This is a genomic window from Lactococcus cremoris subsp. cremoris NBRC 100676 (genome assembly GCF_001591705.1).
Lineage (GTDB): Bacteria > Bacillota > Bacilli > Lactobacillales > Streptococcaceae > Lactococcus > Lactococcus cremoris.
Map to the genome: position 1 here is coordinate 1 of NZ_BCVK01000010.1, position 46,137 is coordinate 46,137.

At 35.3% G+C, this 46,137-nt stretch carries 47 protein-coding genes and 3 pseudogenes; 6 read left to right on the forward strand and 44 right to left on the reverse strand.

Translation table 11 applies throughout. The features are described from left to right. The first annotated feature begins 9 nt into the window (after positions 1-9). Positions 10-900, forward strand: coding sequence for an IS982-like element IS982B family transposase (locus tag LLA01S_RS02690; protein ID WP_061777815.1), 891 nt, complete (start codon positions 10-12; stop codon positions 898-900). A 173-nt stretch (positions 901-1,073) separates the two neighbouring features. On the opposite strand, the gene LLA01S_RS02695 is transcribed toward LLA01S_RS02690, so the two are convergent. The 3 genes and pseudogenes from LLA01S_RS02695 to rpe form a co-directional block, all read right to left on the reverse strand. Further along, positions 1,074-2,438, reverse strand: a complete 1,365-nt coding sequence (locus LLA01S_RS02695; protein ID WP_061777803.1) for a glycoside hydrolase family 1 protein — start codon at positions 2,436-2,438, stop codon at positions 1,074-1,076. 48 nt (positions 2,439-2,486) lie between these two features. Next, positions 2,487-2,938, reverse strand: a pseudogene (gene rpiB / locus LLA01S_RS02700) (ribose 5-phosphate isomerase B). Positions 2,939-2,953: 15 nt separating this feature from the next. Beyond that, a complete protein-coding gene (gene rpe / locus LLA01S_RS02705; RefSeq protein WP_014572367.1) occupies positions 2,954-3,604 on the reverse strand; it encodes a ribulose-phosphate 3-epimerase in 651 nt (216 codons plus the stop codon). Between the two features lie 194 nt (positions 3,605-3,798). Between rpe and LLA01S_RS02710 the strand changes: the two genes are divergently transcribed. Beyond that, positions 3,799-4,797: a LacI family DNA-binding transcriptional regulator gene (locus LLA01S_RS02710; RefSeq protein ID WP_021165500.1), complete on the forward strand. Its 999-nt coding sequence runs from the start codon at positions 3,799-3,801 to the stop codon at positions 4,795-4,797. Between the two features lie 92 nt (positions 4,798-4,889). On the opposite strand, the pseudogene LLA01S_RS02715 reads toward LLA01S_RS02710, so the two are convergent. The 4 genes and pseudogenes from LLA01S_RS02715 to LLA01S_RS02730 form a co-directional block, all read right to left on the reverse strand. Further along, positions 4,890-5,927: pseudogene (locus LLA01S_RS02715) on the reverse strand (zinc-dependent alcohol dehydrogenase family protein). A gap of 112 nt (positions 5,928-6,039) precedes the next feature. Next, positions 6,040-6,309, reverse strand: coding sequence for a bacteriocin immunity family protein (locus tag LLA01S_RS02720; RefSeq protein ID WP_011676578.1), 270 nt, complete (start codon positions 6,307-6,309; stop codon positions 6,040-6,042). Between the two features lie 59 nt (positions 6,310-6,368). Further along, on the reverse strand, positions 6,369-7,076 hold the full coding sequence (locus LLA01S_RS02725; protein WP_061777804.1) for a putative ABC transporter permease: 708 nt from the start codon (positions 7,074-7,076) through the stop codon (positions 6,369-6,371). Positions 7,077-7,200: 124 nt separating this feature from the next. Then, positions 7,201-8,136 (reverse strand): dihydroorotate oxidase, encoded by a 936-nt coding sequence (locus LLA01S_RS02730; RefSeq protein WP_015082621.1) that lies wholly within the window; start codon positions 8,134-8,136, stop codon positions 7,201-7,203. Between the two features lie 139 nt (positions 8,137-8,275). Between LLA01S_RS02730 and msrA the strand changes: the two genes are divergently transcribed. Then, complete coding sequence (gene msrA / locus LLA01S_RS02735; protein ID WP_032950268.1) at positions 8,276-8,827, forward strand: peptide-methionine (S)-S-oxide reductase MsrA; 552 nt, start codon at positions 8,276-8,278, stop codon at positions 8,825-8,827. Between the two features lie 10 nt (positions 8,828-8,837). On the opposite strand, the gene LLA01S_RS02740 is transcribed toward msrA, so the two are convergent. The 20 genes from LLA01S_RS02740 to LLA01S_RS02835 form a co-directional block, all read right to left on the reverse strand. Continuing rightward, positions 8,838-9,812 (reverse strand): Gfo/Idh/MocA family protein, encoded by a 975-nt coding sequence (locus LLA01S_RS02740; protein ID WP_014572362.1) that lies wholly within the window; start codon positions 9,810-9,812, stop codon positions 8,838-8,840. Between the two features lie 23 nt (positions 9,813-9,835). After that, a complete protein-coding gene (locus LLA01S_RS02745; RefSeq protein ID WP_011676583.1) occupies positions 9,836-10,018 on the reverse strand; it encodes a hypothetical protein in 183 nt (60 codons plus the stop codon). A gap of 6 nt (positions 10,019-10,024) precedes the next feature. Then, on the reverse strand, positions 10,025-11,896 hold the full coding sequence (locus tag LLA01S_RS02750) for an ABC-F family ATP-binding cassette domain-containing protein (protein ID WP_021211930.1): 1,872 nt from the start codon (positions 11,894-11,896) through the stop codon (positions 10,025-10,027). Between the two features lie 147 nt (positions 11,897-12,043). Further along, entirely contained in the window at positions 12,044-12,997 is a 954-nt protein-coding gene (locus LLA01S_RS02755; RefSeq protein WP_081106867.1) for a LysR family transcriptional regulator, read from the reverse strand. A gap of 83 nt (positions 12,998-13,080) precedes the next feature. Then, a complete protein-coding gene (locus LLA01S_RS02760; protein WP_021165508.1) occupies positions 13,081-14,160 on the reverse strand; it encodes an iron-containing alcohol dehydrogenase family protein in 1,080 nt (359 codons plus the stop codon). 104 nt (positions 14,161-14,264) lie between these two features. Then, positions 14,265-14,783 carry a hypothetical protein gene (locus LLA01S_RS02765; protein ID WP_061777805.1) on the reverse strand — a complete coding sequence of 173 codons (519 nt, stop codon included), beginning with the start codon at positions 14,781-14,783 and terminating at the stop codon, positions 14,265-14,267. A gap of 109 nt (positions 14,784-14,892) precedes the next feature. Further along, positions 14,893-16,317 (reverse strand): C69 family dipeptidase, encoded by a 1,425-nt coding sequence (locus LLA01S_RS02770; protein ID WP_011676588.1) that lies wholly within the window; start codon positions 16,315-16,317, stop codon positions 14,893-14,895. 122 nt (positions 16,318-16,439) lie between these two features. Continuing rightward, the gene (locus LLA01S_RS02775) at positions 16,440-17,648 is read right to left on the reverse strand and encodes a CCA tRNA nucleotidyltransferase (protein WP_061777806.1); all 1,209 of its coding nucleotides are present in this window, start codon (positions 17,646-17,648) and stop codon (positions 16,440-16,442) included. Between the two features lie 199 nt (positions 17,649-17,847). Beyond that, complete coding sequence (locus LLA01S_RS02780) at positions 17,848-18,390, reverse strand: GNAT family N-acetyltransferase (RefSeq protein ID WP_061777807.1); 543 nt, start codon at positions 18,388-18,390, stop codon at positions 17,848-17,850. Between the two features lie 65 nt (positions 18,391-18,455). Beyond that, a complete protein-coding gene (dapB, locus tag LLA01S_RS02785) occupies positions 18,456-19,238 on the reverse strand; it encodes a 4-hydroxy-tetrahydrodipicolinate reductase (RefSeq protein WP_061777808.1) in 783 nt (260 codons plus the stop codon). 129 nt (positions 19,239-19,367) lie between these two features. After that, complete coding sequence (locus tag LLA01S_RS02790; protein WP_015082629.1) at positions 19,368-20,213, reverse strand: DegV family protein; 846 nt, start codon at positions 20,211-20,213, stop codon at positions 19,368-19,370. Between the two features lie 16 nt (positions 20,214-20,229). After that, a complete protein-coding gene (locus LLA01S_RS02795) occupies positions 20,230-20,622 on the reverse strand; it encodes a DUF1149 family protein (protein WP_011834883.1) in 393 nt (130 codons plus the stop codon). 125 nt (positions 20,623-20,747) lie between these two features. Next, positions 20,748-21,491 carry a tRNA (guanosine(37)-N1)-methyltransferase TrmD gene (trmD, locus tag LLA01S_RS02800; RefSeq protein WP_031286478.1) on the reverse strand — a complete coding sequence of 248 codons (744 nt, stop codon included), beginning with the start codon at positions 21,489-21,491 and terminating at the stop codon, positions 20,748-20,750. Positions 21,492-21,495: 4 nt separating this feature from the next. Then, the gene (gene rimM / locus LLA01S_RS02805) at positions 21,496-22,011 is read right to left on the reverse strand and encodes a ribosome maturation factor RimM (protein WP_011676595.1); all 516 of its coding nucleotides are present in this window, start codon (positions 22,009-22,011) and stop codon (positions 21,496-21,498) included. A 184-nt stretch (positions 22,012-22,195) separates the two neighbouring features. Further along, positions 22,196-23,041, reverse strand: a complete 846-nt coding sequence (locus LLA01S_RS02810; RefSeq protein ID WP_015082631.1) for an alpha/beta hydrolase — start codon at positions 23,039-23,041, stop codon at positions 22,196-22,198. Between the two features lie 25 nt (positions 23,042-23,066). Beyond that, on the reverse strand, positions 23,067-24,029 hold the full coding sequence (gene hemH, locus LLA01S_RS02815) for a ferrochelatase (RefSeq protein ID WP_061777809.1): 963 nt from the start codon (positions 24,027-24,029) through the stop codon (positions 23,067-23,069). Positions 24,030-24,228: 199 nt separating this feature from the next. Continuing rightward, positions 24,229-24,468: a KH domain-containing protein gene (locus LLA01S_RS02820; RefSeq protein WP_011676598.1), complete on the reverse strand. Its 240-nt coding sequence runs from the start codon at positions 24,466-24,468 to the stop codon at positions 24,229-24,231. A 95-nt stretch (positions 24,469-24,563) separates the two neighbouring features. Next, positions 24,564-24,836 (reverse strand): 30S ribosomal protein S16, encoded by a 273-nt coding sequence (rpsP, locus tag LLA01S_RS02825; protein ID WP_011834878.1) that lies wholly within the window; start codon positions 24,834-24,836, stop codon positions 24,564-24,566. 84 nt (positions 24,837-24,920) lie between these two features. Beyond that, positions 24,921-26,153 carry a hydroxymethylglutaryl-CoA reductase, degradative gene (locus LLA01S_RS02830; protein ID WP_021165514.1) on the reverse strand — a complete coding sequence of 411 codons (1,233 nt, stop codon included), beginning with the start codon at positions 26,151-26,153 and terminating at the stop codon, positions 24,921-24,923. 47 nt (positions 26,154-26,200) lie between these two features. After that, the gene (locus LLA01S_RS02835; protein ID WP_031286480.1) at positions 26,201-27,340 is read right to left on the reverse strand and encodes a thiolase family protein; all 1,140 of its coding nucleotides are present in this window, start codon (positions 27,338-27,340) and stop codon (positions 26,201-26,203) included. Positions 27,341-27,644: 304 nt separating this feature from the next. On the opposite strand from LLA01S_RS02835, the gene LLA01S_RS02840 reads away from it, so the two are divergent. After that, a complete protein-coding gene (locus LLA01S_RS02840) occupies positions 27,645-28,799 on the forward strand; it encodes a hydroxymethylglutaryl-CoA synthase (RefSeq protein ID WP_061777810.1) in 1,155 nt (384 codons plus the stop codon). A gap of 60 nt (positions 28,800-28,859) precedes the next feature. On the opposite strand, the gene LLA01S_RS02845 is transcribed toward LLA01S_RS02840, so the two are convergent. Then, positions 28,860-29,567 carry a glucosamine-6-phosphate deaminase gene (locus LLA01S_RS02845; RefSeq protein WP_015082636.1) on the reverse strand — a complete coding sequence of 236 codons (708 nt, stop codon included), beginning with the start codon at positions 29,565-29,567 and terminating at the stop codon, positions 28,860-28,862. A gap of 173 nt (positions 29,568-29,740) precedes the next feature. Beyond that, complete coding sequence (locus LLA01S_RS02850) at positions 29,741-30,694, reverse strand: alpha/beta hydrolase (protein ID WP_061777811.1); 954 nt, start codon at positions 30,692-30,694, stop codon at positions 29,741-29,743. Positions 30,695-31,032: 338 nt separating this feature from the next. Between LLA01S_RS02850 and queA the strand changes: the two genes are divergently transcribed. Then, complete coding sequence (gene queA / locus LLA01S_RS02855) at positions 31,033-32,070, forward strand: tRNA preQ1(34) S-adenosylmethionine ribosyltransferase-isomerase QueA (RefSeq protein ID WP_021165518.1); 1,038 nt, start codon at positions 31,033-31,035, stop codon at positions 32,068-32,070. 71 nt (positions 32,071-32,141) lie between these two features. Continuing rightward, entirely contained in the window at positions 32,142-32,744 is a 603-nt protein-coding gene (locus LLA01S_RS02860; protein WP_015082639.1) for a hypothetical protein, read from the forward strand. 48 nt (positions 32,745-32,792) lie between these two features. On the opposite strand, the gene LLA01S_RS12615 is transcribed toward LLA01S_RS02860, so the two are convergent. The 15 genes and pseudogenes from LLA01S_RS12615 to LLA01S_RS12875 all read right to left on the reverse strand — a co-directional run. After that, on the reverse strand, positions 32,793-32,963 hold the full coding sequence (locus LLA01S_RS12615) for a hypothetical protein (RefSeq protein WP_061777812.1): 171 nt from the start codon (positions 32,961-32,963) through the stop codon (positions 32,793-32,795). Between the two features lie 27 nt (positions 32,964-32,990). Continuing rightward, the gene (gene obgE / locus LLA01S_RS02870; protein WP_011834866.1) at positions 32,991-34,304 is read right to left on the reverse strand and encodes a GTPase ObgE; all 1,314 of its coding nucleotides are present in this window, start codon (positions 34,302-34,304) and stop codon (positions 32,991-32,993) included. A 149-nt stretch (positions 34,305-34,453) separates the two neighbouring features. Beyond that, positions 34,454-35,620 (reverse strand): cell division protein FtsQ/DivIB, encoded by a 1,167-nt coding sequence (locus LLA01S_RS02875; protein WP_021165519.1) that lies wholly within the window; start codon positions 35,618-35,620, stop codon positions 34,454-34,456. Then, positions 35,621-36,694: an undecaprenyldiphospho-muramoylpentapeptide beta-N-acetylglucosaminyltransferase gene (murG, locus tag LLA01S_RS02880; RefSeq protein WP_061777813.1), complete on the reverse strand. Its 1,074-nt coding sequence runs from the start codon at positions 36,692-36,694 to the stop codon at positions 35,621-35,623. It abuts the gene before it with no gap. 242 nt (positions 36,695-36,936) lie between these two features. Next, positions 36,937-38,286: a UDP-N-acetylmuramoyl-L-alanine--D-glutamate ligase gene (gene murD, locus LLA01S_RS02885; protein WP_021211936.1), complete on the reverse strand. Its 1,350-nt coding sequence runs from the start codon at positions 38,284-38,286 to the stop codon at positions 36,937-36,939. A 168-nt stretch (positions 38,287-38,454) separates the two neighbouring features. After that, positions 38,455-38,796, reverse strand: a complete 342-nt coding sequence (locus LLA01S_RS02890; protein WP_011676628.1) for a P-II family nitrogen regulator — start codon at positions 38,794-38,796, stop codon at positions 38,455-38,457. Between the two features lie 84 nt (positions 38,797-38,880). Beyond that, positions 38,881-40,122 (reverse strand): ammonium transporter, encoded by a 1,242-nt coding sequence (locus LLA01S_RS02895; protein ID WP_061777814.1) that lies wholly within the window; start codon positions 40,120-40,122, stop codon positions 38,881-38,883. Positions 40,123-40,307: 185 nt separating this feature from the next. Continuing rightward, positions 40,308-41,780, reverse strand: coding sequence for a HAMP domain-containing sensor histidine kinase (locus LLA01S_RS02900; protein ID WP_021211938.1), 1,473 nt, complete (start codon positions 41,778-41,780; stop codon positions 40,308-40,310). Between the two features lie 12 nt (positions 41,781-41,792). Next, entirely contained in the window at positions 41,793-42,485 is a 693-nt protein-coding gene (locus tag LLA01S_RS02905) for a response regulator transcription factor (RefSeq protein ID WP_011676631.1), read from the reverse strand. 155 nt (positions 42,486-42,640) lie between these two features. Next, positions 42,641-43,171: a YceD family protein gene (locus LLA01S_RS02910; protein ID WP_011834860.1), complete on the reverse strand. Its 531-nt coding sequence runs from the start codon at positions 43,169-43,171 to the stop codon at positions 42,641-42,643. A 132-nt stretch (positions 43,172-43,303) separates the two neighbouring features. Then, entirely contained in the window at positions 43,304-43,549 is a 246-nt protein-coding gene (locus LLA01S_RS02915) for a type B 50S ribosomal protein L31 (RefSeq protein ID WP_011676633.1), read from the reverse strand. Between the two features lie 323 nt (positions 43,550-43,872). Continuing rightward, positions 43,873-44,235, reverse strand: a pseudogene (locus LLA01S_RS02920) (TIGR02328 family protein). Positions 44,236-44,471: 236 nt separating this feature from the next. Then, positions 44,472-45,383: a CHAP domain-containing protein gene (locus LLA01S_RS02925; RefSeq protein ID WP_021212488.1), complete on the reverse strand. Its 912-nt coding sequence runs from the start codon at positions 45,381-45,383 to the stop codon at positions 44,472-44,474. Positions 45,384-45,475: 92 nt separating this feature from the next. Continuing rightward, positions 45,476-45,616: a hypothetical protein gene (locus LLA01S_RS12870; RefSeq protein WP_232034968.1), complete on the reverse strand. Its 141-nt coding sequence runs from the start codon at positions 45,614-45,616 to the stop codon at positions 45,476-45,478. Positions 45,617-45,707: 91 nt separating this feature from the next. Then, positions 45,708-46,137 (reverse strand): metallophosphoesterase (locus tag LLA01S_RS12875; RefSeq protein WP_255209963.1); only part of this gene is annotated, 430 nt, incomplete at its 5' end.

Below are 46,137 nucleotides of genomic sequence, written 5' to 3' on the forward strand. Positions count from 1 at the left end.
ACGACTTATATGACTTATAATAGCACACTTCCAAAAGTTTTTGTTTATTTACTGACAACCATTGAGACGCTTTATCAAACGAGTGTTCCCCTTGAGGTTCAAAACCGAAAGAACGTCCATCTCGCAACATCAGATTGCTTAGTTATCGCTTGTTACCTCTGGGGCGTACTGCATTTTAGTGAAACGCTTAAAGCTAAGCACCAACTTGCTCAAAGTTTATTTCCTAATTTCCTAGAATATTATCGCTTTGTCCGCCGTTGTAATGCCCTCTTACCGAGTATCCAAGTCATTCGCCAAGCACTCGTCTTTAAAGAGGTTGAAGGAATGAGTGTATCCATTATTGACAGCTTCCCCATTCCTTTGTGTCAGCCTATTCGTAATTTCAGAAGCAAAGGTCTTGGAGATTATGCAAATGTTGGCTACAATGCTACAAAGGGACAGTACTTCTATGGATGTAAATGTCATGCTTTAGTCAGTGAATCAGGCTATGTCATAGACTACACAATTACTCCTGCTTCAATGGCTGATAGTTCAATGACCGAGGAAGTGTTGAGTCAATTTGGGACACCAACAGTCCTTGGAGATATGGGATATCTAGGTCAGTCACTGCATGATAGGCTGGAATTAAAAGGAATTGATCTAATGACACCTGTCAGGAAGAACAAAAAGCAAAAGAAAATCCTTTTCCCTAATTTTTCAAAACGTAGAAAAGTGATTGAGCGAGTTTTCTCTTTTTTGACAAATCTAGGAGCTGAGCGTTGTAAAAGTCGTTCGCCTCAAGGTTTTCAATTGAAATTAGAGATGATACTTTTAGCGTATTCTTTATTGTTAAAATCAGCTAAATCACTGGAACCAGAGACTTTAAGATATTCTATCGGGTATCAAGTCATGCCTAAATAATCAACTAGCAATTCGGGTAAATAAAAGAAACTCTTTATCAAACAAAATTTCACCTACCATAAGACTTTATTATCTTTCAAAAGTTGATAGGTGTTTTTATTTCATCTGTTAAAATTATTGTTTACTTCTAGTTCAGAAGTAAGATTTTTTATAAAATCTGTTAAGGAAATTTCTTAGTAACTTAAATCTTCTCCGTTTGTCGAAATCACTTTTTTGTACCAGTCAAAGCTCCGTTTTTTGATACGTTTATAATCTTTATCTATATAAACAAAACCATAACGTTTTTCAAAACCTTCACGAGTAGAGTAAAGGTCCGTTGCAGACCATGTAAGATAACCAATCATTTCTACTCCCTCGTCAACCGCTTCTTTCATACGAGCAATATGGTCTGCTAAATACTTAATTCTGTAATCATCATTAACCGTTCCGTCCTCTTTCAAAGTATCCCTTGCCCCCATACCATTTTCAGTAATTAATATCGGTAATTGATAGCGATGATAATAATCATGTAAATAATGTTTAAAACCATATGGATCAATTAGCCATTTCCATTCTGTTGCATCAATGTAAGGATTTTTAGTAATCACACCATTCAAGGCCCTATCTTCAAAACTATTAGCTTCAATTGCAGCTGATAAATAGTAACACAATGCCATGAAGTCTGGCGAAGCACTCTTTAACACCTCTAGATCATCGTCAAGTACAATAGAAGAAAAATCTGTCCCCTCATAAGACTTGATAAAAATACCTGAATAAACGCCACGGAATAAGACATCCGCAAACCCATAACCGCTTTTATAAGCTAACTCATCCGTTGCTTCAACATTTACCGGGTCACAATTAAGTGGGTAGAGACAAACATTCCCAAGATTTCCACCTACTTTAGCGGCAGGATCAATTTCATGAACAAGATTCGTTGTTTTTGCATAGCAAAGATTAAAATGATGTTGTAGCTGGAATACTTCAGCTCTATTTTTCGCCTTGTATCCTGTCATGTACTCAGAGTCTAAGTCAATAAAATTTTGTTCATTAAAAGGAATCCAGTATTTAATTCTCCCCTTAAATGCTTTGATAACTGTTTCAGCATAATGTGTAAAATCTTTAATAATTTCACGACTCATAAATCCTCTATATTTTTCTAAAAGATTTAGTGGCAAATCATATGCGTATAAAGTTGCTACAGGTTCAATATTATATTTATCAAGTTCATCTAACATAGCAGAATAAAAAGCAATTCCTTCTGGATTAGCTTCAATCTCATCTCCATTTGGAAAAATGCGTGTCCAAGCGATGGTAAAACGATAGATTTCAAATCCCATTTCTGCGTAAAGTTTAATATCTTCTTTCATATGATGATAATGATCTGAAGCGATTTTGAACTCATTAAAATTAGATTCCTTATCTGCTCCTGGAATTACTCGAACGTCTGCGATAGAAACTCCCTTTCCTCCTTGTCCATGGCCTCCTTCAAATTGTTGTGCATTCGTTGAACTTCCCCATTTAAAATCCTTTTTAAATCCTTTTTCGTCAAAAAACATAAACTTTCCCCCTTTTTATTTTTTATGTTAAAGAATTGGAATTCTTTATCAATTATCTCTTTGTTCTGTTTCAAGCTCAGTAATCATTTCAATACGTTTGGCGTGACGCCCCCCTCATAAATTGCTTCCAACCATTCCTTGACAATCATTTTTGCCAATTCACTTCCGACAACACGTGAACCGAATGCCACAATATTTGTATTATTGTGTTCTTTGGATAATTTTGCCGAATAAGGTTCACTACAGACGACTGCACGAATTCCTCTTACTTTATTCGCTGAAATGGAAATTCCCACTCCTGTTCCACAAATCAATACTCCACCGTCAAAATGACCTGCCGCTACTTCCTCTGCCACTTTTTTTCCGTAAATAGGATAGTCCGTTCGTTCAGTTGAAAAGGGGCCAAAATCTGTCACTTCGTGCCCCAACTCCTCAAGATAGTCAATAATAAGGGGTTTCAATTCAAATCCTACATGGTCGCTACCAATTGCTAATTTCATCCTCTTTTTCCTCCATTAAGCTCTTAATTCATTGATTATTGTTTCATAATTTTTATGTTTCCCAAATAAAGCGGAAGTTCCTAAAATAAACCCTTCAACGCCTAACTTACTTAGTTCTTCGATTTTCTGTGGTGAAATCGCTCCATCTACCATTACTTTAAAGTCAAATTGTTTACTTAATAAAACAGCCTTTTCAATTTTAGAATTTACATATTCCAGATATTTTTGACCAGCAAAGCCTGGATTTACTGTCATTATCATAAAATAATCAACTAATGGCAGCAATTCTATTACTGCTTCAATGGATGTGCCCGGATTAATAGCGATTCCTGCTTTTTTTCCTTTGGCTCGAATCTTATCTAATGTACGAGCGGGATGGATATCTGCTTCAGGATGAATATAAATAATATCAGCTCCCAAGTCGGAAAACATTTCAACATAATTCGACGGGTTTTGAACCATCAAATGGACATCTAAGGGTTTATCAGTCACCGAACGAATCAACTCATAATCTTGCAGGCCCATTCCAAAATTGGGAACAAAGGAACCATCCATGATATCCATATGAAAGATATCCACACCAGCAACTTCTAAATCTTTTGTATCCTTCTCCAAATTAGCAAAATTTGCACACATCATTGATGGACATAACAATTTTTTTGACATTTTCTCACTCCTTGAGATAACGATTACCCAAACAATACCATCATGGGTAATCGTTTACTTTTTTTATGATTTTATTATATCATCAGGAAAACAACCTGTCAACCCCTCAAATATTATTAGTTATTTGCTAAAATTGTTTATATATGAGAGAATTATATCAATAAAAGATAACGATTACTCAAAAGGATAATTCTATGAAAAAAACATCAATCAAGGATATAGCAAAACTTAGCGGAGTTTCTGTTGCGACAGTCTCTCGTGTTATCAATAATAATGGACGTTTTTCTGAAGAAACCAGAAAAAAAATTCTTGATGTTATTGAAGAAACTGGCTACCAAATGAATTTTAGTGCCAAAAGTTTGCGAATGAATAAATCTTTTTCAGTCGGTATTTTAGTTCCAGATATCAGTAATTACTTTTTCTCTGATGTGGTTCAAAAAATAGAGGAGGAACTTTTTGAATTAGGCTATTCGACAATTATTTGTAATACTGGTAGAAATATTGAAAAAGAAACGGCCTACTTAAATATGCTCCGAAGTAAATTGGTTGATGGTATTATCGTTATTTCTGGCGTAGATGAATTTGTCTTTCACTATGATGATATTCCATATATTTGTATCGACCGAGAACCCTTGAAAAAAGAGAAAACAATCGTGATTTCTTCAAATCATTATCAGGGAGCCTTTGAAGCAACAGAATCATTAATTAATAATGGATGTAAACATCCCGCAATTTTGATGTATGACCGACAATCTTCTTCTGCAAAAGAGCGTTTTAAAGGATATAAAGATGCGCTAAAGAAAAATAATATTTCCTACAACGAATCAAGTCATCTGTTATTAAGTGGCCTAGAAGAAAATTTTACTGAAAATTTACAAGCATTTTTAGAGCGAACAGACCAAGTTGATAGTTTTTTTGCCGTAAATGATACACTTGCCATGAAACTCTTCAGCTCGTTAAAGGAACTAGGGGAGAAAATTCCTGAAGATTTCAAAATAATTGGGTTTGATGATAGCCCACTCGCTCATTATTCTTCACCAACATTATCATCCGTCAAACAAAACACGGATAAAATTGCTCAGCTTACAGTCAAAAATCTAATTGATTTTATTTCCTCTGGGAAAATTATCAATTATCAAACTATTCTAGTACCGGTTGAATTAGTTGTTAGAAATTCTAGCTTAAATAATTAGGAATCAACTCTGACTTTTCTATTAATATTTCTAAAGTACTAATCTATTAAAAAAGTCTACCAGCTTTGGTAGACTTTTTTAATTTTTCTTATTTATCTTTCTGAAATTATCAATAAAGATTTAATTGCTGTCCGTTGATCCATTGCTTCATATGCCTTTTGAATTTCATCTAGGGTAAATTCTTCTGTAAAGACACGCCCTGGATCAATCTCCCCACTTAAAACTGCTTCAAGTAAGATTTCCTTATTTCACCGTGCGACAGAGGCTACTCCACCTCCAAGTTGAATATTTTTCCAAAAAAGAGAATCAATCCATTCATTGTAATCAACATCATGAGGAACTCCTACACGTCCTCCCGCTCTTACTGCTTGGAAAGCAGATTCAATGGCTTCTTTTGTTCCGACACACTCTAAGGCAGCATCAGCACCATAACCATTGGTTATGGCCATAATTTTTTGAATCGCTTCTGCGCCATGCTCAGCAATGATATCTGTTGCCCCAAAATCACGCGCCAATGCCGCTCGATCTTCATGGCGACTCATTGCAATAATCCGTTTTGCACCTAAAAGTTTAGCCGAAATCACTGCGCACAGACCTACTGCTCCATCGCCAAAGACAACTACTGTGTCCCCTTCGTGGACATCTGCTGCTTTAGCCGCATGAAAACCTGTGGGCATGACATCCGCTAAAGTTGTCAACGAAGCCAGCTGTTCTTCTGAATAATCACTTGGTCTTCCTGGAATTTTAACAAGTGCACCATCAGCATTAATTGCTCGATAGAATTCTCCTTGATATCCCCCGTTAACTCCATCTTTAGCATTGGGGCAATTAGCTTCAAATCCTGCCAAACAGATTGGACAGTGTCCACAACCATGAGTAAAGGGAACAATGACAAAATCTCCCGCTTTAAAGTTTTTAACTCCCGCTCCAACTTCTTCAATGACACCAATAGCCTCATGACCTACTGGACCTGGCTGACGTTCAGAAATCCCACGGAACCACCATAAATCAGAACCACAAACGCAGGCACGAACGATTTTTATAATGGCATCTGTTTCTTTTACAAGTTGCGCTTTGGGAAATTCTCTAACTTCCATCTTATTTTTTTCGACAAAATAGGCTGACCTCATTTTTTTACTTCCTTTTCATTTATTGAATTTATTATAAAATGAATTTAGCTTTTTGAAAAATACTTTTTAAAAAACTTCTTATGCTTTGAAAGCATAAGAAGACCTAAATAACTCACAAAATTCCACCAACTCCTCGTCCAAAGAGGTTGTTACTAGAAATTTTTTGATAAAAATCGGCAACTTTTGGTGTGAGATTATAGCGTAATGCCAAGGGCCTAAGGGTTGCTTCTAATTTAGCAAGTTCATCAGCAAGTCGCCCTTGATTCTCTAATTGAACTTTCGTATGAAGTAAACACTGACGTTCCCAGTCACGAATATTTCTATCTAATACCAGATTATAAAGTTCATTTAAAATTTCTTGCTTTTCAAATGTTTTATTCATGAATTTATTATGCCACGAAATCACTTTTAAGACCACTAAAAACGCTTACGATTTTAAAGCTAGCGTTTTTTTGTCAAATTCATGTTTGGATAATTTTTAAGAATTCTTCGTAAGTTATAGTGTTTTAATTTCAAAGGACGGTTCTTCAGAAGTTCCAATACTTTTTTGCGGTTTGGTGCGGTTTCATGATTGGTCAGCAAATGTTTAAGACGAAACTCTTTAATAGCCGCATTTTCTTTATCAGAATCATCAATCATAGCCAATACTTCTTTTTTGGTTGAAATCGTAAAGATAAACGTTGATAGAAGGTCAGCTCCAAAAATAATTAATATGAGAAGCACTCCCCAACTATGCGTGATTGAATTAAAATCATGAATCCAATTTTGAACAGGTGGATTAACTAATTTAATTAAGATAATACAACCTACACCCCAAAATAATGAAACGGGAACAGCTACCCTGCCTTCAATATTGAAAGGGAGGGTTGAGTAGTCCCATAACTTCATATTAAAGAATTTCTCTAAAATCCAACTACCGATAAATTCAACCACAGTCACAATCACTATTGTATTAAGATAAAGACTAAATAAATTTCCAGTATCTGGAACTAAAAGTAAGACTGCTGACACACCAAAACCGTAGACAGGGCAATAAGGGCCTAATAAAAAACCTCTAAAAACAAAATGTCGGTCTTTAAGTGAACAATAGAAAGTTTCCCAAAGCCAACCAATGAAAGAATAAACGATAAAAGTCATAAAAAGTTCCATGTGTTTCTCCTTGTTTGTTTAATCTTTTCCATTATATCATCTCTTTTGGTAATTTTTAAAATTCATATTATTTCCTAGAATAAAATAAGAAAAAAGCTGATGGAAGTCAGCTTTTTTTATATTTTTATAATGATTTTAATTTTCCATGGAAATCAGCAATTGATTGATAGCCTTTTTGATTCATTATTTCTTCTAATTCTTTAATGATTCTATCAAAGATTGCAGGTCCTTCTTTGTGTAAAGCTGTTCCAATTTGAAGCATTGTAGCTCCACATAAGAGGTGTTCAAAGGCATCTTGTCCTGTTTCAATCCCACCTGTTCCAATGATTTGAATTTCAGGTTTGAGTCGAGTATAGAAAGCACGGACATTTGCAAGCGCTGTTGGTTTGATGTAAGCTCCACCAATTCCACCAAATCCATCTTTAGGCTTAATAACTACGCTTTCTGCTTCTGGGTCAATAAAAAGTCCATTTCCAATACTATTCACTGAATTCACATAAGTCAATGGAAACTGATTGAGGATTTCTGCCATAATATCAAAATGTACAAGGTCAAAATAAGGGGGAAGTTTGACACCTAGCGGTTTTGTAAAGAAAGTAAAAACTTCTTTTAGGAGCTTTTCAGTTGCTTCAAAATCATAAGCAAGTTGTGGTTTACCAGGAACATTTGGACAAGAAAGATTCAACTCTGTAATTCCTGAAAAATAACTTTCTTGAATTTTCTTGAGCATAGCGATATTTTCTGCTACACTCATACCCGCAATGGAAAAGAAGATTGGCCCTTCTTGAGCATTTTCTTTTTGATTTTTTAAAACATAGTCTAAGTAGTAATCAAATCCTAAATTAGGCAGACCCATAGAATTAATTGACCCTAATTCTAAGTCAACATAACGTGGGAGTGGATTACCTTCTCTTTTTTCTAATGTGGAACTTTTGGTGATATAGGCCCCTGCTTGAGAGGCTTTTAATTCTTCTAAATCCTCAATCGTCATACAATGGACTCCTGAAGCGTTCATAAATGGATTAGCGAATTTGGCATTTGCAAAAGTTGTATTAAGCATTAAAAAATCGTTCCCCTTTTCTATTTTTAACTATTCTATCACAAAAAAGCCAAATTCAAAATTTTTAAAATTCGAGTCAAATGATGAGGCGGCATTTTTTTCACATGATATAATTAAATTAGAGCAAATGGAGTGTAAGATGAGTACAGAAAGAGCTATTTTTGCTGGTGGTTGTTTTTGGTGTATGGTTGAACCTTTCGAAGAACGTCCAGGTATTTTGGCTGTAACAAGCGGCTATACAGGCGGACATATCGAATACCCTACTTATGACCAAGTTCTCTCAAAAGCTTCTGGCCATACAGAGGCCGTTGAAATTTTATTTGATAATGAACTGATTTCTTATGATGAGCTTTTAGATATTTATTGGTCTTTGATTGACCCAACGGATGCTGACGGTCAAATTTATGACCGAGGTGCAAATTACCGTCCAGTAATTTTTGTTGAAAGTGAAGAACAAAAAACTGCTGCTAAAAAAAGTAAAATCGCCTTAGAAAAATCTGGAATTTGGGACAAACCAATAGTTGTTCCTATTGAAGAAGCTAAAACTTTTTGGCCAGCTGAAGAATATCATCAACAATACTATAAAAAAGACCCTAAACGTTATCAAGCGATGCACAAGGCACGTGAACTTTATTTGGCCTTACAACGTTTCAAAGGAAAATTTAAATTTTTAAGAAAAAACACTAGATAAGCTAGTGTTTTTATTTTATATTTGGCCAATCTTTTCCAAACCATTCTTGGTATAGATCTTCTACAATTTTAACAGTTGTCATTGTCATTTCAGGAGAAAGTTTTTCACTTTTTTTCTTACCACTATTGATAAGTTCCGCTATTTCATCAATCTCATAACTGAATTCACTTGGCATTGGATGTGAAAACTCTTCAATCATTTCGCCATTTCTAATGAGACTTGCCTGATTTGATTTCCAATAATTTGGAACAGAAATTTCTCCTTTTTCCCCGTAAATTGCAAAAGTATTTGCTTTATCTAAACGGGTGGTAAGCGAGATATTAATCATAATTTCTGCTTTTTTCAAAAGAATTTCATAATCTAAATCTGCTTTATTTTCTTCAGGGGACCAGTAAATTCCTTTTGCTTCATCAAAACCTGTTCCAAATAAAAATTGTAGCACAGAGAGTGGATAGCTGGCATGCATGATAAAGGCTCCGCCACCTTCTTTTATATCTAAAGCCCAACTCTCACGGTTGGTATGAGGTCTAAAATCGTTAATTGCAAGGCGAGATACTTTACCAATCTCATTGGCATCAAGCCATTTTTTGATTTTGGTCATCACAGGAAGAAAAACAGATTTTTGAGCTTCCATCAAAAAAAGATTTTTTTCATTTGCAATCTTAAATAACTCTTGAGACTCTTTAAGCGTTAAGGTAAATGGTTTTTCAAGAAGCACATTTTTACCTGCTTCTAGGGCGAGCTTTGCTTTAGGATAATGTTGTTTATTGATAAGTGGAATATAGATTAAGTCAATTTCTTCTGCCTTTACTAAACTTACATAATCATCATAAACTTCTGGAATTCCTAAATCCAAAGCGGCTTTTTCTGCTTTTTCTTTATTTCTGGCAGCAATTCCGATAACTTCTGCTTGCCCACTTTCTTTTACACCTGCTACAAATCGGGGAACAATCTTAGCAGCACCCATGATTCCAATTTTTAACATTTAACTTCCTCCTGTGACTAAGACTAAATCCCGATAATCACGGTTTCTACAGTTTCAACTCCTGCAGTGGTAACACGGACTCTAGCAAGATTTTCTACTGTATTAACATCAAAAAATCTGTCTCCACTGATATCATTTTGAATGATTTTTACAGTTGCTTCTGGTGGAAATTTTTGTAAGGTTTCAATAAGTTCTTGTGTCGTCATAATCTTTTAGTCGGCCCTTTCTGATAGATATTCCCAACGTTCATATTTTTCTTCAAGCTCTTTTGTTTTATTGTCTAATTCTTTTTGTAAGTCAAGTAAGAGTTCTGTATTAGAACCATTTTCATTCATTTCTGTGTCTATCTCAGAAATTCGTTCTTCAATTTCAGCAATTTGACTTTCAATGTTTTCCCATTCTTTCTTTTCCATATAAGTCAGTTTGGCTTTGTCCGTATTTTCTCTTTTGTCAGCAATTACGGGACTTTCAGTTTTGCTGACAGCTTTGTCAGCAATTTTTTCTTCCATTTTGACCGCTAAATAGTCACTGTAAGCACCAAAATAATGGTTGATTTCTCCATTTTCAAAGGCAAGTAATTCATTACTTACTTTGTCTTGGAAATAACGGTCATGTGAAACGGTCAAAACAGCACCAGGGAAAGACCCTAGGAAATTTTCAAGTACGGTTAATGTTGCAATATCCAAGTCATTGGTTGGTTCGTCAAGTAAAAGCACATTAGGTTGTAATAGTAAAATCTTTAGTAAATAGAGTCGTTTTTTCTCACCACCAGAAAGTTTAGAAATGAGTGTTCCGTGGCTACTTCTTGGAAAGAGAAATTGCTCTAATAGATTAACAATTGAAATATTCTCGCTACTATTATTATGAGCAGCCGAAGCCACTTCTTCAAGGAAATTTATCATGCGTTTATTTTCATCAAGTCCGCGAATTTCTTGACTGAAATAACCAATTTTGACGGTTTCCCCAATTTCTAAAAGCCCATCAGTTAATTCTAATTCTCCAGCAATGACATTGAGGAGTGTTGATTTTCCAACGCCATTATCCCCAACAATCCCTAAGCGCGAACGAGGTTGAACAATTAAATCAAAATTGCTGAAAATTTGTCGGTCTGGGTAAGAAAATCCTGCATTCTTAAAATTAATCACTTTTTTACCTAAGCGACTTGAAGCAATATTTAATTCCAAATCCTCTTGATTTTTTGAAGTTTTCATTGAATCTTTGAGGTCTTTAAAGCGGTCAATACGTGCCTGTTGTTTGGTTGCCCGAGCTTGTGGTGATTTACGAATCCAAGTTAATTCGGACTGGTAAAGTTGTTTGGCTTTATGACTCGCTGCGGCTTCACGTTCTTCATCTTCTGCTTTTTTCGCTAAATAATCTTGATAATTTCCTTGATACTCTTTTAATCCGGCATCTTCAAGCTCAAAAATTCGTGTTGCAACATTATCCAAAAAATAACGGTCATGGGTAACAAAAAGAACTGTTCTTCGAGAATTTTTAAGATAATTTTGTAACCAAGCAATGGTCTCAACATCAAGGTGGTTGGTTGGTTCATCAAGTAATAACAAATCTGAATCATTGACTAAAGCTTGAGCCAATTGAACACGTCTTTTTTGTCCACCAGAAAGACTTTCAATGATTGTTGTAGCTTCTGGAAGTTGAAGTTTAGTTAAAATTGTTTTGACATCTGCTTCTACTTGCCATGCATTCAAGGCATCCATTTCTGACTGAGCACGCTCTAATTTAGACAAATTTTCAAAATCCAAAAGCGCCGCTTCATAGTTTTTAATTGCCCTCATTTGTGGAAGTGAATCATCTAAAATACTATCTAAAATACTTGCTTTGGGATTAAAATCTGGTTCTTGAGTTAAATAAGTAATTTTATAATTTTGTGGATGGTCAAAAGGCGATTTATCTCCATCAAAACCAGAAAGTCCTGAAATAACATTTAAGAGTGTTGTTTTACCTGTTCCATTTACTCCTAAAAGTCCAATTCGATCAAGATCATGAATGATGAAATTGATTTTATTGAAAACCGTTTTTTCTCCAACTGATTTACTTAAATTTTGTGCGATGAAGTCTGCCATTTTTTGCCCTAATTTCTCTTATATTACTTTTGATTATATCATAAAAAAGCCTGTCAGTAACGACAGGTATCATTTTTACTAGCAAAGTGAGCGATTCTTTGATGACTCCTTTCTGTCGGTAAAAAATTACTGACAGAAAAGATTTGATTAGTCGTCACTATTTTTTTTACTCTCACGAATATCAAAGGGATGAACAATCTCTTCTAATTCTTTGATATAGAGTTCAGCTTGTCTGGTTAGTTGAAAATCGTTGAGTGAAATCCAGCCAATTTCTATATTATCATCAACTGCTAAAGGAATAGCGACAATATTATCACCATTTAAATCCTGACTGACAATACCTGTTGAAATGGTATAACCATTTAAGCCAATCATTAGATTAAAAATTGTGGCTCGATCTCCCACTTTTATGTCTTTTTTAGCGTAAACAGTCGATAAAATCTCTTCAGAAAAATAGAAAGAATTATGCTCGCCTTGCTCATAAGACAAGCGTGGAAATTTTTCTAAATCTTCTAAGATTACAAATTGTCGGTCAGCTAATGGATTGGTCGAACTTACAAAAATATGAGGCTCAGCCAAAAATAAGGAATGAAAGGTTAGCCGATTTTCTTTTAAAATTTTGTCAATCACATTTGCGTTATAAGAATTTTTGTAAAGAATGCCAAGTTCACTGCGCAAGGCCTTCACATCTTCTATAATTTCATAAGTGCGGGCCTCTCGTAAAGTATATTCGTATTCGTCAATTCCTTGACTTTCTGTTTTTTTAACCATATTTACAAAAGCATTGACGGCAAAAGCATAGTGCTGTGTCGAGATGGCACATAGTTTTCTTGATGGCTTTTTGTCCAACCACCGCGCTTCCAATAAATCAGATTGTTCAACAACTTGTCTAGCATAACCTAAAAACTCGGTTCCTTCTGCGGTCAGCGAAATTCCTTTGCTTGAACGTTGTAAAAGGGGCAATCCTACTTCTATTTCAATGTCTTTGATTGACTTTGACAGACTAGGCTGTGTAATATAGAGAATCTCAGCTGCCTGATTGATTGAGCCAATCTTAGCCACTTCAATAAAATATTTGAGTTGTTGTAAACTTATCGTCATTATTTTTTTCCTCATTAGATTTTTAATTCAAAAATCAAAAATCTGGTCAGTAACTTTGTATTTACTGACAGAACTTTCAGTAATTATTTTTTACTGACCAAGCTTTCCAGTACTTTTATGGCTGAAATTATTTTTTCCCCGCTCACTTTTTCATCGATTAAGCGATAAGATTCAACAGGACTAGCTGCAAATTCTGCCGCTTCTTTCAGTTTTTTCAAATTAGGATTGGATAAATTTATTTCTTCTAAAGAAGCAGGCAAATGATTTTCTCGATAGAAAGGTAATAGTTTCTCAATTTCTAAATAATCCCTTGTATAAGCCAATTGAACTAAAACACCATAAGCAACTTTTGAACCATGTAAAATAGCGTGCGTTTCTGGACAAAGCGAAAGTCCATTATGGAGCGCGTGAGCACCTGACATTCGCCCATAAGTTCCAGCAAATCCACCCACCGTTCCCGAAAGTTCAATGATTGTGTCTACAATACGTCCAAAAGCTGGACTTACTTTTTGCTTACTTAAATCCTCCAAAGCCGCCTTTGAATCTGCAAATAATATTTTAAAAATTTCTTTGGCACTGACAAAACCTAAACGAACGGAAGCTGACAATTCTTCTTGGGGGACTTGACGAATAATTCCTTCCATTTCATACCATTTTGCGAGTGTATCTCCAATTCCAGCAACAAAATAATCATAGGGAGTCGCTAATAAAAAATCATAATCCACTAAGGTCAAATAACTGACTTTATTTAAATATCCGACTTTATCAAAAGTATGGTCTGGATGATAAAGCGCAGCAACTGGTGTATAAGGTGCACAATTCGATACTAAAGTAGGAATGATTATCAACACACAATCAAGCTCTTGTGCCACTACTTTACAAGTATCAATCAAACGCCCGCCCCCTATCGCAAGAATAGCCTCAACATTACCGATTTCTTTGGCTAGCTTTTTCCCGTTTTCAACAGATGCTGTGCCGTCATAATGAAAAATAGGATAAGAAAGAGTTTTAGGATAAAAATCTTGAAAAACTTGAAATGATTTCTCACCAGTAATCACGGCAAGTTCCTTAAATGGCGCAAGGTAAGCTTCTAAATCTTGCAAAATTTCTTGACCACTCACGTATCTATTTGCTCCGGGACGGACTTCTTCTGAGAGTTTCATAATTTTCCTCCTAATTAAATAATTATTTAGAATATTCTATCACTTAAGGCACAAAAAAACAACATTTTTTAAGTAAATGTTGTTTTTATTCTAAATCAATGTTTTTAGGCACTGTAATCCAGAGTTTTGATTATATTTCCCTTGTCATCTGTCAAATCAATTCGCAGTTTGAGTTGAGCCACTCCAGCCTTCTTCATTGAGTCTAAGACTTTATCTGCAACGTCCTTAACTTGATCACCGCTTGCAAGTAAAAGGGCACCAACGGTTGCTTTATTAAGCTTAGAAGATTCTAAAGTATAGGTCAGCTTTGAGTCAGTACTCGTCGCTTTTGCCGAATTGATTAATCCCTGAGATTGACTCTTGATGGTATCCGAATTCTCATTTAATTTGCTTGCAATAGCTGACGGAGTAGCCGAACCAATTTGATCCGCTGCATCCGTTAAGTTTTGAGAATCTGGTATAAATTTTGCTGCAATATTATCTGTTTGACTAGAAATAACGTGTCGTCCTACCATTACAATACCAAAAACAATCAGAGCCAGAAATATAATAAGGGAGAGTAATATTGCAAATACTTTACCCCCTCTGCGTTTCTTCTCTGTTTTTCTTTTTCTAGAATTCATTTATTTTCCTTTTCTAGCTTTGAGCTGTAATAGTATTATAGCATTTTGAAGTTAAAATAAAACTAAAAAAGTAGTTTTTCAACTACTTTTTAAGATCTTTTAGATAAAATTAATCATTAAAGTCAAAACGTAATTTCATATTAGCTGAACCAAGAACGACCATACGTCCCAAAAGTTCCGTTTGTGCTTTGAAAGCAGCTTCTGCTAATTTTTCATTGGCTTGTGTCAAATAAGCAATTTTATCTTCTGCAAGCTCAAAGTTTTTATCAGTTTCATTTTGAATTTCATGGAATTTCGCCATGGTGTTTAATTCAAAAGTGTTGCGTAAATCAACAAATAAATCATAATTCGCATCACCAAGAACAGCTGTTGTTGCGCTCAACCAATACATATTTGTTGGATCATATTCTCCCTTCGCGTCACGATAAGAAGCTGGCGTATCATTAATTGCTGTGTAAAATGGTACAACATGATTGAATGTATTTGCACCAAAAGCAAGCCATTGTACACCTGTGAGTTCAAAAGGAACATTATTTCTAACTTGCAAAATATGAACACTGTGATTTCGATTGATTCCGATTGGACGGAAAAGTTTTCTTTCCTCTGGACGATTTGTTGTGCCATAAGGGTCATATTTTGTATTTTCAAAATGACTTGACAAGACAAATTTAACATCTTCGACAGTGATTTTACGGCTAGCTTCACAAATGAATGGAAGTTCTTGATTTTGTGGATCTTCAGATACATTTCCCAAGAAATTTTGACCATACCAAGTTCGAGGATTATTATAAACAGAGTCTTTGATTGAAGATGAACCAAAGATATGACGAAGATTATAATGACTTTCATAACCTTCAAAATCAGGGTTCAAATGATTTTCATCAATTAACTGTTTCAAATCATCAGAACACATATAATCATCATTATCAAATTTGAATTCGTCAATATTCATTCGGTTTGGTGCCACCACATAAGAATCATCAGGAATGCGAACCGCTGCCCAATGATGTCCACCGATTGTTTCCAACCACCAAACTTCTTCATTGTCAGCAAAAGCAATCCCGTTTGGTTCATAGGTTCCGTAAGTTGTCAGTAATTGGCCTAAACGTTCGACTCCTTCGCGAGCACTTTTGATATAAGGCAAGACAAGAGTCACAAGGTCTTCTTCGCCCATCCCATTTTCCACATAAGGGTCAAGTCCGAGAATTCTTGGATTCGTAGTAATTGTTTCTGTTGCTGACATCGCAACATTTTCACTATTAATTCCTGCTGCAGGCCAAATTCCTTCTTTTAGGACAGCATTGGGTGTCGAAGTATAGCGCAAAGGATTATCTGGCAAATCTAATTCTAAACCAGATAAGACCGCCTTATAATGACGAACTTGATTTTCTGGTTCAATGACAATAAAGCGTTGTGGGTCAAGCGCTTCATGACCATCATCATTACGGGCAATCATTGTTGACCCGTCAATTGAGGCTTTTTTCCCAACGAGCACTGTTGTACATGACCCTTTACGGCGATTTTCAATTTTCATATTAGTTCTCCCTTTATATTTTATAGAATACATTGACAAAAATATCAACAATTGTGTTTCTAGCAGAAATACAATATTAATTGATTTTTTTCAGAATTTCTATCAGTAAAATTTGTTTACTTTTATTTTTCAAGTTCAAGCATTTTTTTAACTTCTGTTAAAATTGCAATTTGCTCATTTTTCAACTCATTTTTAACTATTTGTTCTTCAATAGTTTTTAATATTTTTCCCAACTCTGGTCCGGGCTTAAGGGAAAATTCATCCATCAAATCTTTTCCAGCAATAACAATTTCTGATTTATCATGAATTTGCAATTGGTCATTAATAAAAACTGCTCGTTCTCTGTCAATATCCCTTCCAAAAGCAATTTTCAACTCATCAACCAGAAGTGCTTTTTCCAAACCAAAATGATAAAGACTGACCAAATCCCAATTTTCAAGTTCATAGGCTGAAACAAGGTCAGCTACATATTTTGAAAATTCATTTGATACTTTCCATTTGCGCAAAAAAGCCTTCACATCAATATTTGAAAATCTAGTCAGTAAGGCTGCCCATGCTTGTTCTGAATTTTTAAAGTGAAAATCTACTGACAGCTCTGTCAGCACTTTTTTTAAGGCTAAATCTTGAAAATCTGGTAAGTATTTCCACGCTTCTGATTCAATCAATAAAGTCAGACCATTGCGCCATTCACTCCCCAACAATAATTTATCTAATTCGATAAATATTCGCTCAACCGAAATTTTTTCTAAGAGGTGAGAACGCTCACGCATGGCTGAAAAAGTTTTCTCTTCAATTTTAAAATCCAAAGTGGAAGCAAAACGCATGGCACGCATAATCCGTAAGGCATCTTCATTGAAACGCTCCAAAGCGCTCCCAACAGCTGTCAATCTTCGTTCTTTTAAATCTGTTAAACCATCAAATAAATCAATGATTTGACCCTCAAAATCACAGGCAAAAGCATTAACCGTAAAGTCGCGCCGTTTTAAATCCTCACGCAAATCTCTGACGAAATCCACATGGTCAGGTCGTCTGTAATCTGTATATTTTGATTCTGTCCGAAAAGTAGTAATTTCATAATGCTCGGCTTCCGATTTTCCAGCTAAAACAAGAACAGTTCCATGCTCAATACCGACATCGATAGTATAAGGAAAAATATCTTTTATCTCCTCCGGATAAGCACTCGTTGCAATATCTACATCGTGAATCTCTCGCCCAAGCAATACATCCCGTACAGAACCTCCAACAAAATAAGCTTCAAAACCATGCTCGCTTATTTTTTCTAAAACCGGCTGAGCCTGTACAAACTCCTCGGGTAATTTTTCTAATTTCATATCTTTTATTTTATCATTTTTTATAGAAAAAGGGGCATAGCCCCATTATAGGCTTCCAATTTTACTGACAGAATTTTTGAATACTATTAAAATACTGACCAAAGCACATAAACTTCTAAGTAAAGACTAGTCAGTAAGAAAAAAGCACGCAAGCCCAAAAAAGGGTTGACGAACTTTTTCCGATTTTTATCAGTAATTTTTATTCCATTGACTTTTCCAAATTAATCCAATAACGACAAATTTCGTCTCCGTCAATTTTCACAGTATTTTCTAAGATTCCACCATTTACTTCAATCGTTTTACGACTGGCCACATTTCCCTTGTCAGCAGAAATCATTACTTGAGAAATCAAACGTTTTTGATATTTGGGCAGGGCAAAATTGACCATTTTTTCAGCAATATGCTGACCTCTAAAATCAGGAGCGATACCATAACCAATATGTCCGCCCCATTCTAATAAAATTCCCTTTTCAATTTGCCAACGACAAGATATTTCACCAGCAATTTGTCCATTAATGAAAGCAAAGTATTTAGTAGCTGTTGACCAGTCTGGCTTTTCAGCACTTATTTCCTCTTTCCGAATTTTTTCCACATATTCCGCAAAATTATCCAAATTAACCTCGGCATAAGTTTTTACAGCATCAATCTTAAAAGGACTTGTATCTGTTGACCAATTATGAATATAATCCATAAATGCCTCAGCATCACTTAAGTCTAATCTACGAATTTCCAAATTACTCATAAAGCACCCCACTAAAGGTTTTATTATAGAAAAGCTCTTGCAAACTTACTCTATCGTCAAAAAAATTATAAATCAAAAAAGTGTTCTAAGCCATATTTTAGCTCAGAAACGGTCATCACTTTACGAATTCCAAGTGCAATTCCAGTCATAAAGCTTGAACGGTCGTAAGAGTCATGGCGCAAGGTCAATCCTTCACCTTTTGAGCCAAAAATGACTTCTTGATGAGCCACCAGACCTGGTAAGCGAACTGAATGAATCCTCATCCCCTCAAGAACAGATCCCCGCGCCCCAACTAATGATTCTTTTTCATCTACTGCCCCTTGATGATGAGCCAGACGTTCCTCAGCCATCAATTCTGCCGTTTTTACAGCAGTTCCAGAAGGCGCATCCTTTTTACCATCATGATGTAACTCAATAATTTCTACATCTGGGAAATATTTCACGGCCTGTTTCGAGAATTGCATTAATAAAACCGCACCTAAGGCAAAATTAGGTGCAATTAGTCCACCCAGTTCTTTCTCCCTAGAAAATTTTATTAAACGAGCCACTTCATCCTCAGTAAATCCAGTTGTGCCCACAACAGGTCTTAAGCCATGTTCCAGCGCAAAATAAGTATTCTCATAAGCAACCTCTGGAGCTGTCAAATCCAACCAAACGTCTGCTTCAATATTCTCTAGCTCCTCTTTTCGATTGAATACAGGAACATCAAAGGCCTCAGAAACTTCTTCTTTTCTCCCTAATAAAGCGACAAGTTCAAAATTAGGAGCGTTGAGAATCATTTGCACAGCCGTCGAACCCATTTTTCCACGAAATCCTGCCACAACCACTTTAATTTTATTCAAAATCATATCCTCACTCAAACATTTTATTATAATAAAAGAATTAACTAAGTAAATAAATCAGTATTTGTTAGTAACCGCTATTATTTCTATTATTCAGAATATTTCTCTTTACATAAAAGCACGTTTTTACGTGCTCTATTTTTTTGGAGAAATACCATAAGCTACAGTATTCAATCCTAAATGTGTTGCAATAACAGGACCAAAAGTAACTATTTCAACATCATCAAAACCTTGTGATAAAGCAAAGTCATAGAGCTCTTGTGCTCTTTCTTCTGCTCTAGTTTGAATGACATAAACCTTGTAGTCTGAAGGTTCTTGTACTTCTTTTAGTAAAAGTTCTTTCATGCGACTCATTGTTTTTTTCACAGTCCGAACTTTTTCAAAAACTTCTACTTTCCCTTCAGTACTAAAAGTTAATACTGGCTTAATATTCAATAAAGTACCAAGAACAGCCGCACCATTAGACAAACGCCCTCCTTTGGCTAACCAATGCAAATCATCAACGAGCATATAGGCGCGGTCGCCCTCTCTTTGTTCTTCAAACTTTGCAATAATCTCATCAGATTCTGCACCTGCTTCCGCCAAATCCAAAACAGTTTCAACCATATAACCCAAAGGACTAGAGGTAATAAAAGTCTCAGGAAATAGAACTTTCATTTGTTCATATTCGCTTTGTAAGTAGAAAATATTTTGATAAAATCCAGAAATTGCAGCTGGCAAAAAGAGACCTAGAACGTGAGTATATCCTTGTTTTTCTAAATCTTTTAAAAGACTATCAAGTTCAGCTACACTAGGCTGTGAGGTTTTAGGTACTTCCTGAGCCTTGGCCATAAGGTCATACCATTCTTCATGAGAAATCTTTTGTAAATCGTAATCCACTCCATCAATTGAAATCGGAATATCCAAAACAAAAAGATTTTGATAAGTTTTATATTTTTCGGCAAAATCTGCCGACGAGTCAGTAATAACAGCTAATTTCATAAGTCAATTCTATTAATTAAAATTCTAAGTTAATTCCAGGCTGATCTAAAGCAACCTCGGTTGTTTCATAAACCAAACGTTGAAGAAGATCAAACAAAGGTGCAGCAAGTTGAGCTAATTCTTCTTGTTCAAGTTCTTCTTGTTCTTTGATGATTTTTCCGCGTACATAATTCAATTGACTTACAAAACCTGAAAGTACGATATTATCCAATACAATCAAGTAGGTTAAGACAGCATGAATCCCAGTATCTCCGTCACCCAATTTTTCAAGTTGTTCTTTAGGAACAAGTTGAAATTGAACATTTAGATTTGTTTCGGGCGTTCCATTTTCTTTTTCCCATTCATAATTACGAGCATCATAATGAAATTGGTTAACAAATTCTTGTTCTCTTTCAATTGTCAAAGTCATTTTAAAATTCCCCTATTTTTATTTTAAATTTAGTCATATTCCAATTCATGAACAATAAGAACACACATTTCATTATCCTAATTCAATAGGCATCCCCAATATTCACTAAAATTCTTAACACTACTTCATTCTACCACATCTTGAACATTTTCACGCAATAATTGTAGCATTTTTAGTTCTTCGTCATTAGGTTCGTATGTATCCAATAAATCTGGACGGCGCTCTAGTGTTTTTTTCAAAGATTCTCTCAAACGCCACTTGCGAATATTCTCATGATGACCGCTCATCAAGACTTCGGGAACCTTCATTCCTCTAAAATCTTCTGGTCGAGTGTATTGGGGATATTCTAAAAGCCCACTAGAAAATGAATCATCTTCATGACTAGCCGCTTTCCCCAAAACGCCAGGTATAAGACGAACAACAGCATCAATCATTACAGTTGCTGCCACTTCTCCTCCTGTTAAGACAAAGTCTCCCAAAGATACCTCATCTGTCACCAAAGTTTTAATTCGTTCATCATAGCCTTCGTAGTGTCCACAAATAAAGATTAGTTGTTCTTCTTCTGACAATTCCTCAGCCATTTTTTGATCAAATTTTTTTCCGGCTGGATCTAAAAGAATCACCCGTGCAGGCTTTTCAGATTTTTGTGGAATTTTATCCATCGTATCAAAGATAGGTTGAGGCATCAACAACATCCCTTGTCCCCCACCATAAGGCATATCATCGACATGTCGCTGTTTATTTGTGGCATTTTCGCGAAAATCATGAGTATGTAATTCTAAAATACCTTTATCTTGAGCCTTGCCAACTATTGACTGGTTAAGTGGACCAAACATATCAGGAAAAATACTTAAAATATCAATTCTCATGCCCTTAGTCATCCAATCCTTCCATGATGTCCACATCAACTCGATGCTGAGCCACATCTACTTTCAGGACAACAGGTGGGATATAAGGTAAAAGTAAATCACGTTTTCCTTTACGTTTAACGACCCAGACATCATTGGCACCTGGTTGAAGAATTTCAGAGATCTGACCAATTAAAATGTCATTTTCATAAACATCACTTCCAATAATTTCATGATAGTAAAATTCCCCATCATTTAACTCTTCTTGATTTTCTTGCGCAATTTTAACAACATAACCTTTATATTTTTCGACATCATTGATATGATAAAATCCTTCAAATTTGACCACATAAAAATTCTTTTGTAATCGACCAGATTTCACTTTTAAATCTTGAATATAGTTATCTTTATCATCAAAAAGTGCTAATACTGCCCCTTTTGAAAAGCGCTCGTTAGCAAAATCTGTTGATGGTAGTACTCGAACTTCACCTTGAAGTCCCTGTGTATTAACAATTGTTCCTACTTTGTAAAAGTTTTCCATTCCCTAATTATAACATATCAACTAAGCCCTGATTTAAATGAAACTATTTTTGAGCAGATTTCTTTTAAAGAATACAAAATTTTAAAATTTTTGAAATATAAAGGGCTCAATTTTCAGCAGCAAATATAAAATCATAAAATAAAAAAGCTATTCAAAATTAAATAGCCTTTTATTTTACTCAGTCTTATTCAAGCAGGAAAGCCTTCATTTTGTCAATAAAAGCATCTGCTTTAGTATCTAAATGAAGGGCATGATAGCCCTCAGCAACTTCAACTAATTCCAAATTAGCACCAGCATTTTCAGCAAAGGAACGAATCGCTAACGGTGAACAAATTTGGTCTTCTTCTCCACAAAATAATAAGGTCGGTATCTTTAACTGCTCGGCCTGACTTTGGGCAAAACGTCCTGCTTCCATAATTTGTGAAAACAAACGTAAAGATAATAGTTCATGATATATTCCATCTTTAGTCACTAAATCAACTAAGTCACTCCGATGAGAGATTGCATCAACTTTAAGTCCCGTACGAACTCTAATTTTTGAATTAAATTTCCCTAAAACTTGAGCCAACTTTTGTAGGGGAATAGCCGGTGGATTTGTCAAGGCAAGCCAAGGAGATTCAATAACTGCTTTTTGATAAAGTTTTTGATTTTCAACATTTCTCAGCAGAACATTCAGTGAAATATTTCCTCCCATACTGTGTCCGAAGAGATAAACTGGTAATTTGGGATATCTTTTGCCAATTATTTTTCGGACTTCTAAGACATCACTAATAAAGTTTTCATAATTTCTTGCTCGTCCTTGAAGTTTAGGTTTAGCTGCTGCTAGAACCCCATGTCCTCTTTGGTCGTGCATAAAGCAAACAAAACCAGCATTAACTAATTCATTGATTAAATATAAATAATGACCCGTATATTCGCCAAAACCATGAACTAATTGCACCACGCCTTTTGCTTTTTCTTGTGGTTCAAAAATTCCAAGACGAATCCGATAGTGATCTTTCATTGAAATAATTTCATACTGTTTCTTCATTAAGCATTTCCTTTTACTCTAAATTTTAAACTTCAACTTCAACTTCAACTTTATTTTTCTCGATTACTTCACTTAGTACTTTAGTAAATTCTAAAGAATCGTTAAATGGATGGACAAAATCAAAAGTCTCGCCCCCATTTTCCACAAAAACTTCTTTATTTTCAATTTCTAATTCAAATAAAGTTTCCAAACAATCCGCCACAAAAGCTGGAGAACAAATTAATACTTTCTTTGTATCTTCTTTAGGAAGCTCAGCAATTCTATCTATTGTTGCAGGCTCTAACCATTTCTCAGGACCAAATTTTGATTGGTAAGTATGCTCGTATTCTTCTTCCTTTAAGCCTAATTTTTCAACAACTAGCCGCGTAGTTTCGATACATTGTGCCTCATAATCATCTTTCTTCTTCGTTACATACGATAGTGGAATGCCATGGTAGCTAAGAATAAGCTTATCATAATGATTGGCTTGCCATTTTTCTCTGATAGACTCTGCCAGTAAGTCTGTATAAGATTCAATCTGATGAAAATCTCGAATAACATTAATTTTGTCATCAATTTTCTTAACTTGTTGAATAATTGGCTCAACGGTTGTTAATGAGTATTGAGGATAGAGTGGGAGTACAGTAATATCCTCAACTCCTGATTCTTTCATCTCTCTAATGACCTTATCAATGCGGGGCTCTCCGTAGGTCATGGCAAAGTGAACATCAAAGTCTTCACGAAGTCCTTGTAATTGTTCTGTTTGGGCTATTGTGTAACTCATCAAAGGTGAACCCTCGTCAGTCCAGATTTGTTTATACATCTCTGCTGATTTTTGCGGTCTTACTTTTAAAATAATACCATTCAAAATTGGAAGCCAAAGCCATCTTGGTTTTTGAATGACGAGTGGATCACCCAAAAATTCTTTTAAATATTCCCTTACATCCTCTGTCTCACAAGAACGAGGCGTCCCTAAAGCTACTAATAAGATTCCTTTTTTCTTATCCATTATCCACCTATATAAAAATCAGTTAATTTATATTTATCACTGATTATTTCTACAATTATTAATCAATATTTTTTCATTCTAGCATATTTTTGGGGACAATAAAAGGAAATTCTAAATAACTATTTTATTTCTCAAAAGAACGTTCCGTTTTCCAAAAATAAAAGAACTCATCAATGATGAGTTCTTTTATTTTTACTTATTATTGGTCCACGAGGAGTCGAACTTTTTTCCCTTCAACAGGAACAAAGTATACAACTGTACGAATGGCTTGAATAATTCGACCTTGACGTCCAATTATTCTTCCAATATCTCCGTCAGCAACTTTGAGATGGTATTCCATAAACTCCTCACCTTCAATAATTTCCAAAGAAACTTCATCAGGCTGAGTCACCAAAGGTTTTACAATAGTTAAAACGAGTTCTTTCACATCTTTTTGCATTTCTTACCTCTACTCTAACTTGAAAGTTATTCAAGTCCATTTTATGTGATTTTTATATTCACGAAAAGCTGCTAAAAAGCAGCTTATCTCAAAAATTATTTAGAAAGTTTTGATTCGTGGAATTTTTTCATAACGCCCGCTTTTGAAAGGAGGTTACGAACTGTATCTGAAGGTTGTGCTCCGTTGCTCAACCATTCCAATACGCGTTCTTCTTTAAGAGTTACTTGGTTTTCAGTTACAAGTGGATTGTAAGTTCCAACTGTTTCGATGAATTTACCATCACGTGGTGCACGTGAATCAGCAACATTAATACGGTAGAAAGGTTTTTTCTTAGAACCCATACGAGTCAAACGAATTTTTACAGACATTTTATATTTCCTATTTCTTTTTTATTATATTTAATATTATAGCAGACTAATTTCATGCTGTCAAGAAAAAATCTTGACAGGCTATTATTTTCTCAAATTTTTTAGTAAATTTTGGGCTACTTCTTGATTCATCACTTTTTCTTTGCGCAATTGTTGACTTAATATCGCGATTTCATCCGCTTGTGCTCCTACACTCAAAGCCAAAGAACGAGCTTGTAGACTCATGTGTCCCTGTTGAATTCCTTCTGAAACTAGGGCACGTAAAGCGGCTAAGTTTTGAGCTAGTCCCACTGCAGCAATAACTTTTGCGAGCTCCTTAGCATCACTGATACCCAGAATCTCCATGGCCGCTTGTGCTTTTGGCAAAACCTTGACTCCCCCTCCGACAGTTGCCACTGGTAAAGGAATTTCGAGTTCGCCAACTAACATTTTCTCTTGAAGTTCCCAGTTGGCTAACCCTTGGTAGGCTCCATCTTTTGCCGCATAAGCATGAATAGCAGCTGAGATGGCCCGAGTATCATTTCCTGTAGCTAAAATGACCGCATTGATACCGTTCATAATCCCTTTGTTATGGGTACTAGCACGATAAGGATCAATTTTTGAATATTGGGAAGCAGCCATAATTTTTTGACCAATTTCATATCCATCTGCTTTTTTTGAAAGGCGTTCAACCGGAATTTCACAGGTCACTTTCACTAGTGATTCAGTAGCATAATTTGATAAAATACTAAACAGAATTTTTTCATCAGGAAACCACCTCCGAAAGAGTTCAGCAATTCCCTCTAAGATTGAATTAATAATATTTGCACCCATGGCGTCTTTAACATCAACCTTGACATCAACAGATAAAAACTTTTGACTAGAGAAAATCCGACTAGAAACCTCTCTCAAACCGCCACCTCGTTTAACGATTGAAGGGTAAGAAAGTTCGGCTTGTTCAAAGATTTTTTCTTGCTTTTCAAGTATTTCATTTGCAATCTTATCTGAATTTTTAACATCATAAAATACAATTTGACCACGCATTAAACGTTCTTTAATTTCAGCTACAAAATTTCCAGCTATTTTTGCTCCATTACTTGCTGCGGCAATTACTGACGGTTCCTCTGTAACCATTGGTATTAGAAAACTTTGTCCATTAATAACAAAATTTTGGGCAATTCCCATTGGCAATTCAAATTCAGAAATTTGATTTTCTATGAGATTGTCCAAAATAGTTGTATCTAGGGCCATCTCACTTAAAATTTCTTGACTCTTTTCGGATAAGTTTAACGAATTCAATCGCTCTTGTGGCGACATTTGATAAAATTTTTTTCTCATATTTCCCAAAAATGCCCAGAAATACTGGGCAATTCCTCCATCAATTTTTAAAAGTCAGGATTTTTCAATAAAATAGCAAGCCCTAGACCACCGCCAATACAAAGACTAGCAATTCCATAACGCTTTTGTTCACGTTTCAAAGCATATCCCAAAGTTGTCAGGATTTTGGCACCACTTGACCCAATAGCATGTCCAAGAGCAATCGCTCCTCCGTAAATATTAACTTGAGAATCTTTTAAGCCCAATTCACGATTAACAGCAATACTTGATGCAGCAAAGGCCTCATTAATTTCAAAAAGATCTATTTCTGAAAGCTGAACGCCTGAGCGTTGAACTAATTTTTGAATTGCATCAATCGGTGATACTCCCATAATTGCAGGGTCAATACCAACTTCCGCACTCTCAACTAATTCAGCAAAATAAGAAATCCCATGCTTTTCAGCGTAATCTTTAGTAGCCAAAATTAAAGCAGAAGCTCCGTCATTAACTGGTGAAGAATTCCCAGCTGTAACTGTTCCATTTTCCTTAAAGGCTGTCCGTAATGTAGCCAATTTTTCCAAGCTAGATGAAGGTCGAGGAGTTTCATCAACAGAAAGTTCCCCAAGAGCTACAATCTCGTCATTAAAAATTCCTGCTTGACTGGCTGCTACTGCCTTCTCTTGAGAATTTTGTGCGAATCGGTCTTGGTCAGCACGACTAACATCAAACTGCTCCGCAATTGTTTCTCCAATAATTCCCATTGAAATGCCAGAAAAAGCATCAATTAAGCCGTCACTTAACATGCTTAATGTTTCTTCTTCTGTATTACGATTTTTAAGAATAGGCGCATTAGACATTGATTCCGTTCCACCAGCAATAACAACTTCTGCTTCGCCCAACTGTAAAAGTTGCTTAGCTAGAATTACTGCCTTCATTCCTGAACCACAAACTTCATTAATGGTTGAAGCTGGAACACTGGTTGATAAACCACTATTAATCGCAATTTGGCGCGCAATATTTTGACCATTACCAGCTTGAAGAACATTACCAAAAATAACTTGTTCAACATCTGATTTTATATTTTTATTTTTTGACAATAAAGCTGAAACAACGTGTGTTCCAAGTTTTTCTGCCGAATACTCAGCAAGAGCACCATCATATTTTCCGACTGGTGTTCTTAAGGCGTCAATGATTACAATTTCTTTCACGAATGAACCTCCGAAAGTCATTATAGCATATTTTAAACTACTTTTGTCAAAGTATCTTTACATTAAATTGTGGAAAGATGTCTACTAAGTGACGAATTATCTGCCTTAATTTTTTCAAAGCATCTATCATTTGTAATATCTGTTCTACAAGCTTGTTAGAGTAAACTTCCTTAGTATTTTATAGATAAAAAACATCTTAGCTAAGAATTTAACGTATTTTTATGATAAAATTAAAGCATTCCAAAGACATTTGAAAGGAGTTCCTTTCTTCTATAATATTAGTAGATAAGGAAATTTTTAAAATATGAAAGTCGGTATTGATAAACTTGGATTTTTTGTTCCCAGTACTTTTGTGGACATGAGGGATTTAGCAGAAGCTCGCAATGTTGATCCAGCAAAATTCCAGATAGGTATTGGTCAAGATGAAATGGCAGTGAATCCTGCTACTCAAGATATAATTACTTTTGCGGCTAATGCAGCAGCTAGTATTTTGACTGATGAAGATAAAGAAACGATTGACATGGTTATTGTTGGAACAGAATCAAGTCTTGATGAATCAAAAGCTTCGGCGGTTGTTGTTCATGATTTACTCGGCATCCAACCTTTTGCTAGAAGTATCGAGATGAAGGAAGCTTGTTATGCAACAACTGCTGGCCTTGCTTTGGCCCGGGACCATGTTCTTTTGAACCCCGAAGCTAAAGTTTTAGTCATCGCATCTGATATTGCTAAGTATGGTCTAAATACTGGTGGAGAACCTACTCAAGGGGCTGGAAGTGTTGCAATGCTCATCACTGCTAATCCTAAAATTATGACCTTAAATAATGATAATGTTGCTTTAACTCAAGATATCTATGATTTCTGGCGACCTTTTGGTCAAGCTTACCCTACTGTTGATGGCAAATTTTCAAATGAAACTTACATTGATGCCTTTGCTAAAATTTGGAAAGAATACAGTCGCCGGACAAGCTTGCACTTTGAAGATTTTGCTGCTCTTGCTTTTCATACCCCTTACACAAAAATGGGTAAAAAAGCTTTGTTGCCAATGCTTGAAACAGAGAAACCAGCTAATGCTGAAGAACTGATGGAACAATTTGAACGTGGAATTGTTTATAATCGTCGTGTTGGTAATTTATATACTGGTTCTCTCTATTTAAGTCTAATCTCACTTTTAGAAAACTCTGATAAATTGAGCGTTGGTCAGCGTATTGGACTTTTTAGCTATGGCTCTGGTACGGTTGCCGAATTTTTCTCTGGTGAACTCGTCGAAGGTTATGAAAAGCACTTACTTAAAGTTGAACATCAATCAATGTTAGATGCAAGAAGTCGCTTGAGCATTCCTGAATACGAAACTATGTTTAACGAATATTTAGACCTAAATCACAACATTTCATTTAGTGATGATACAGCCTATTCTGTTTCAGAAGTCGTTGATAACCATCGTAAATATAAAAAAATATAAAAAAATACTGACAGCTTTTCTGTCAGTAAATTAAAAAGTCCTGATAGGACTTTTTTTATTTTATTTGCTCAACAATGATACCGCAGCTTCGTCAGCAATAACAGTAACATTCGCATGGTTTTGCAAAATTGATGCTGGAAGTTCAGTAGTCACTTCACCTTCAACCATTCCTTTAATTGCTTCTGCTTTTTCTTTTCCGTAAGCCATTAAAACAATGTTTTTAGATTTCATAATTGATGCAAGCCCCATTGAAATTGCTTTACGTGGAACATCTGCTTCTGATTCAAAGAAACGAGCATTAGCTTTGATTGTGCTTTCTTGAAGGTCTACAACATGAGTTGTAATTTCAGCTGGTGTTCCAGGTTCATTAAAACCAATGTGTCCATTTTGACCAATTCCAAGAATTTGCCAATCAATTGGGTTTTCTTCAATAATTTGGTCATAATGTTTTGCTTCAGCTTCAAGGTCAGTTGCTTTACCATTTGGCAAGAAGTTTTCTTTAAATGGTTTTTCTCCAAACAAATGTTTAGTCATAAAGTAACGATATGATTGTTCATCAGAACCATCAAGTCCTACATATTCATCCAAGTTTACTGATACCATGTTTGTAAAATCAAGGTCTGAATTAACGATTTGATTATAAAATTCTACTGGTGTTGAACCTGTTGCAAGTCCCAATGTTTTTGCACCATTGTTGATTGATTCTTTAAGAAGATCAAGTCCGATTTTTCCACCTTCAAGTTGGTTTTTTACTACGATAACTTTCATTTTTATATGCTCCATTCCTAAATTGGTATATATCAATTTTTCTACACTTTCATTATATCATAAAATAAGACCATGTCAACTAAAAATTGTCTTCAAAAATATCAAAATTAAAATAAAAAAGCTCTTTAATAAAGAACTATTTTATTTTGCTATTTTATTGACTGATTTTATAATTATGACATATATTTTCCAACAAAATTCCATACATGGCTCCAATATAAGTCAGGATTTATTTTTTCTGATTCACCATGTCCTGCTCCGTGAACAACCAATTTTTCCTTTTCGACCTTAGCCGTATTATAGAGAGGTTCTAACATTTTAAAAGGAACAAAAGTATCCTTATCCCCATGAATAAAGAGCATTGGCGTTTTACTCTTTGCTACTTGTTTAATCGCAGAAGACTTGAAGATATTATATCCTGCTCTGATTTCTGTCATAGTATTCGCAGCATAAAGGACAGGAAATTTAGGCAAGCCAAATAGTTGTTTTAGCTGATAAGTAAAAACATCTCCGGTTGAAGTATAGCCACAATCTTCCACAATGGCTTTGACATTAGAGGGAAGTTTTTCTCCTGAGGTATTCATGACAGTAGCTCCACCCATTGAAACACCTAGCAGAACAATCTCTGCTTGAGGGTCTCGTTGAGTGATTGTGTTAATCCAGAGCAGCATGTCTTTTCGGTCATCCCAACCCATACCAATATAATCTCCCTGACTTTTCCCATGGCCTCTTAAATCAGGAGTAACAACATTATATCCTTTATTATAAAAATGACGTGTCCAACTAGCCATATCACTTGATTGACCACCATAACCATGCACAACAATCGCCCACTTATTTGTCTTTGATTTTTGAATATAATCTGCCGCATAAAGTTTCAATTTTAACTTATCATACGAAGTGACATAAGAGGCTGTTGGCTTAACCTGAGCCATAAAGGCTTCATTTTGCTCTTTTCTCTCTTTTTCTTTTTTAGAGAGTGTTTTTTGCTTTTTTGAATCATTATTCCCAGTCAAAAAAGATTTGCTGGTATGCGCATTAATAGCCATGCCATAAAAATAATTTCCGATTGCAAAATATCCTCCGACCAAAATCACGGATAAAACCACCAGAATCCATATAATCATCTTTTTCCTTTTTTCATAATATTCCCTTTTATATTTATATTTTACTATTGTAATATTAAAACCTCTTTTTTGCAAATTCTTATATTATTTAGTACTAATTTTACGATACGTCATCTTTCGTCATATAAAAAATCATAGACTTCTCAAAGCTAGTACTTTCAAAAAATGATATAATAGTGAAGTATGTTTTTTCTTTTTATATAAAATTATTCTATGACAAACTGATAAGTTTGATGAGATAGACCTGAAAAGAAAGGCTTGAGGAAAATCTAAAATAGTTTAGCATAAAATATATTTTAGACCCTTGATAAAAGATTGGAGTAAAATAAAAACAACTTATGAATATAAATGATTTTGATTTTGATTTACCAGAAGAATTAATTGCACAAACGCCTTTGGAAAAACGCTCTGAATCACGTTTATTGATTCTCGACCCCAAAACAGAAGAACTTGAAGATAGACATTTTTATAATATTATTGATGAACTCGAGGCCGGAGATGCTTTAGTTTTAAATAATACACGTGTGCTTCCTGCTCGTTTGCACGGTGAACGTGCTGAAACAGGTGGTCATATCGAACTACTTCTGCTCAAAGATATGGGAGAAAATCGTTGGGAAACTTTAGCTAAACCTGCTCGTAAAATGAAAGTTGGCGAGGAAGTTGTTTTTGGTGACGGTCGTTTGAAAGCTGTTGTTGTTGAAATTCTCGAACACGGTGGTCGAATTGTTGAATTTAAATATGACGGAATTTTTCTCGAAATCTTGGAAAGCTTAGGAGAAATGCCATTACCACCATATATTCATGAGCAACTTGAAGACCAAGAACGTTATCAAACCGTTTTTGCTAAAGAAAATGGTTCTGCCGCAGCTCCAACTGCTGGTTTGCATTATACACCTGAACTTTTAGAAAAAATTGCTAACAAAGGGGTTAAAATCGTTGAGTTGACTCTCCATGTTGGCTTAGGAACTTTTCGTCCTGTCAGTGTAGATAATGTTGATGAACATCATATGCATAGTGAATTTTATCGTCTGACAGAGGAGGCTGCCGCCCAACTCCGAGCCGTTAAAGCCAGTGGTCATAAGATTGTCGCTTCTGGAACAACGTCAATTCGTACTTTAGAAACAATTGGTAGCAAATTTGATGGAGATATTCAAGCTGATTCTGGCTGGACTGATATTTTCATTAAACCTGGTTATGAATGGAAAGTTGTCGATGCCTTTAACACTAATTTCCACTTACCAAAATCAACTTTAGTTATGTTAGTTGCCGCTTTTGCTGGACGTGACTTCGTTCTTGAGGCTTATCAACACGCAATTGATGAAAAGTATCGCTTCTTCAGTTTTGGTGACGCCATGTTTGTTCGTCCAAAAAAATAATTACTGACAGAATCATCAGTAGAAAATGAAGATCTGTCAGTAATGACAGACTTTTTTATAGGAATCTTTAAATGAGTTTTATCAATATTGTCATGTTACCTGATTTTATCAGTGTCATCTCCGATGGACAAATTACGACCAATGAACTTCTGACGCAAAGTCATTTTAAAAAATTTGAAAGTAATCCGAATGGTTTCGTTGTTGGAATTACAGGATTTGAATTAATCACTAATAATATTCGAAAAAAATTCTATTATCAGCCAAATTTATCTTTTGAGGATGCTGAGCTTTTACTTAGAAATGAACTCGAAAAATATAAAAATAAACAAGTGATTTTTGGTCAGAATATCTCATTTAATGCAATGATTGCTGGGTTTCCTCTGGCAGCTCCGTCTCTGCCAAGAGCAATCAGTTTTCACGTTGAAAATCAAACGATTTCTGAACAAAATTATGAAAAATCAGCAGTTCTTTCTCTAGTTCCTGACGATATCAATTTTAATCCTAATCAAATTATCACTGATAATCTTCATAAGACGAATAATATCAGCCCAGTTTTCCAAATTCAAACTCTTCAACGTAATGCACTCTATAAAGTTGCTGACCAATCTAAAACGGTCAATAAAGTCATTTTTCAGGAAATAATTCAAGCCAAAACTACTGACAGAAGACAATAATCTCTCTGTCAGTAAAACTATAAATTTCGTCAATAAAAAAAGACTGAATTAATCAGTCTTTTTTTCATCATTTTTCTGTTGATTAGCCTTTGATAAAGTCAATTTACCGTGAGAATTGTATTTTTTTAATAAGTCATCAATCCGTTCATCTGTCCAATAATCGGCTGAGGCAATAAAATTTCCGTCTTTGTCACGGTCACCAATAATTTTAAATCCCATTTTTAATCTCCGAAAATATTGATATTTTTAGTCTACAAATTCAAATTCAAATTTTTGAATTCGTACATAATCTCCGTCTTTGGCACCCATTGAGCGAAGCGTTTCATCGACACCGAAGGCACGCATTTGCCGAGCAAATTTCATTACTGATTCATCATGGTCAAAGTTTGTCATGATAAAGAGTTTTTCAATTTTCTCACCAGATAAACGCCATCCACCATCATCATCGCGTGAAACTTTGAATGGTTTTTCTTCGTCTTCAAAGCCATAGTAAGCTACTTCATCACCCAAGGCATCTTCGTCATAAAGTAAGAATTCTGGTGTTTGAGCAAGTAATTCACTCGTACGAGCTAACAAGCCTTGTAATCCTGTTTTAGTCAACCCAGATACTTCAAAAATTTCAGGCATTTCTTGATCTGCTTCTAAATCAGCAGCTAATTTTTCTTTAAATTCGGCCAAACGTTCTGCTGCTTCTGGCATATCCATCTTATTGGCAACAATAAGTTGTGGACGTTCCATCAAGCGGAGATTGTAAGATTCCAATTCATCATTGATTGTTTTGTAATCTTCATAAGGGTCACGTCCCTCAAGTTCAGACATGTCAAGAATATGGAGAAGGACACGTGTCCGTTCAATATGACGCAAAAATTGAATTCCAAGTCCTGCACCAGAGTGTGCTCCTTCAATTAATCCTGGCATATCCGCCATAACAAAACTATCGCCATAACCGACTTGAACCATCCCAATATTTGGTGTAATTGTTGTAAAATGGTAAGCTCCAATTTTAGGACGAGCATTTGAAACTACTGACAGCAAAGTAGATTTCCCAACTGATGGGAATCCAACTAAACCAACATCTGCTAAAACACGAAGTTCCAAAAGTAGAATCTTATCTTCTCCAGGTTCTCCATTTTCTGCCACTTCTGGCGCTGGATTACGTGGTGTAGCAAAGCGAATATTTCCACGACCACCGCGGCCACCTTTAGCAACCACAAATTCTTGATCTTTTTCAATCAAATCGACTAAAACATCGCCAGTTTCATTATCTTTAACAGTTGTCCCTTGAGGAACATGAACAATTAAATCTTCGGCTCCACGACCGTGCATCCCTTTGTTCATTCCTTTTTCACCGGGTTTCCCACGGAAGATGCGGTTGTATCGGAAATCCATCAAAGTTGACATTCCTTCATCAACTTTAAAGATTACAGAACCCCCTTTACCTCCATCACCACCGGCAGGACCGCCATCTGGTACATATTTTTCACGACGAAAAGCAACTGCGCCATCGCCACCTTTACCAGCTTTTACTTCAATTCGTGCTGTATCTAAAAATAAAGACATACAGTTTCTCCTCTAAATTTTCTTTAAATAGTTTATATATTATTTTTCCACAAAAATGCGTGCTATTCATTATAGCATTTTATCCAGCTTTTTTATAGCTTGCCCTATGCTAAAAAAGTGACAATCCTAAATTATCACTTTTTTTACTTTTAATTTGAGCTAGTCGTTGTACTTTGAGTAGTACTTTCTCCGCTTATTTCAGCCTTTTTAGCATTTTGAGCCGAAATAGAAGCCGACTTAGAAGTGGATAATTGAGAAAGATAAGCATCATAGGCCGCTTTAGGTTTCGTATAAATTCCCGCTTCCATATCCACTACTTGTGGAGCCTGAACTTGTTTAGCAATGCTTGGATAATAAGGAAGTCGATCAGCCATTTGACTGAGAGAGACACGAACCTGATTTCCATCACTCATATCAATTGCGATAAAATCTTTGGTTGCATCTGTAGGAGTTTTCGTTACATTCGTCATCAAAGCTTTGATAGCTGGTTTAAGAGTTTCATAGGCTTTGACAAAAGTCTGGACTTCTTCATCAGTAAAATCTTGTAAAACTGGCAATTTTTCAAGTTTGCTGGCATCAACCGGTGTCTTAATCACATAGCCATTATTTAAGACAAGATAAGTTTGATTATTCCTTTTGACATAAACACTATTGGTATGTTCTTGAACAACCGCCTCAAATCGATTTGGAAAATGATAGTTAATCGTGACAGTAGAAATTCGAGGAAATTTTTGTTCAATCGTTGACTCAATTTTCGCCTTATTATTAAGAATTTTAAAAATACTATCACTTGTCTTAATTTCTGAAGCGAGGGCTACTTGTTCTGAACTTTCATTTTTATTCCCCGATACGTTAAAAGTTGATATTTTACTCAAAGGTGAAATCAAATAGAGAGAGCCCAAAAAGACCAGAATAACAACCAATAAAGCTGGCCACGTTTTCTTTAAAAGTGGAGCTGAGCCTTCAAACAACTTTGAAAATCTAGCTTTTTTTGGCTTCTCTTCTTCTTCGACTTCTTGAGAAAGAGAATCTAGTTGAGCAACAATTTGTTCATTTTCAGTTGAATATTCGCTTGATTGGCTTTCTTCTTGGTTTACTTCCAAGTTTTCATCTAACAACTCAGCTGACTCAGCTTGACCTTCAGTGTCATCAAAGTTTTTTTCAGTTTTTGGAAGACTTTTAAGAAAAGGAGAGCTCAAGCGAGCCTTTTTAGGCTGATTTGCTTTCTTTTCTTTTTTAGCTTCTTCAGCTTTTCTTTTCTGATATTCAAGATGTTTTTGCTGCCAAGGGGTTAAGTTATTATCTTTTTCACTCATTTAGTTACTAATCTCTTTCACTAGATTGTAAAGGCGTTGGCTAGCATCTGGAACGCCTGCTTTTAGACTAGATCTTTGCATTTCTTGATATTTTTCTGTGTTTTCAAGAATATCTGAAATCGCTTCGACTAAACTTTGACCATTCAATTCTTCATCTTTTACAATAATTGCTGCTCCTTGATCAACGTATTCTTGAGCATTTTTAGTTTGTTGGTCTGCTGTGACATTTGGACTAGGAACATAAACCGCTGGTAAACCTAAAGCTGTCACTTCCGCGATTGTTGTTGAGCCAGAACGCCCTAAAAAAAGTTGACTTTTTGCTAAAAGTTCAGTCATATTATTGATGTAAGGTCGAATATCTAAATTTGGATTTTCTTTATATTGATCAAAAGTTTCTTTGTAATCATCATAATAAATCTCACCTGAAGCATAAACTGTTTTGAATGAACGTTTAGCCAATTCAGGCAGGGCTTCAATAAAAGCATTATTAAGTTTTAAAGCTCCACGAGACCCCCCAAAAATCACTACTGTTGGTTGTTCAAACTTTTCAACTTGAGCAGCTGCATCAGCAACTTCTTGTGCTCTTGGATTCCCTGTGAAACTTGTTTTCTCACTAGGAAAATATTGCTCCGCTGCATGGAAACCTACGGCAATTCGGTCAACTTTTTTGGCAAGAAAACGATTGGTAATTCCTGGAAATGAGTTTCCTTCATGAATAATTGTTGGAATTTTCAATTGTGCCGCTGCAAAAACGACTGGTCCTGCCACATATCCACCAGTTCCTAACACAACATCTGGCTTAAAATCCTTCATAATTTTTTTAGCATCTGATACTGATTTAAAAAATTTATAGGCAGTTTTTATATTTTGTGGACTTAATGAACGTCTTAGCCCTTGAATATCAACTGTTTTCAATTGAATTCCTGCTCGTGGAACAATTTTAGATTCTAGACCTTTTTTAGTTCCAATATAAAGGACCTCTGTATCTGGTTCCTCTTGTTTTAAATATTTCAGGAAAGCTAGGGCTGGGTAAATATGACCACCTGTGCCGCCACCTGTAATGATAATTCGCATATTTATTCTTCTCCAATGGTTTGGGGATTCGCTGATAGATCTAAACTTTTTGAGCTTTAACCGCTATCTTCTTCACTCAAATCAATAAATCGAAAAAAAGTGGACGACAACGAAATAAATAACCTACGAGTTAGACCTGATAATTGTCAGTAAAATGAACTTGTTTATATTAATCTGTCAGTAAATTGAGTATTCAAATTAGTCCCAATTATAATTGTCAGTAATTTATTCTATCATATTTTTTATTTTAAGCTCTCAAAAGCCTCGATAAATAAATCGCCTCGTTCTTCAAAAGTTTTATATTGATCCCAACTTGCACAAGCTGGGCTAAGTAAAATGGTATCACCAACTTGCGTTTGAGGCATGATTTCTTTAAGAGCAGTTGCAACATTTTGACTAGAAAACACAGGAATATTCAATTTTTCAGCCATCAACCGCAATTTATCCGCAGTTTGTCCAAAGACAACCATTCCTTTTAAGTCTTCTAAATCTTTTTCTAAATCTTCAAAGCCATTGCCTCGGTCAAGTCCACCAGCTAAAAGCCAAAGTTTACTGTTGTCAAATCCTGACAAGGCTTTTTGAGTAGCCAAAATATTAGTTGCTTTACTGTCATTATAGACTTTTCGTCCATCAATTTCACCTAGATATTGCAACCGATGTTTTACACCTGCAAAACTTGTCAGTACTTCAACAATTGCTTCATTTTCTGCTCCACGTAATTTTGCAGCGACAATTGCCGCTAAAGCATTTTCTAAATTATGATCCCCAGGAAGTGAAAGCTCAGAAGCCTCCATGATAAATTCATCTTTAAAATAAATTTTCCCCTCATTAACATAAGCACCTGAAACTTTTTCTTTAGTTGAAAAAGCAAGGACCGTTGCCTTTGTTTTATCTGCTAATTTACGGCATTTTTCTTGGTTAAAATTGAGAATTAGGAAATCATCTGCTGTCATATTTTCTTGAATCCGCCATTTAGCAGCTTCATATGCTTCTTGTGAACCATGGTAGTCCAAATGAGCAGAAAAAAGATTTGTAATTAAAGCAATTTTAGGTCTGAAAGTATCAATTCCCATCAATTGGAAACTTGAAAGTTCCATCACTAATGTGTCAGTAGCTTGAGCTTTTTGGGCAACTTCTGACGCTGGAAAACCAATATTACCTGATAACTTAGCAGATTGCCCATCAGCATTTAAAATATCAGCAATTAATGTCGTTGTTGTCGTTTTACCATTTGTTCCTGTGATGCCAATAATTGGTACCTCACTCACTAAATACGCAAGTTCAACCTCAGTAATCACTGGAATTTTTAGAGCTTCTGCTCGCTCAACCATGGGATTATCATAACGAATTCCTGGATTTTTAACCATCAGTGCAAAATCTTCGTCCAACAAATCAATCGGATGACTTCCTGTGATGACTTTAATCCCTTCTTCTAATAGTACTTGAGCTTCTTTATTTTCTTCAAAAGGTTTGCCATCATTAACTGTAACAATCGCTCCCAACTCATTGAGCACAAGAGCAGCAGCCATTCCAGAACGGGCAAGCCCAAGAACTAAGATTTTTTGATCTTTAAATTTCGTTATTTTTTTCATTTTCTATTCCTTTTTAAGTTGTCAGTAAAATATTTCACTGACGACTTTATCTAATCTATTTTACCCCTAATCAGCCTTTTTTTCAACAGTCATAATTACTGACAGCACTATCAATAATTTTTCAAAGAAAACAAAAAAAGGCTGACCCATTTGTCAGCCCATATTTAATTACAATGCTTGGGCATCTTCTTCTGATGTCCGAATACGAATCACACGTTCTACTGGTTGAATGAAAATCTTTCCATCTCCCACTTCACCAGTTCGCACTGCTTTAGTGATTACATTAACAATTTGATCAACTTTCTCATCAATTGAGACAATTTCTATTTTTATTTTAGAAAGTAAAGTTGTTTCAATTCGCTGACCACGAACATATTCCGCAAAACCTTTTTGTTCACCATAGCCAAGAACTTGCGAAACAGTCATGCCATGTACCAAGCCATTGTCTGATAGAGCTTTTTTCAAATCTTCTAATTTATCCGTTCGAATAATCGCTTCAATTTTTTTCATGTTTTTTCTCTCTCTTATCTTTAAAAATACATTTCCTTCATTTTTTAATATAAATTTACTGACAGACTTATCAATAAACTAAAATCAAGAATCTAAACCTAAAAATGTTGGATAAGCAGTTTCTTCATGCTCACTATCATCAAGACCAATTGCCTCAGCACGGTCAGTAACTCGAATCGGCATAATAAGTCCAATCACCTTAATAATAATCCAACTGACAAGAGCCGTAAAAATAACTGTAAAAACAACCGCAGTAAGATTAGCCAAAAGTAATTTTCCTGACCCATAAACTAGCCCTACATAACCTTTTTCTGGAGCCAAAGCTGGTGTTGCGAAAATTCCTGTCATAATTCCGCCAAACATTCCACCAATTCCATGACAACCAAAAGCATCTAGTGCATCATCATAACCAAATTTCTTCTTGACTACAGAAATCATAAAATAAGACAAAGGACTAACCAACAAACCAATGATTATCGAAGACCAAAGAGAGACAAAACCAGCACCTGGAGTAATCGCAACTAAGCCAACAACCGCTCCAGAACAAGCACCAACCACTGAAGGTTTACCAATCATAATTTTTTCAATAATCATCCAAGAAAGCATCGCTGCCGCTGCAGCCGTATTAGTAGTCATAAAAGCATTAATCGCAACACCATTGGCAGCAAGGGCTGAACCTGCATTAAAACCAAACCAACCAAACCAAAGAAGACCAGCGCCTAAAACAACGAAAGGAATATTATGTGGACGATAATCTAAACGTTCATAGTCTCGCCTCTTTCCAAGCACCAATGCTAGAACTAGACCTGTAACCCCACTAGAGATATGAACAACGTCTCCCCCAGCAAAGTCAATCGCATGAATTTGAGCCAAGAAACCGCCACCCCAGACCATATGAGCCAGAGGATAATAAACCAAAATCAACCAAGCTCCCATAAAAAGTAGAATAGGAGTAAATCTCATTCTCCCAACTACCGAACCTGTAATCAAAGCGACCGTAATAATCGAAAACATCATCTGAAAACCAGAAAAAAGACCGTCAGGAATGTGATTGGCAGGAAATAATGAATTTTTGGCCATATCTACACCATTCATAAACCAATGGTCAAAATTTCCAATCCAACTATTATTTCCAGAAAAAGAAAATGAAAAGCCAATAATTAACCATAAAATGGAAGCCAGAGCCATTGGTGCCAATGACATCATCATTGTATTCAATACATTTTTACGCCTTCCAAGCCCCCCATAGAAAAAGGCCAGTGCAGGTGTCATTAATAAAACCAAAGCTGCACAAATTAAAATAAATGCAATCGATCCTGTGTCCATAAAAATTCTCCTTTAAAATTTCGAGATTAAATAAGAAATTTACCGATATTTTCTGAATATTTAATCATGTCATAAAATATAACACAGTTTTTTGTTAAAGTCAATTATTTACTCATTTCATGTTATATAACATAACATGAAATGAGCAGATAAAAAGGAATTATCTAAAAGATAATTCCTTTTTATCATATTTTTGGAAATTTTAAGGTAAAAGTTGAACCAATCCCAAGCTCAGAACTAACTTCAATCTCTCCTTGATAATTTTCGGCTAAACGAGCCAGAATTGGTAAACCTAAACCAGTTCCGCCAATCTCACGGTTACGTGCCTTATCCGCTCGAAAGAATCGCTCAAAAAGATGATTAATATCTTCTTCGGCAATTCCGATTCCTTTATCAGAAACACTAGTAATGACAAACTGTTCATCTTCTGAAACAGTAATCACAATCTCCTTTCGATCATCCGGAGAATACTTAACAGCATTATCTAACAAAATGCGTAATCCTTGTTCAAAATGATTTTCAGATATCCGGGCATGGACAGGGTAGATAAGCTGATTATCAAGTACAATCTCAAAATCCTCATGTAGAAGTTGGAAGTTTTTAAGCGCATGATTAGATACTTTCCCAACGTCACAATCCAATTCTTCACTGGACAAATCTACATTTTCAAGCCTAGCCAAAGCAAGCATTTCTTCAAGCATTTTCTTCATTCGGTCTACTTCATCCAAACTCGCCTGCAAAGATTCATCCAAAACTTCTGGATCATTTTTTCCCCAACGATTTAAGAGATTAATATGACCGTCCAAAACTGCTAACGGAGTCCTTAATTCATGTGAAACATCAGAGACAAACCGATTTTGCTGTTCAAGGTATGCTTTCATTTTCAGCATCATATCATTATAAACATGAGCTAATTCTTCAATTTCATCACCACTTTCAATTTCGATAGGTTTGAAATCATTCGTGGGGTCGCTCGCCATTTCCTGCATTCCCTGATAAAGTTTTTCTAAAGGCTTCATAAAATAATTCGCCATAAAATAACCAATCATTTGCGCAACGATTAAAGCGACAATTTCTAAAATTAACAAGACGACTAAAAGGAGATTGGAAATCCGATGATAAGTTGTCGTGTCATAAAATGCCTGTAAATAGCCTACAACCTGTCCCGTCCCTTTAGAAACAATCTTCCTTTGGACTAAATAACCTGGATTCTCACCTTGAATTTCTTTCATCTCATTATTGCCTTGCTTTTGAAATCCAAAATCACGTCGATTAGTTGAATATAGTAATTTATGATTTAAATCATAAATATAAAATGCTTTCCGAGTCCCGATGATACTTCCCAGACTCATTCCTTCCGATTCCCCATTTTGAATCTTTGATGTCGCTTCAATATAAGTATTCAAATTAGTTGAATTTAAAGGAGCATCCGCTTGTTCTAATACCTCTTCAACGCTGTCCATTGAACCTGTCAATAACCTTTGTTCCTCCTTGATGAAAGAACTTATGGTCAGTTGATAAGTTAATGTTGCAAAAAGAGTAAAAGTAATAAAACAAAAAACGGTGTTAGCAAAAGCCCACCTAAGCATAATAGACCGCTTAGCCGAACTTTCTTCTACCGTTTCCTTTTTCTTGTTGAAAGTGAATAATTTTTTCATTTTTTTATTTTTTTATTTGCGTTCACGCATCACATAACCCAAACCACGAACGGTTTGAATATAGCTGTCTTGTCCTTCAACATCAATTTTATTTCTAAGATAGCGGATATATACATCAACAACATTTGTTTCCGTTCCTTCTTCATATCCCCAAACTTGTGAAACTAAATGTTCGCGAGTGACAACATCCCCAACATTTTGCATCAACGTCAAAAGAAGATCGTATTCACGACGCGTCAAATCAATTACTTTTTTACCGCGGTGAACGGTACGATTTGTTTTGTCAATTACAAGATCACGAAAAGAAGTGTTTTCAGCACGTTCTACAGCATGACCATGTTCTTCACGACGGAAGAATGCACGAACACGAGCCAAAAGTTCTTCAATCGCAAAAGGCTTAGTAATATAATCATCTGCTCCAATATCAAGACCGGCAACACGGTCCATTGTTGAATCACGCGCGGTCATCATAATAATTGGAGTATCTTTTTCTTTGCGCAAACGGCGGGCAACTTCAAAACCATCAAGTTCAGGAAGCATCAAATCAAGCAAGATTAAATCATAATCTTTTGAAGTTGCTTCTTCAAGCCCAGAACGTCCGTTATCTTTAATCTCAGTGGCATAGCCTTCATGCTCTAATTCTAATGAGACGAAACGAGCTAAATTCTTTTCATCCTCAATAATCAAAATTTTCTTTGATGCCATATTATTCTCCTTTGTTAAAAAAACTGCATAATTCGATTTCTTATAATACTATTATAAGATAAATTTAATTTATGTACAAACTATTTAACGCTTTTTTTAAATTGTTTTCGCTTTCTTATGCTTAACAACAGAAATTGTTAAAAAATGAGAGCCATCTAATCAAATAATCCGTTCAAACCATCAAAAGGAGATTTCTTTTCTTCCTTTTTATCTTCTTGTTGCTTGGCATAGTCTTCTTCACTCAAAACAGACCAAAACTTCCCGCTTGGCAATTCTTCTGCTTCTTCATTTTCAGCTAAAATTTGCAACGGAATTTCCAATAGAATATTATCAGTCACTGACTCATCTAAACTAATGATATCTTTATCTAAAACAATAATTAAATCATTATCTAGTAATTCCTGATTTCCTTTTAGCGTTTCCTCGGTTGCAAAAATTTCGTTGACTAGGATATCAATTGGATATTTGACTGGTTTCAAACTTCTTGAAGAAGGTAGGGTTAAAGTCGTTTTTATTTGATAATCCAAATAGAACAACTCATCATCATAAGCAATTTCACCACTAACTTCAATTGGTAGACAATCTAAAATTTCTGCGGAACGTTTCACAAGTTCCTCGCGAAGGTCTAAATTCTCATTGAAAGCAATCTGTTTTTTTTTTGTTAATTCATTTAAAGACCATTTCATCTTTTAATATTCTCCCACAATTTAATCATTTTTCTTTATTTTATCTTATTTTTACATTTTTTCATAATAAAAAGCTGTCTAAAGACAACTTTGATATTTCTAAAAATAAAAATGGTCGAATGACCATTTTTATTATTGTTTGCCGTATTTCTTTTCGAAACGAGCGATACGTCCGTCCGCTGCTTGGAATTTTTGACGACCTGTGTAGAATGGATGTGAATCTGAAGAGATTTCAACACGAATCAATGGATAAGTGTTTCCGTCTTCCCATTCAACAGTTTCTTTAGAACCTTTAGTTGAACCAGTCAAAAATTTGTAACCAGTTGTTGTGTCCATGAAGACTACTGGTTGGTAATTTGGATGGATATTTTGTTTCATCGTTAGAATTTCCTTTCTGCCTTGGACTGTTTGCCAGACCAAAGTTGTACGAATACTTAAACATTCTATCAAAATTCGAAGTAAATTTCAAGCTAAAATAATCTTTTGTCAAGAAAAAAACTTTACAAATTATTTCTGTCTCTAAGTAAGGTTAAAAACCAAGTATTTTCAGGCTAAAAGTTTCTTGGCAAAAAGTAAATTTACTTTTTAAATCATTTCATAAGCAAGCTTTGACTAGTCTCTTTTAGTCAAATAATTAACCACACGTTCAAACTTCTTGTTTTATATTCATGACTTTTGAAAGTTTTAAAAGTAGTTTTCTCTTAGATTATTATACCTTTTTCCTTTAAATTTTCTCTACAGGATTCAAGATAGGATTCATTATGCTCTGGATATATGGGCAAAGTCTGAGTAATCTTTTTTAATTCTAGATAAGCTTCACATTTTTGACCTCTATACAACGGATCAAACCAGCTTTCATCAGGATGATATCCTCTTATTTTCATCTCATTCATCACTTCCAGATGATATTGAAAAAGTTTATATGGAGAATAATTGAAGACGTAATTTACCGTCGAATGTTTTTTCGCCTAGCCCTTTCCACGTAAGGCACAACACTCTCGATGTTGACCCAATAATTGTGCTCTTGGAAGTTTTTCAATTAAAGCTTCATGCCATAATCTCATTGCTTGTCATCCTTTTCTCTTATCTTTTTAGTCCATTAATCACTTTTTAATCAAAAAATTCCCCCGAAGGAGAACTTTCTTTTCTCTATTTACAACAGATATTAACTGCTTCTTCCGATTGTTCAACCGATGAGTTCTAGAATGAAACACTTAATCTCTGAAATACAGATAGTTTTATTATACCTTGATAAAATGATGCTCTCAAGTATTTTGACTTCACAACCTTATCCCAAAAATCATTTCCCAATTACATAACGTAAACGACTGGCTTGTTCTTTGCTTAAGACTTGATAAGAGAACAATGTATTATAACCGGTTCCTGATTGCGAAATTAATATAGAGCCATCCGGACGAATTTTTTCTACAAAAGCAACATGACCATAGGTAGGGTCAGCACCATCTTGTCCCGCTTTATAGCTAACTGCACTATGAAGTTGAGGAGTGGATGTAACTTGATAGCCTGATTGATTTTGCCAGTCTTTGCCATTTCCCATGTAAAGACCATAATTTATTCCAAATTCTTTCGCTCGATTATAGACCCACCATGTACATTGCTTATAGGCGTAAGTTTGAGTTGAATAATTTTCAATATCCATCGGTCTATCAATAGTCCAACCCGCTGGAGTGCCTGGTAAACTGTCAGAAGGCATTGTCTTCCACGCAGTAGCTCCATATTTCCAGCCTACTTTTAGCAGACTATTTTGCTCAAAAAAGTTCGTTGTATAATTGTGTGCTCCGGACTTAGTATTTGGGTTGTAAGCAACGTAAAGATTAACCGTTCCTGCTGAATAAAAAACCGGTTTGGCCCCATTATCCCAACGCCAACCTGCTTTTACTAGGCTTTGAGCCTCATAATTACTCAAGGTATAATAGTGGTCTCCCCCTTTAACGTTTGGATTATAAAGGCGATAAACTGGCGCACCTGAATTTGCTGCTTGCCAACCAATTCCCTCATCAAGCCAACCGACATTTTTTAGAGAATTTCCCTCATAAAAATTCGTTGTATAAAAATGTTCCCCGCTGTTGGGATTATAAAGCCGATAGACTGGGCTTTTAGAGCTTGCCTTTACTTGGTTTTCATTAGCTACCGTGCAAGCACTTGTTGCTCCAATCATAGCTAATAGTAAATAAATCTTTTTATGCCGCATTAAGGTCCTCCATCTGGCCTAATTTAATGTATTCTATTTAAACTCTATAATAGCTCGAGTAAAAAGTCGAGCGATTTCATTTTGTAAATTTTTCAAAAATTAAATACAGCAATTTCAGGAACAACACCAAATCTAGCTGATAAGTGAGTTGTTCCAATACCTGTATTCACATAAAGGGTTTCATTTGTATTTAATTGATAAAGCCCTCCAGTGTAATTATTTGAATGTTTCATGACAGAGGCAGCTTTTTTCTGAACTTGAGGGATAAAAGGAATATTTACCTGACCACCATGGCTATGTCCTGATAAAATCAGTTCATATCCCTTAATTCTGATACTGACTTACTTCATCAGGTTCATGAGTCAATAGAACGTCATAAGTACTTTCTTCCATCTGATATGATGATGGTAAAGAAGGATTTCCTAGCAAGGCGTCATCTAAGCCAGTAAATAGGATTTTTTCGCCGTTATTCATAGGGATAAGTAAATTTTCATTTCTTAAAAGAGTGAAACCAGACTCCGACATAATATTCGCATATTCTCTGGAAGCTCCTCCTCCATAATCCCTGTTTCCCCAAATCGCAATCTTACCATATTTTGCTTTCATTTTTTGGAGTTTTGAAATGACTTGTTCATTTTCATTATAGTGAGCGTAATTATCGTATAAATCTCCAGAAAACACGATAAAATCAGGATTTTGTTCATTAGTTTTCTGAATAACTTTATCTAAATGCTTTGCATCAAAATCTTTTTTT

Coding starts and splice junctions, on each gene's coding strand:
- LLA01S_RS02810 (WP_015082631.1), bottom strand. CDS start 23,041: ATGAAGAAACAGTATGAAATTATTTCAATGAAAGATCACTATCGGATT.
- queA (WP_021165518.1), top strand. CDS start 31,033: ATGAATATAAATGATTTTGATTTTGATTTACCAGAAGAATTAATTGCA.
- LLA01S_RS02775 (WP_061777806.1), bottom strand. CDS start 17,648: ATGAAATTAGAAAAATTACCCGAGGAGTTTGTACAGGCTCAGCCGGTT.
- LLA01S_RS02765 (WP_061777805.1), bottom strand. CDS start 14,783: ATGAATTCTAGAAAAAGAAAAACAGAGAAGAAACGCAGAGGGGGTAAA.
- LLA01S_RS02905 (WP_011676631.1), bottom strand. CDS start 42,485: ATGGCATCAAAGAAAATTTTGATTATTGAGGATGAAAAGAATTTAGCT.
- obgE (WP_011834866.1), bottom strand. CDS start 34,304: ATGTCTTTATTTTTAGATACAGCACGAATTGAAGTAAAAGCTGGTAAA.
- LLA01S_RS02860 (WP_015082639.1), top strand. CDS start 32,142: ATGAGTTTTATCAATATTGTCATGTTACCTGATTTTATCAGTGTCATC.
- LLA01S_RS02795 (WP_011834883.1), bottom strand. CDS start 20,622: ATGACTTTGACAATTGAAAGAGAACAAGAATTTGTTAACCAATTTCAT.
- LLA01S_RS02845 (WP_015082636.1), bottom strand. CDS start 29,567: ATGAAAGTTATCGTAGTAAAAAACCAACTTGAAGGTGGAAAAATCGGA.
- dapB (WP_061777808.1), bottom strand. CDS start 19,238: ATGATTTTGAATAAAATTAAAGTGGTTGTGGCAGGATTTCGTGGAAAA.
- LLA01S_RS02750 (WP_021211930.1), bottom strand. CDS start 11,896: ATGGCAGACTTCATCGCACAAAATTTAAGTAAATCAGTTGGAGAAAAA.
- LLA01S_RS02910 (WP_011834860.1), bottom strand. CDS start 43,171: ATGAAATGGTCTTTAAATGAATTAACAAAAAAAAAACAGATTGCTTTC.
- LLA01S_RS12615 (WP_061777812.1), bottom strand. CDS start 32,963: ATGGGATTTAAAATTATTGGTGACCGTGACAAAGACGGAAATTTTATT.
- LLA01S_RS02725 (WP_061777804.1), bottom strand. CDS start 7,076: ATGGAACTTTTTATGACTTTTATCGTTTATTCTTTCATTGGTTGGCTT.
- murG (WP_061777813.1), bottom strand. CDS start 36,694: ATGCGAATTATCATTACAGGTGGCGGCACAGGTGGTCATATTTACCCA.
- LLA01S_RS02745 (WP_011676583.1), bottom strand. CDS start 10,018: ATGACGACACAAGAACTTATTGAAACCTTACAAAAATTTCCACCAGAA.
- LLA01S_RS02875 (WP_021165519.1), bottom strand. CDS start 35,620: ATGAGTGAAAAAGATAATAACTTAACCCCTTGGCAGCAAAAACATCTT.
- LLA01S_RS02770 (WP_011676588.1), bottom strand. CDS start 16,317: ATGAAAATTGAAAATCGCCGTAAAGGGTCATGTACAACAGTGCTCGTT.
- LLA01S_RS02755 (WP_081106867.1), bottom strand. CDS start 12,997: ATGACGATAAGTTTACAACAACTCAAATATTTTATTGAAGTGGCTAAG.
- rimM (WP_011676595.1), bottom strand. CDS start 22,011: ATGGAAAACTTTTACAAAGTAGGAACAATTGTTAATACACAGGGACTT.
- hemH (WP_061777809.1), bottom strand. CDS start 24,029: ATGGATAAGAAAAAAGGAATCTTATTAGTAGCTTTAGGGACGCCTCGT.
- rpsP (WP_011834878.1), bottom strand. CDS start 24,836: ATGTCTGTAAAAATTCGTTTGACTCGTATGGGTTCTAAGAAAAAACCT.
- LLA01S_RS02915 (WP_011676633.1), bottom strand. CDS start 43,549: ATGAAACAAAATATCCATCCAAATTACCAACCAGTAGTCTTCATGGAC.
- LLA01S_RS02895 (WP_061777814.1), bottom strand. CDS start 40,122: ATGGACACAGGATCGATTGCATTTATTTTAATTTGTGCAGCTTTGGTT.
- msrA (WP_032950268.1), top strand. CDS start 8,276: ATGAGTACAGAAAGAGCTATTTTTGCTGGTGGTTGTTTTTGGTGTATG.
- LLA01S_RS02690 (WP_061777815.1), top strand. CDS start 10: ATGACTTATAATAGCACACTTCCAAAAGTTTTTGTTTATTTACTGACA.
- LLA01S_RS12870 (WP_232034968.1), bottom strand. CDS start 45,616: ATGAAACATTCAAATAATTACACTGGAGGGCTTTATCAATTAAATACA.
- LLA01S_RS02710 (WP_021165500.1), top strand. CDS start 3,799: ATGAAAAAAACATCAATCAAGGATATAGCAAAACTTAGCGGAGTTTCT.
- LLA01S_RS02925 (WP_021212488.1), bottom strand. CDS start 45,383: ATGCGGCATAAAAAGATTTATTTACTATTAGCTATGATTGGAGCAACA.
- LLA01S_RS02780 (WP_061777807.1), bottom strand. CDS start 18,390: ATGAGTAATTTGGAAATTCGTAGATTAGACTTAAGTGATGCTGAGGCA.
- LLA01S_RS02900 (WP_021211938.1), bottom strand. CDS start 41,780: ATGAAAAAATTATTCACTTTCAACAAGAAAAAGGAAACGGTAGAAGAA.
- LLA01S_RS02740 (WP_014572362.1), bottom strand. CDS start 9,812: ATGTTAAAAATTGGAATCATGGGTGCTGCTAAGATTGTTCCCCGATTT.
- LLA01S_RS02760 (WP_021165508.1), bottom strand. CDS start 14,160: ATGAAACTCTCAGAAGAAGTCCGTCCCGGAGCAAATAGATACGTGAGT.
- murD (WP_021211936.1), bottom strand. CDS start 38,286: ATGAAAAAAATAACGAAATTTAAAGATCAAAAAATCTTAGTTCTTGGG.
- LLA01S_RS02850 (WP_061777811.1), bottom strand. CDS start 30,694: ATGATTATATGGATTCTGGTGGTTTTATCCGTGATTTTGGTCGGAGGA.
- LLA01S_RS02730 (WP_015082621.1), bottom strand. CDS start 8,136: ATGCTTAATACAACTTTTGCAAATGCCAAATTCGCTAATCCATTTATG.
- LLA01S_RS02790 (WP_015082629.1), bottom strand. CDS start 20,213: ATGAAATTAGCTGTTATTACTGACTCGTCGGCAGATTTTGCCGAAAAA.
- LLA01S_RS02830 (WP_021165514.1), bottom strand. CDS start 26,153: ATGAGAAAAAAATTTTATCAAATGTCGCCACAAGAGCGATTGAATTCG.
- LLA01S_RS02720 (WP_011676578.1), bottom strand. CDS start 6,309: ATGAATAAAACATTTGAAAAGCAAGAAATTTTAAATGAACTTTATAAT.
- LLA01S_RS02890 (WP_011676628.1), bottom strand. CDS start 38,796: ATGAAAAAAATTGAAGCGATTATTCGAACGGATAAATTAGAAGATTTG.
- LLA01S_RS02840 (WP_061777810.1), top strand. CDS start 27,645: ATGAAAGTCGGTATTGATAAACTTGGATTTTTTGTTCCCAGTACTTTT.
- trmD (WP_031286478.1), bottom strand. CDS start 21,491: ATGAGAATTGATATTTTAAGTATTTTTCCTGATATGTTTGGTCCACTT.
- LLA01S_RS02695 (WP_061777803.1), bottom strand. CDS start 2,438: ATGTTTTTTGACGAAAAAGGATTTAAAAAGGATTTTAAATGGGGAAGT.
- rpe (WP_014572367.1), bottom strand. CDS start 3,604: ATGTCAAAAAAATTGTTATGTCCATCAATGATGTGTGCAAATTTTGCT.
- LLA01S_RS02820 (WP_011676598.1), bottom strand. CDS start 24,468: ATGCAAAAAGATGTGAAAGAACTCGTTTTAACTATTGTAAAACCTTTG.